This is a genomic window from Xanthobacter aminoxidans (genome assembly GCF_023571765.1).
Classification (GTDB): Bacteria; Pseudomonadota; Alphaproteobacteria; order Rhizobiales; family Xanthobacteraceae; genus Xanthobacter; species Xanthobacter aminoxidans.
On the sequence record NZ_JAMJXC010000009.1, the window covers coordinates 55595 to 111543 of the forward strand.

A 55949-nucleotide genomic window follows, 5' to 3' on the forward strand; every position below is an offset into this window, starting at 1 on the left:
TGAACGGGCACGCCACGGGGCTGGGCTCGACGCTCGCGCTTGTCTGCGACGTGATCTTCGCCGCCGAGAATGCGAAGATCGGTGATCCGCACGTCTCGATTGGGCTCGTCGCAGGCGACGGCGGCGCGGCCATCTGGCCGCAGCTTATTGGCTATGCGCGCGCCAAGGAATATCTGCTGAGCGGCGACCTGATGCCGGCGACGAAGGCCGCGGAGATCGGGCTTATCAACCACGCCGTACCGGCCGAGGAACTCGACGCGGCGGTTGCATCCTATGTGGGCAAGCTGCTCGGCGGCGCGACCAAGGCGATCCGCTGGAGCAAGGTTGCAACCAATCTGGAGCTGAAGCGCATCTTCCACGCAATCATGGACACCAGCGTCGCCTATGAGGCCATGTCCAACCTGACGTCGGACCACCAGGAGGCGGTCAACGCCTTCAGGGCCAAGCGCAAACCGAACTTCACCGGCGGCTGACCCCCCAGCGTCACCGAACCGGGGCCGACGAGGCACGTTGGAAGTCCGCCCAGCGTCGGCTCCGTGGTCGGAAGTCAGCCGATTTCCTCATACCGGTTGCTGAAAGCGCCGACATGCTCTGACATGGCGCGCGCAGCCGCGGCGACATCGCCCGCGGTGATCGCGGTGACGATTTTCGTGTGATGGTTGAGCAACATGGCGTCGCAGGCGGGGCCGAAATCCGCGACGCCCAGCGAGACGTCGAAATAGGCCATCATCAGGTCGCGCAAGATCTCCGTGACGTAGAGATGTACGGCCGATCCAGCCGCGCGCGTGATCGTGAGATGGAGGCGCATATCGAGGTCGATCCGGCGCCTGGGGGTCAGATGCGAGCGGCCCATCTCAGAGAGTATCCGTCGCATATCTTCCAGATCGGCCTCGGTGGCGCGCGCCGCCGCCCGGGAGGCCGCCCAGACTTCGAGGTAGCCGCGAAGCCGCGCCATGGTCCGCAAGTGGTCGAGATCGGCCGCCGCATAGGTTGCGAGCTCGGACTTCATATCCATCACCCGTGAGCCCGTGCGTTCGTCTGAAGCGACGACACCTTCTTCCCTCAGCGCGGCGAGAGCCTTTCGGATCGATGTGCGGCTTACGCCGAAGAGCTGGGCGAGCCGCCGCTCGCTGATGAGATGGCCTCCCTCGCTGGCTCGGCCCGTCGCGATCATGCCGACGATCTCGCGCGCGATGCGGCGCTTCAGTTCCTCATGGCCGGCTACTGCGAAGCCGCGCAGGATCGTATCCTGGTGCGTGGGGTGGTCGGCATCGACGGCGGAGCCGTGACCGACGCCTGCGATCGCGGCGGACAGGGCCGCTTTCGCGACCTCCATATCGGCATGGCAAATGCCGGCCGAGAGCGCGTGCCGGCGCGACAGCACGAAATCGCTCAAGCCGCCCCGTGCCATCCGGTGCGAATGGTCGAACAGGCAGTGCATGCCGCGGCGGAGCTGTTCCGTGACGAGGCGGTAGACCGGATTGCCGGTTGCGTTCGCGATGAGGACGCGCAGTTGCGTTTCCTGCTCGGCCACGTCCTGCGCATGGGCGGGGGGCGGAAGCGCCATGATGGCGGCCGACACCTCGTTAAGGGTTTCCGGTCCCGACCGCGTCAGCAGGCGCTCGATGAGGCAGCGGTCGAGAAACCCGATAAGACCGCGCAGGTCCTCGAGGTTCTCTGCGTTCGCCTTGATCAGCGCGTCAAGCTTGGCGTTCTGGTTCATCGGCACCACCCGCGTGCCGGACCCCTGGACGGCTTCGATGTAACCTTCGGACTTGAGCCGGGCGAGGGCTGTCCGGACGCAGACCCTGCTTGCCGGAACGGCCATTGCGATCCGGCGCTCGGCCGGCAACCTCGCGCCGGGGGGCAGGTTGCCGGACGCGATCATCCCCAGCACGGCGACGGCGAGACGGTCCGACAGGGCAGGATTGGTCTGCATGTGAAGATCGATGGCTGACAGCTTGCCGAAGTCGTCGATCATCATCGGACAAGCCGTATCCCCCCGCAGGAGGGACAATCCGATTTCCAGTCCACCGGCCATGCAGCGTTCCTCCGGTCTCGCCTCTATTTCCGGGCGTTGACCTTGTTGGGGAGTGTACCGCCTTCGGCTGCGCGTTCAATGGAAGATGCGGGACGACGTTGCGGCCTTGCGAACTTGCGAGGATTGAACCGGCCTGCAAGACATCAATCGGACGTCTGGCGGCTTTTCGCCTGGCGCCCGAAGCGGCTCCCGCCGGCACCGGGGCGTGGTCTCAGTCCGCTCCCGAAACACGCCTCACGTGCCGCGAGAAGAACGGGCCGCCCTTGGGGGGCGTTTTTCTTGCTTTGGCGGCATGGCGTCCTGAATAGAGACTGTGAATCACATTCGCAGCGAAATTAATAGGTCCTGAGTCTAGAATCCTAGACGCCTTATTCCCTAAATGTGAGGCAAGGAGGCCCCGATGATGGCCGCGGCCATGCGTTCGTTGACGCCGTGCGCAGGGAGAGGAAGACGTCCATTCCCGGCGGCCTGAAATTGAAGCTGGGCCGCTGAATTCATATGCCAAGATAGGCATGGCGAACGTGATCGCTCTCTCGCAACTCGTCCGCTGTCCCTGACAATACGATTGCACCGTTCTCGATAACATAAGCGCGCGAAACCAGGCCCAAGGCGACGGGCACGTCCTGCTCCACCAGAAGCAAGGTCAGTCCTGATCGAACAAGACCCCGCAGGACCTCGTAGAGTTCACGAACGACCATCGGCGCCAGCCCTAGGGAGGGTTCGTCCAGCATCACCAGTCGCGGTTTCGACATCAACGCGCGGCCGATGGCGACCATCTGCTGCTGTCCACCGGAGAGTGTTCCGGCCTGGGCGTCGCGCTTTGTCACCAGCATGGGAAAAATCTGCCAGATGTCTTCCAGCGCGGCCTCGCGCGCCGCCCTGCCGGGCAGGGGAGTGCCGCCGACCAACAGGTTCTCGCGGACCGTGAGGGAGGGGAAGATATGGCGGGCTTCCGGCACCTGGACGAGGCCCGCATGCGGAATGCGGTGCGCCGGCATCGCGACAAGATCCCGGCCATCAAACGATATCGCTCCCGCCGTGGGTGCGATCAGGCCGGAAATCGTGCGCAGGAGGGTTGATTTGCCGGCGCCGTTCGGGCCGAGGATCGCGACCGCCTCGCCGGCTGCGACCTCAAGGGAGACGTCGCTGAGCACCTGGAGCGTTCCATAGCCGGAGCGAACACCTTCGACGGAGAGCAGCGTCATCGTGCCTTGACCTTATCGAGCGGGGGAGAAGCCGGCTCCTCGGCCGGACTGCCAAGGTAGGCTTCCACGACGCGGGGATTGCGGGCCACGTCGCTCGGCACCCCTTCGGCTATGAGCTCTCCCGCATCTAGCACGATGATCCGGTCCGACAGGGCCATCACCGCGCGGATGTGATGTTCGATGAAAATGACCGTCACGCCCAAGTCCCGGATGCTGCGGATCAGCTCGATGGCGTCGTTGATCTCGCGCGGGGTCAGCCCGGCCATGATCTCGTCGAGGAGGATGAGGCGGGGGCAGGTGGCGAGCGCGCGCGCGATCTCGAGGCGACGCTGCACCGCGAGCGTAACATCCGCGCTCGCCATGTCGCGATACTGGTCGAGGCGCGTCAGCGACAGGACGGAGCCCGCGATGGCCGCTGCATCCGCCTCCGACCGTCCGACCAAGGCCGCCGCATAGACCGTTTCGGCAACGGTCAGCGTGGGAAAGGCGCGGGTGATCTGGAACGTGCGCCCGATGCCGGCGCGGCAGATTTCATGCGGCGGAAGGCCGGCGATTTCCCGCCCGTCGAAGGTGATGCTGCCGCTCGTGGGCTTGAGGGACCCGGCGAGCAGCGAGAACAGGGTTGTCTTGCCCGCGCCGTTCGGTCCGATGATGCCCAGGATCTCACCCGACCGCACCTCGATAGATACGTCCCGCACCGCAAAGACGCCACCGAAATTCTTCGACACGCTGCTTGCCGTCAGGATCACGCGGCCGTCGGCGGCCTTGGTGCGGTTAACGTCAGGAGCGGAACCCGCCGCAGGTGCGAGGTCTGGTACCGAGAGCGCGCCACGCGTCAGGCCGAAGCGTCTGAGGCCGGAGACGAGGCCGCCGGGGAAGCTCAGAATGGCGAGCATCAGCGCGACACCATAGATGAGATGATGCGCGCTCGATCCCCCTGCACTTGCAAGAGCCGTCCGCAGATACTCGCCCGCCGGCACCAGCACCAGCGGGCCAAGCACTGGCCCGAGCAAGCTGCCTGCGCCGCCGACGACAGCGAAGAGAAGAAGATAGATGGTGATCTCGACGCCAAACACCGATTGGGGATCGATGAACCCAGTGTGCTGGGCGCTGAAGGTGCCGGCCATCGCCGCGAAGAAGGCGCTGACCGCGAACGTGAACAGCTTGACCGCCATCGTGTTGATGCCGATGGCGCCGGCGGCGGCTTCGCTGTCATGGATGGCACGCCAGTAGAAGCCGAGCCGACCCGAATAGAGGATCTGGATGGTGGCCAGGGCGAAGGTCGTCAGGGCGCCGGCAAGGAGGAGATAGCTCACCGGGCTGTTGAAGCGCATGTCCCACACGGACTGCCCCACCGCCGGGGGAAACAGGCCATTGGTTCCGCCCAGCGCCGGGATGCCGCTGACCGCGAAGAGCAGGACATAGGACGACGCCAGCGTCAGGAGCGAGAAGACGAGGGGGCTGAGGCCGCGGCGGAATGGCAGATACCCCACGATCATCGAAAACCCGGCCGCGAGCAGGCCCCCGACCAGCATGCCAAGCCAGGGGCTCACGCCGTGGGCGGTTGCGAGATACACGGCGGTGTAGGCGCCCAGCCCGAAGAAGGCCGAATGTCCGAACGAGACTTGGCCGAGCAGGCCGCCGACCATGTTCCAGGATGCCGCCAGCAGGATCCAGCCGAGCAGGCCGACCATGATGCCGATCCAGTAGCCGTCCAGGAACACCGCGGCCGCGGCGATGGCGAGCCACATGGCGACGAGGGCCGCCGCTGTCTGGCTGCGGGTGAAGCGGGAGAGACTGTTCATGCTTCGCTCCCGCGTCCGAACAGGCCACGGGGACGGGCCAGGAGAGCGAGGCCGAACACCAGGTAGATGATGCCGGGCGCCGCGGGATTGTTGAAGAGCGCGCTGGTCACGGCTTCGACGATGCCGATCAGGAGACCACCGACGAACGCCCCCCGCAAGTCGCCGAGGCCGCCGAGCACCACGACCATCAGCGACAGCAGGCTGTACTGGATGCCGGCCGTCGGCGTGAGCTGTGAGAAGGCCATGAGGCATCCTGCCGGCACGGCGAGAAGCGCCGTGCACCCGACGAACACCATCATCTGGACCGAGCGGACAGGAATGCCGCAGAGAATGGCCATCGTCGGGTCCTGAGCCACCGCCCTCAGGCGGCGGCCGAATTCCGTGCTGAGGATGAACCAGGTGAGCGCGGCACAAACGACGATCGAGATGAGGAACCCGATCAGCTCCGGCGTCCCGATCACCACGCCCGCAACCCGGAACGCCGCGCCGTCAAGCGACGTGCGCACGTTCAGAAGGTCTGCGCCGAACACCAGAAGCGCGGTGCTCTGGATGGCAAAGGACAGTCCGAGCGTCACCTGCGCCTGCATCAGGGGACCGGCGCCGAGCACCCGCCGGATCAGCACGAAATAAACGGCGATGCCAATCAGGGCGAGAACGGGAGCCACGAGGACGATGGCGGCGTACGGGTTGATCCCGAACGCCTGGTTGAGGACGACGATGCCGTACATGCCGGCCATCAGGAGGTCGCCGTGGGCGAAATTCAGCACTCGCATCACGCCGAAGACGAGCGCCAGCGACATTGCGACGAGTGCATAGATGCCGCCGAGCAGCAGGCCGGAAACGACGGCCTGGAGGAGGGTTGCGAAAGACATGCGCTGGCTTGCTCGTTCAGGGCAACATGACGGGCTTGCCGACGGCAATGCTCGGAGGGAAGACGGTGACCTTGCGCTTGCCGTCGACCCAGGCCGCCACGAGATCCTCGGCGCCGAGGTTCCGGCCGTTCGCCGGATCGAAGCGGATGGAGCGGAAGGACGTCACTGTTTGGTCGCCGGGAATGTCGAGCTTGCGGAAAGCGTCGCGCATCGAGGTGGTGGTCAGGTCCGGGGAGGCCTTGAGAGCCGATTCGAGCGCGGCCTTCAGCGTGAAGATGGCGGCGTAGCAGGTGCCGGCATAGCTCGACGGCTCGGCACCGAACTTCTTCAAATAGGCCTCGCGGAATGCGGCGGCGCGCTTGATGTCGGGATTGAAGTAGTCGACGTTCGCGACGTGAAGCTGCTCGATGATGGCGGGGTCAACGAGTTCCGGGAGGCGCGGGTCGCCCATGCCGCCGCCGATGCCGAGCACGTAGGGTTTGAAGTCGAGCTGGCGGGCCGCCTTCATCCCGGCCACCACATCCTCGGTATAGCCGATCCAGACGACGAGCTCGGGCGTGCTGTCCTGAACCTTGCGCATCACAGGCAGCAGGTTGCGGTCGGCACGGTTGTAGGTGGTCTCGCTGACGACCTTCACGCCATTGGCATCCATGAGCTTGCGAAGGCGCTCGCCGGTGCCCGCGCCGCGGGGGCTGTCCTCATAGAGCAGAGCGATCCGGCGGTCGGCGAGAGGCTTTGTGCCGGTGGCGGTCTTCATGTAGGCGAATGCGGTGGCCGCCTCGTCGTCGCTGCTCATCTGGTGGGAGAAATACCATTTGTAGCCGCGGGCCAGGATATCGGCCGAGACCGCCGAACCGTTGAGCAGGGGAACCTGCGCGGATTCTGCGTACTGCGCGGCGCCCGACGTGCCGGCGCTGATGTCGCAGGCGAGGACGACCGGTGCCCGCCCCTCGCGCGTCAGCCGCTCCATCTCGCGCCGCGCGATCTCGGGCCGGCCCTGCGTGTCCACGATTTCGAGCTGGAGAGGCCGGCCGCCGATGCCGCCTGCCGCATTGATCGTTTCCTGGGCAACCTCCGCGGCCTTCTTGGAATCCTGTCCCAGCACCGCGATCGATCCGGTGAGCGGCGTCATCATCGGCACGCGGATGGCTTCCTGAGCCTGCGTTTCGTGGACGAGGAGCGTCGACGCCGCAAGAGCGAGGCCTGCATAGAGGCAATGGCGCAATCTCATCGTCTTCCCCTGGTTCTGTTTGGCGTTGGTGTCAGTGTTCACGGGAGATGCGCCCTGGGACAAGCCGAGGGGGGGCATCAACACCAGCGTGCGATTTTCCCTTGCGGGGGCGGTGGAGCAGGGACGAGGCGGCCGACCGCGCGCCTGAGGTGTTCAGTCCCCGGGGGAGCGGGCTGACCTCCCGCTCCTTCGGCGCCTGCCGAGCGCCGGACGGAACAGGCCTCCCGCCCGGCAATCTCGGATCCTATCCCTTAACCTTGGCGATTTCCGCCTTGAGTTCAGGGATGACGGTGTTGATATCGCCGACGAGGCCGTAGTCCGCCACCTGGAAGATGGGGGCTTCCTCGTCCTTGTTGACGGCGACGATGACCTTGGAGTCCTTCATGCCGGCGAGATGCTGGATGGCGCCGGAGATGCCGAGGGCGACGTAGAGCTCGGGGGCGACGACCTTGCCGGTCTGGCCCACCTGCCAGTCGTTCGGGGCATAGCCCGCATCCACCGCGGCGCGCGAGGCGCCCACCGCCGCGCCCAGCGCGTCGGCCAGAGGCTCGATCAGCTCGGCGAACTTCTCCCGCGAGCCCACCGCGCGGCCACCCGACACGATGATCTTCGCGGCGGTCAGCTCGGGACGGTCGGAAGCGGCGATGCTCTCTTCCACGAAGGTGGAGAGCGCCGGGTCGGACGCCGCGCCAACGCTCTCGATGGCGGCCGAGCCGCCTTCGGGCGTGGCGGCGAAGGAGGCGGTGCGCACCGTCACCACCTTCTTGGCGTCGTTGGACTTCACCGTCTGGATGGCGTTGCCGGCATAGATGGGCCGCTCGAACGTGTCGGGCGCGACCACCTTGATGATGTCGGACACCTGCATCACGTCCAAGAGCGCGGCGACGCGCGGCAGCACGTTCTTGGCGCTGGCGGTGGAGGGGCCGACGATGGCGTCGTAGGACCCGGCCAGCGAGACGAGCAGCGCCGCCAGCGGCTCGGCGAGACGGTGCGCATAGAGCGCGTCGTCGGCCAGCAGCACCTTCTCGACGCCCGAGAGCTTCGCGGCGGCCTCGGCCACGCCCTTGGCATTCTGGCCGGCGACCAGCACATGCACCGGCGCGCCCATGGCGGCGGCGGCGGTGAGGGCCTTGGCGGTGACGCCGTTGAGGGCCGAATTGTCGTGTTCGGCAATGAGCAGAACGGCCATCAGATCACCCCCGCCTCATCCTTGAGCTTCGCCACCAGCTCGGCCACCGAGCCCACCTTCACGCCCGCCTTGCGGCCGGCCGGCTCGGCGGTCTTCAGCACCTCGAGCCGGGGGGCGACGTCGACGCCGTAATCGGCCGGCGTCTTCTCGGCGATGGGCTTCTTCTTCGCCTTCATGATGTTGGGGAGCGAGGCGTAGCGCGGCTCGTTGAGGCGCAGGTCCGTCGTGACGATGGCCGGGCCGTTGAGCTTGAGGGTCTGCAGGCCGCCGTCGATCTCGCGGGTGACGAGCGCGCCGCCGTCCTCCACCACGACCTTGGAGGCGAAGGTGGCCTGAGGCCAGCCCAGGAGCGCCGCCAGCATCTGGCCGGTCTGGTTGCAGTCGTCGTCGATGGCCTGCTTGCCGAGGATCACGAGGCCGGGGGCTTCCTCGCCCACCACGCCCTTGAGGATCTTGGCCACGGCGAGCGGCTCGACCACGCCGTCGGTCTTCACCAGGATGCCGCGGTCGGCGCCCATGGCCAGCGCCGTGCGCAGGGTCTCGGAGGCCTGGGCCGGTCCGATGGACACCGCAATCACCTCGGTCGCCTTGCCGGCTTCCTTGAGGCGCAGCGCCTCTTCCACCGCGATCTCGTCGAACGGGTTCATGGACATCTTGACGTTGGCCAGCTCCACGCCCGACCCGTCAGACTTCAGCCGGACCTTAACGTTGTAATCCACCACCCGCTTAACGGGCACCAGGATCTTCATCTTCGCTCCTTGGGACAAGAGGATTTCCGGGCACCCGCACGACAGGCGCGTGCCCGCTCGCGTCAGCCGCGGCTGTTGGCGCGGAATGCGTCCCAGCGCTCGGGCGTCCAGGAGAACAATCCCATCACGCCGCTTCCGCCGCCATTCTGGAGGTCGCGACCGCCATCGATGGTGATGCAGTCGCCGTTGATGTAGGAGGCTCCGTCGCTGAGCAGATAGGCGACGAGGTTCGCGATTTCCTCGTGCTGTCCGGTGCGGCGCAGCGGCACCTCCATCTCCTCGGACAACAGCTTCGAGCCGTCGGGATAGAGCTGGCTCCAGGCCGCCTTGGTCGGGAAAAGGCCGGGGGCGACCGAGACGGTGCGGATGCCGTGCGGCCCCCATTCCACCGCGAGGCTCTTCATCATGGCCAGCACGCCGGCCTTGGCCGCGGCCGAGGGCACGGTGAAGGCCCGGCCGGAATTGGCCGCCGACGACACAATGGACAGGATGCTGCCGCCGCGTCCTTCCGCGATCCAGCGCTTTCCGGCGGCCACCGAGCAATAGAAGGACCCGTGCAGCACGATATCGAGGACGGCATCGATGGCACGCGGCGACAGGGTCTCGGTGCGTGCGATGAAGTTTCCGGCGGCATTGTTGATGAGGGCGTCGAGAGGGCCTTCGCTCCAGATGCGCGTGAACATCTCGTCGACCGCCCCGGCATCGCGGATGTCGCAGATGGCGGTGGCGACCTTCGCCCCGGATGCGCGCCGCAGCTCCTCCGCGGTCGTCTCCAGCACATCGGCCCGCCGGCCGCAGATCACCAGTTCGGCTCCCAGTTCCGCAAGCCGCGCGGCGAAGCTCTTTCCCAGGCCGGAACCGCCGCCCGTCACGAGGATCTTCTTGGTCTTCAGGAGGTCAGTCACGAACATGTTGGGGCATCCATAATCGAGGCAGACATCACGCGGCTCGGCCGTTGGCCTGCGCAGGCGCGGTTCGGGGCAGTCGTCCTTCGAGGCCGCCGAGACGGTCGAGGACTGCGAGGTGGTGAAATGTGTCGCCAAACGCGCGTTCGATCATGGCCGTGCGCTTGAAGCACCGGCCGACGCGGCATTCTTCGGTCACGCCGATCCCGCCGTGCAATTGCACCGCCTGCTGCCCCACGAACCGCAGCGATGCGTTGATCTGGACCTTTGCCGCCGCCAGCATGCGCCAGCGCTCTTCCCGGTCCGGCAGATCGACGCTCACCGCAGCGAGCAGCGCCATGCTGCGCGCCTGCTCCAGCGCCACATACATTTCGGCAGCGCGGTGCTGCAGGGCCTGGAAGCGGCCGATCGGCCCACCGAACTGCTGGCGGGTCTTGAGATAGGCCACGGTCTCGTCGAGCATCGCTTCCAGGATGCCCACCGCCTCGCCGCAGACGGCGGAAAGCGAAGCGGCTTCGGCTCGGTCCAGTGCCGCGAGGGCGCCCTTGTCCGAGGCCAGCAGGGCATCCGGCGGGAGCGCGACGTCCGAAAGCCCAACGATGGCGAGGGTCGTCCCGTCGAAGGCGGGAAAGGTCCGCATCCGGACACCCGGCAGGTCGGCCGGGACCAGGAACAGGGCGATCCCGGTCTCGTCCCCCGCCGCACCGGAAAGGCGGGCGCTGACGATCAGCTCGTCCACCCCGTCGATGGTCGCGATGCCGGTCTTCTTCCCGTTCAGCACGAAGCCGGAGGCGGTCCTTTCCGCCCGGGTCTCGACATGGGCGAGCCGGTAGCGCGCATGTTCCTCCTCATGCGCGAGGCAGGCCGTGCGGGACCCTTCCGCGATTGCCGCCACAAGTTCCCGAAGGCGCAACGTCTCGGGGCAAAGACCCAGGATCGCGCCCGGCCCCACCGCGCACCCGATGTAGGGCACGTCTGCGAGGTGCCGACCCACGGCCTCCATCACGATCTGAGCCTCCACGTTTCCACCCGCAAGGCCGCCCATGTCTTCGGGGAAGGGCAGGGCGAGGAGGCCGAGTTCCGCACACGCGGCCCAGATGGCCCGGCGGTCGGTCGCCCGGCGCTGCGACAGCAGGCGCTCCACGCTGTCGGCAAGCAATGTCTGCTCAGTGGAATATTCGAGGTTCATGGACTGCTTCCACGTGTGCCAGCTAGAGGCCGAGGATGCCCTTGGCGATGATGTTCTTCTGGATTTCGCTCGATCCGCCGTAGATCGTCGCCGCGCGGGCACCCAGATGGATCGCCGCCGCGCCCTGCGCCTCCGCGAAGCCCCCGCCCAGCGCGGCGAGATCGGCATCGAGAGGAGCCCCGAGCCGGCCCGCGACGTCCAGCAGAAGCTGCGCGCTTGCCTGCTGGGTCTCCGCCCCCCGCAGTTTGAGCACCGAGGACGCGGGATCGGGACGCCCGTCGTTACGCCGCCGCTGCCGATCGATGATCCGCAAGGCGGTGATCTCCAGCGCCTTCAGCTCGATCTCCAGCTCGATCACGCGACGGCGAAACCCATGATCGTCGGTGAGCGGGCCATCCAGCCCTTCAATCCCGCACGCTAGGGAGACGGCCCGGCTGACGCGACCCTGGGACAGGCCGACACGGGCGATGCCGGTGCGCTCGTTGCCGAGCAGGAACTTTGCGTAGTCCCAGCCTCTGTTTTCCGCGCCGATGCGGTTCGCCACAGGCACGCGCACATCGTCGAGAAAGACCTCGTTGGTATGATGCGCGCCGTCGATGGTGATGATGGGCCGTACGGTGATGCCCGGCGTGCGCATGTCGATCAGCAGGAATGAAATGCCCTCCTGCTTCTTCGCCGCCGCATCGGTGCGGACCAGGCAGAACATCCAGTCGGCGACGTGCGCAGTTGAGGTCCAGATCTTCTGGCCATTGACGATGTATTCGTCGCCTTCCCGGCGCGCCGACGTGCGAAGCGCGGCGAGATCCGAACCCGCACCGGGTTCAGAGAAGCCCTGACAGAACCACCAGTCGAGGCTGCGGATGCGGGAGAGAAATCGCGCCTTCTGCGCGTCCGAGCCGAAGGTGTAGACGACCGGCCCCACCATGTTGATGTTGAAGGACAAAGGCTCGGGCGTCGGAGCCCGCAGCATCTCCTCCATGAAAATGTAGCGCTGGACGGGACTGAACCCCGGTCCCCCGTGCTCGCGCGGCCAGTGGGAGGCCGCCCAGCCCCGCGCGTCCAGGATCCTGTGCCAGGCGACCACGTCCGCCTTGTCGAAATGGGCGACGCGGCCGGCCTTGGCGCGGATGTCGGCCGGCAGGTTGTCGCGGATGAAGGCGCGGACCTCGTCGCGGAAAGCAATCTCTTCGTGGGAGAAGGACAGATCCATCGCGAGCCTCACAGCGCGGCACCGCACGGGTGGCGGAGCGTCGGGCTTTTGTTGTGTCGGCCCTCGTCGAAGATGCCAAGAGGACGTGCGTGCCCAGGCTCCAAGCGACACATATGCGCTCATGCGCGGATGGGCTGGGCGATCCTTTTGCGGCCCTGCCGGGCAGGCGGATCAGGCGACGGCTTCGACTTCGCGATGTCCGAGCGCCTGCGAGGCGCGGCTGGCGGCGAGAACGGCTTCCTGGCGAAGGAGCGCCCGGTTCTGCTCGGCACGCGCGGCGGGAGCGGCGACAAGAAGAGCCGCCACCACCGCGCCTTCGGCGTCGCGCACGGGCACGGCGACCCCCGCGGCCCCTTCCACGGCTTCGTTCGAGCTGAAGGCGACGCCGGTGCGCCGGATCTCGGCGATGATCTTTCGCAGCTCGGGCACCTTCGTCACGGTGCGGGCCGTGAGCGGCTTGAGGTCGGCGTTCTTGAAATAGGCTTCACGCCAGTCTTCAGGCTGGAAGGCCAGCAGGAGGCGGCCGGCCGCGGAGCAGTAGAGCGGGCGCGTGACGCCGGCCGGGACCGAATAGCGAACCAGCTGGGGGCTCTCGATCACGTCCACATAGGCGGCGAGGGCGGCGGCGCGATCGAGCACCGCAACGATGACGGTTTCGCGCGTCGCCGCCGCCAGATCGTGCGCGAACTGGCGGATGAGGGAGGGCTGACTGCGGGTCGAGATGATGCTGGAGGCGAGGCTGAAGGCCCTCGGCCCCAGAGTGTAGACGCCGTGGATATATGAGAGGTAATCTTGTGCCACCAATGGCCGCAGCAAGTTCAGAAGGCTGCTTTTCGGAGATGCAAGCAGCACGCTCAGTCGCGCCAGTGTCAATCCGTCGGGAGTCTGCGAAATGACCTCGAAAATCCCGAGAATCCTCAGCGTGGACTTCGGTGCGCTTTCGATCACCATGATGTATCCACCGCCTGAAGGGAAAGACAACGCGCGTTGACGGGCCGGGCAGGCCCTGAGAACGATTAACCCACCTCCAATCGTGCAGCAACCCGGCGCCAGTCAGTCATTGGCAGGGGCCTCTGCGTCTGGCGGTCATGGTGCTTCAGGGCTGTCCCCGCACACGATCTGCGCCCAAGCCGTGCGCTCCGTTACAGCTCGGAGGTCCGGGCGGCAGCTCGGGTCCGGGTCAGATGACGCCCTTGCGCCGCAGCTCGGCCCGGCGAGCCTCGTCATAGCCGTAGCGTTCGAGGGTCTCGTCGGTGTGCTGGCCGAGGAGGGGAGGCGGCCCGTAGCGGTCGATGGGCGTATTCGAGAAATGCAGGGGGCTGCCGATCAGCGCCGTGCGCCCGTTATAGGGGTGGTCCACCTCGATCTTGAGCCCACGGGACACGATGTGGGTGTCCTCGAAGACCTGCTTGAAATCATAGATCGGGCCGGCGGGTACTTCGGCCGCCTCCAGCACGGCCAGCCAGTGGGCGGCCGGCTTCTGCACGAAGATCGCTTCAAGCTCGGCGGACAGCGCCGCCCGGTTGCTGATGCGCGCCAGGCTGTTGCTGAACCTGGGATCACGAGCCATCTGCGGGTGGCCGATCGCCTCGCACAGACGATGGAACTGCGCGTCGTTGCCGGCGGTGAGCATGATGCCGCTGTCGGCGCAGCGGAACATCTGCGAGGGAACGCCGCCATTGCCCTGCGTCCCCCTGCGGAAGGGCGGCACGCCCGAGGTGAGGAAGATCTGCGCATAGTGCGAGAGCGCGGCGACCATGGATTCGAACAGGGAGAGATCGATCTGCTGTCCCTCCCCGCCATTGTGGTCGCGATGGCGCAGGGCCGCGAGAATTCCGATCACCGCGTTCAGGCCGGTGACGATGTCGGCGATGGAGGGCCCCACTTTCATGGGGCCGCCGCCGGGCTCGCCGTCCGGCAGGCCGGTGACGCTCATGAGGCCGCTCATGCCCTGGAACACGGCATCATAGCCCGGCCGCTTGCGGTAGGGTCCGGTCTGGCCGAAGCCGGTCAACGAGCAATAGACAAGCCTTGGGTTGACTTCGCGCAGGGACGCATAGTCGAGCCCGTAGCGGGCAAGGTCGCCCACCTTGAAGTTCTCGATCACGACATCGCAGTCGCTAGCGATGGTACGGATGATCTCCTGCCCCTCGGGAGACGCAAGGTCGGCGGTCACCGACTTCTTTCCGCGGTTGCAGCTCAGGTGGAAGAAGCTCTCGCTGGTGGGTGCGCCGCTCTCGTCGGGGAGATAAGGCGGGCCGAAATAGCGCGCGTCGTCGCCCTTTCCGGCACGCTCGATCTTGATGACCTCCGCGCCGAGATCGGCAAGATACTGGCCTGCCCAGGGGCCAGCCAGTATCCGCGACAGGTCGAGCACGCGGATGCCTTCCAGCGGCAGAGCGCTCATGCAGCCTGCTCCCGGCCATCGGTGCGGGCCTTCACCATGCGGGCCGGCGTGTAGATCATCACCACCTCCCCGCGCTGGTTCCGAACCACGTTGCGCGTACGCACGATGCCGCGGTTGGGGCGGGATTTCGAGCGGCGGGACTCGATGACTTCGACCTCCACATGAATGGTGTCGCCGGCGATCGAGGGCCCTTTGACCTCCAGATCCATGTTGAGGAAGGCGAAGCCGGTGTGCTGCATGGAGCACTGGGTCAGAAGCCCCTCCATGAAGGTGAAGACCAGGGCGCCGGGCGCCACGCGGCCCCTGATGTCGGATTCCTTCGCCTGGAATTCGAAATCGGTGAACAGCACTTCCGTCATGCCTGTGCAGGTGACGAAATTGATGATGTCGGTCTCGGTGATGGTGCGGCCGATGGTCTTGAAGCTGTGCCCCACCGGAAGGTCTTCATAGTAAAGTCCGAGGCCAAGGACGTCCATTTTCGCTCTCTCCTTCGAAATCTGCTGAAGTCGTGCCGCTTGCTCAGTCGAGCACGTTGCGGGCGACGATGTTGCGCTGGATCTGGTTGGTGCCTTCGATGATCTGGAGCACCTTCGCGTCGCGGAAGTATCTGTTGATCGGATATTCGTTGGACACACCCGCCGCGCCGAACAATTGCACGGCGTCGGTCGCGACCTTCATGGCGGTGTCGGTAGCGTGGCACTTCGAGATGGCTGCCAGCTGGGCGAGGGCCTTGCCCTTCACGCCGGCGTCGACCGCCGCCGCCGCCTCATAGACGAGGTTCCGTGACGCCTGGGTCTGGATCACCATATCGGCGATCATCCAGCGCACGCCCTGGAAGTCCGAGACCGCCTGCCCGAACGCCCGGCGCGACTTGATGAACTCGATGGTGTGGTCGATCGCGCCCTGGGCGAGACCGACGCCCCGCGCGCCGATGATGGGGCGCGAGTCGTTGAGGGCTGCCATAGCGACGCGGAATCCCGTCTCTTCATCGCCGAGCATCGCTTCCGCGGGCAGGTAGCAATTGTCGAAGAAGAGGGCGTGCGATGGCACGCCGCGTGCGCCGATCTTGTCTTCCTTGCGCCCGACCTCGAAACCGGGGGTTCCCTTTTCGACGATGAAGAGGTTGATCTTGCCGCGCTGATCGTCCTCGCCGGTGCGGGCGGCGACGAGCACGAAGTCGGCCATGCCGGAATTGGTGCACCAGATCTTCGATCCGCTCAGCCGCCAGCCCTGGCCGTCCCGCTTGGCGCGGGTACGGATGCCGGCCACGTCCGAGCCGCTCTGCGGCTCGGTGAGGGACAGCGCACCGCGCAGATCGCCGGAGGCGAGGCCCGGCAGATACTTCTGCTTCTGCTCCGGCGTGCCGCCGGCGAGGATCGCGCCGATCGGAACCCACTGAACGACGAGGAGATAGGCCGTGTTGTAGCAGACGCGCCCCAGCTCCTCGACCGCGACGCAGGCCGACAACATGCTGCCGCTCCCGCCATATTCGGGAGGAAAGGGCAAGGTGAAGAGCCCGAGCTCGCGGATGAGATCGAACATGTCATGGGGATATTCGGCCGTGAGGTCGATCTCCTGCGCTCGGGACGCAACCCGCTCGCGAGCAACCCGGCGCACGAGGTCCTGCACCTGGATCTGATCTTCGTTCAACCACCCGCTCACTGCCGTCCTCCCGCCCGTCGGCGCAACGTCCCGGACCTGAACCGCCGCGCCGCGAAGGCCGGCATGATCCGGGGCGAATACCGTTCCCAAATTGCTTAGCGGAGCGGATTCGCAGCGGCCACGTCGTCAGGCCATTCCGCGCATATGTGGAGCTTGTGCCCCATGGCGGCGGCGAGGAAATCGCCACTCAATCCACATGTGCGTGCGATCTTTTCTTGCCGATTGACCCGGCGTTGGGCGCGCATGCTTGGATTTTGGGCCCGGGCCGCAGAAATCCACGCTGCCGGGGTCATCATGAACGGGGAAAATATGCGCGAAATCCTGGGCTGCGCCGTCGCGGCGCTATTGTTGGTCGGGCCTGCGGCCGCGCAGTCGAGCTATCCGGATCGCCCGGTCCGCCTGATCGTTCCGTTCGCGGCCGGCGGCGCCACGGATGTGGTGGCTCGGCTCATCGGATCCGAGCTGTCGAAGGCCTTCAATCAGACATTCGTCGTCGAGAACAAGCCCGGTGCGTCCGGGATGATCGGCGTGGACGCCGTCGCCAAGTCGAAGCCCGATGGCTACACGCTAGGGGTTTCGCCGGGCACGCCGCTCGTGGTGGTGCCCTACCTTGACCCCAAGTCGCCGTTTCGTCCGGAACGGGATCTGGAATTCATAACCCCGGTCTACGACGCTCCGTTCATCCTCTGCGCGCGACCTGATCTGCCTCAGAAGACACTTGCCGCGTTCCTGGCTGCGGCGAAGACGGACACGCGCGAGCCGAGCTATGGCACGGTCGGGATCGCGAGCGTCAACCATGCCCTGCATGAGGAGATGGCGCGCCGCTCGGGCGCCCGGATGCTCCATGTCCCCTACACCGGAGAAGCCCCGATCATGCCGGCCCTCATGACCGGGCAGGTGGACATCGCGTTCATCACCCCGGCGTCCGCCACGGGCCTGATCAAGGAGGGGAAAATCCTGGGGCTTGCGTCCGGCGGACCCGGGCGGGTGGCCGCCTTGCCTGACATGCCGACCATCTCGGAGGTCATGGGCTGGCCCGACTACAGCGCCCATACCTGGACGATGCTGATCGGGCCGAAGGGCATGCCGGAGGATGTGACGGCGCGCCTCAACGCGGCGACGACCAAGATTCTGGCGGACCCCGAAGTCCAGTCCCGGCTGGCGAAGCTGGGGCTGGTCGCCATGGGCGGGAGCCTCGCGGACACGGCTGCCTTCGTCCGGTCGGAGGCGAAGCGGTTCCAGGACATCGTCCGGCTCAACGACATCAAGCGCGAATGAAGGCGCACGGCTCGCCTCCCGCATCGGGCGGGCGCGCCGCGCATCCTGAATTCCTCTCAGCCTGCCGCCGACGATTCCCTGGCGGGGGGCGCTTGCATTTCGGCGGCCGCAACACTTCGCTCCGACCGAAGCTGATCGATGACCTGCTGCGTATGCTCGCCGAGCCGCGGCGGCAGGCGGCGCACGCCGGCGGGGGTGCGGGAGAAGTGCGTGGGCACGGCCATCGTCACGAACCGCCCCTCGGTGGGATGCTCCACGCGGTGAAAGAAGTCGGTCTCCGCGAGGTAGGGGTCGTTGTAGATCTGCTCCAGGGTCATCACCGGCCCGTTGGGAATGTCGGCGGCATCGAGCCGCTGGCGCCAGTCTTCCGTCGTGCGCGTCGCCATCGCCTCGGTCAGGATGCCATAGAGCGTATCGATGTTCCGGGAGCGGGGAGCGATCTCGGTGAACCTGGGATCGCCGAGGAGGTCCTGCCGATCGATCGCCCGGAACATGCGCCGCCATTGCTCGTCGGTGTTGGCCAGAAGGCAGATGTAGCCGTCCAGCGTGCGGTAGGGCCGGCGATGCTGGGTCAGCATACGGCTGTAGCCAAGGCCGAGCTCCGGCTGGTCGAGGACGCCCGCCCACAGATGCTCCAGCATGTTGAATCCGACCATGGTCTCCATCATCGGGACATGCACCTCCTGGCCGAGGCCGGTGCGCTCACGCGCATAGAGAGCCATGCCGATGGAGGACGCCAGCACGTAGCCGCACAGCTTGTCGCAGATCACGGTCGGGAAATAGCGGGGCTCGCCGGTCGCCTGGCCGTTCAGCGCGGCAATGCCGCTCACGCCCTGGATCACGTCGTCGAAGGCGGGCCATTCGGCGCGCGACGACCCCTGCCGGTAGCCGCCGGCCGAGGCGTAGACGATCCGCGGGTTGCGCGCGGACACCGTTTCATAGTCGATGCCGAGGCGGCGCGCTGCCCCAAGCCGCATGGAATGGACGAAGACATCGGCGGTCTCTGCCAGTTCGAGCAGTGTTGCCCGGCTCTCCGGCTGCTTGAGGTCGAGCACCACGGAGCGCTTGTTGCGATTGATGTTGAGGAAGAAGGTCCCCATGCCTTCGCTGCGTGAAGGACCCACGAAGCGCGTGTAGTCGCCTTCGGGCGCCTCGATCTTGATGACGTCGGCGCCCATGTCGCCGAGGATTTGGGTCGAGACGGGGCCGAGCACGTTCACGGTCAGGTCGAGAACCCGGATGCCGGCGAGCGGACCCTGCGCCGGAGTCTCTTCGTCGTGGTTCAATGGCATGGCTTCGGACATGGAGGGCCCCGGATCTCACTGTTCTGTCGCTACGTGCGGCGGGGCGAAGTGCCCGGCCGCGTTGAGTTGGACGCGTCGCAGGCGATAGACCGCGCCGCACCTGAGCTGCGAACGGCCTCGCCTTCTTCGCCTTTCGATTCCGCCACACCACAGAACGGCGCTCGCTGCTCGCGATCAACCGGGAACGCAGGGACGCCGAGGATGAACACGCATGTGTCACCCGCCGGGACCATGCGGAATGCGCATATGCGTGTGATCAACCGCCCCACGATTGACCTTCACGGCCTGTCGAGCCCCCAAATTCCGTACCAGCCCATCCAGAGGCGGGACGAGGGAGACACCCATGGGTCGGAGGTTCGCCACCTTGATCGCGGCCGGACTCTGCTGCGTGCCGGCCGTGTTGCCGGCCTGGGCGCAGGGCTTTCCGGACCGGCCGGTTCGAATTGTCGTTCCCTTCGCGCCGGGAGGCTCGACCGATGTCACCGCCCGCGTTCTCGCCGATGACCTGAGCACGACGTTCAAGCAGCAGTTCATCGTGGAGAACAAGCCGGGGGCGGCGGGCACGACCGGCATCGACCTCGTCGCCAAGGCGAAGCCGGACGGCTACACCATCGGCCTCAGCGGCGTGGGGCCGACGGCCATCATCCCCATGATCGACCCGCGCCTGCCCTACGATCCGGTCCGCGATCTGGACACCATCGCAGCGTTGACGGCCATCGATGTGGTCCTCGTCTCGCGCCCCGACTTCGGCCCGAAGACGCTTCCTGAACTGCTCGCCTATGCCAAGGCCAATCCCGGCCAAGTGTCGTACGGATCGACAGGAGTCGCGGGGCCGATCCATTTCGGTCTCGAGAACCTCGCACGCCGAGCGGGCGTGAAGATGCTGCACGTTCCCTATGCCGGGGACTCCCAGCTCATCACCGCGCTCCTTTCCGGGCAGATCGATATCGCCTTCCTGACCTTCGCCGGGGGGCAGGGGTTCGTCACCAGCGGCAAGGTCCGCGCGCTCGCGGCCGGCGGTCCCAAGCGCATCGCGACCATGCCCGATCTGCCGACAGTGGCCGAGATCACCGGCTTCGCGGACTATGACTGCTACACCTGGAACATCCTGGTGACCGCCAAGGGCACGCCGCCGGATGTCCTGCGCAGGCTGAACGAAGCCGTCAATACGGCGCTGGCCAAGCCGCAGACGCGCGAACGGTTCGCCAGTCTTGGCCTGCTCATCCTGGGCGGGAATGTCGACGACGCGCGCAGGTTCGTCGCCGCCGAGATCGAGAAATACAGGAAGATCGAAGCCGAGACCGGCATCCGCCGGGAATGAAGGCGTCTCTTCAACATGCTCCGACACCATAGCGGGAGTTCGCCGATGCTGAGGCTTTTCGTTGCGGTCGCTGTCGCTCTGTTCGCATGCGGCAGCGCCACGGCCCAAACCTCCTACCCTGACAGGCCCGTGCGGCTCATCGTCGGCTTCGCGCCGGGCGGCGCCACCGACGTGGCGGCTCGCCTGCTCGCCGCGGATCTGACGAAGCTCCTGAAGCAGCAGGTGGTGGTGGAGAACAAGGTCGGCGGCGCCGGCATGATCGGCATGGATGCGGTGGCGAAGGCGAAGCCCGACGGCTACACCGTCGGTCTCGCGGGAGTCGGGGCGACGGCCATCACGCCCTATCTTGATCCGAACCCATCCTACATCCCCACCCGAGACCTCGATGTCGTCGGCAAGTTCTACACCGCCGACTTCGTGCTCGCCGCGCGCCCGGACCTGCCGCAGAAGACGCTGAAGGATCTGCTGTCCTACGCCAAGGCCAATCCGGGCAAGGTGACCTTCGGTTCGGTGGGCGTGGCGAGCCTCAACCAGATCCATCACGAGGAACTGGCGCGGCTCGGCGGCGCGAAGATGCTCCACATTCCCTATCCCGGTGAGGCGCCGATTGTCCCGGCGTTGCTCACCAGCCAGATCGATATCGCCTATCTCACCCCCCAGGCCGCCGATGCCTTCGTGCGCGAAGGCAAGCTGAAGCTCCTGGCGTCCGGAGGGCCGCAGCGTAGCCTGAGCTATCCGGACCTGCCGACCGTGGCCGAGCAGACGGGGTGGCAGGATTATGCCTCCTATTCCTGGACTGTACTGGTCGTCCCGAAGGGGACACCCGGCGATATCATCGCGAAACTCAATGGCGCGCTGAACGCCGTTGTGGCGCAGCCCGCCTTCCGCGAGCGCATGGAGAAACTCGGCCTCACCGTGGCGGGCGGCACGGCGGCGCAGGCGCAGGCCTTCGTCGCCGACGAGGTCGCCACGTTTCGCGAGCTCGTCAAGTTGAACGGCATCAAGCGCGAATAGGCCGTGCCCCGCACGCCGCCTCGGCAGTCAACGGAGACGAGAGCCATGGGCACATACCGCGCCGGCGCGGAAATCAAGACCGTGGGCCTCGTGGCCGGCGGATACGTGGGCGCGGGCTGGGCGGCCTTCTTGCTTGGACGCGGGCTTTGCGTCCGCGCCTGGCTCCGCCGGCCGGAGGCAGGGAACGAACTGCGCGCGGAGATCGACGCCCTGTGGCCGGACCTTGAGCGCCTGGGCCTTGCGCCCGGCGCCGACCGCGCGCGCCTTGAGGTCTTCACTTCGCTGGAGGAGGCGCTCGCTGGCTGCGACTTCGTGCAGGAAAATGCCGCCGAGAATGCAGCCCTCAAGGCAGAGCTCTACGCCCGCATCGACGGATGCGTGGCGCCCGATGTGCTCATCGCCAGCAGCACGTCGTCCTTGTCCATGACCGACATGCAGGCGGGGTGCCGGCATCCGGAGCGCTGCGTTCTCGGCCATCCCTTCACGCCCACCCACCTCATGTGCCTCGTCGAGGTGGTGGGTGGCGCGCGAACCGATCCGGCCGCCGTGGATGCGGCGATGGCCACCTACACCTGTTGGGGAAAGATGCCCGTGCGGCTCAGCCGGGAGATCTTCGGCCATATCGGGAACCGTCTGGCGACGGCGCTGTGGCGAGAGGCGGTCAATCTCCTTCTGGAAGGCGTCGCCTCGGTGGAGGACATCGACCGCGCGGTCGTCGAAGGGCCGGGTCGTAAATGGGCCATCTCCGGACCGTTCGAGAGCTATCACCTGTCCGGCGGCAAGGGCGGGATGACCCGCTTTCTCGAAAGCTACGCGGCGGGGATCCAGCGCCGCTGGGACGACCTCGGCACGCCGGTGCTTGATGCGCCCACCCGTGCCCGAATCTCGGAATTGGTCGAGGCCCGCCTGTCGGACGTGCCTGTCGAGCGACGGGCGGCGCAGCGCGGCGCGTTGCTCGTGAACCTCATGCTTGCCCTGGCGCCGCCCGCCGAAGCCTGACGTCCAGCGGGCCAAAGGGCGTGCCCCCCCCTCATGGCCGGATGGGAAAGCGTGTCTCTCCGGCCTTGCGAAGCGGGGCGGCGATGCCGGCGAACTCGCACAGCAGCCGGCGGGTGTCACGGGGATCGATGATCTCATCCACGCCGAACGCCTCTGCCGTGCGGAAGGGAGACCGAAGGCGCTCCAGCCGGGCGGTGATTTCCGCGCGCCGCGCGTCCGGGTCCTCCGCCTCCGCCAGTTCGGCCCGATAGGCCGCCTCAATGCCCCCTTCCATGGGCAAGGAGCCCCAGCGCCCGGATGGCCAGGCGAAGCGCATGACGTGATGGGTCTGCGGCTGGTGCGCGCCGCCGCCGACACCATAGACGTTGCGGATCAGCACCGAACACCACGGGACGGTGGACTGGTGGATGGCGGCGAGCGCGCGCACGGCGTGGCGCATGGTGCCGGCCTTCTCCGCTTCGAGCCCCACCACGAAGCCCGGGCAGTCCACGAGATGCACCACCGGCAGGTGGAATGTCTCGGCGAGATCGACGAAACGCATGATTTTCTGGGCGCTCGCGGCGGTCCAGGCGCCGCCGGAATGCAGGGGGTCCCCCGCCATGAGCGCGACCGGCCACCCGTCGAGGCGCGCGAGCCCCGTGATCACGGAGCGTCCGAACGCCGGGCCCATCTCGAAGAAGCTGCCACGGTCCACCACGCGATCGATCACCCGACGCATGAGGTAGGCGTGGCGCGGGTCGCGCGGGACGATCGCAGCCAGCTCATCGCATGCGCGATTGGGGCTGTCGCGGCATGGCCCCCGCGGCGGCAGCTCCCAGACGGAATCGGGCAGGTAGGAGAGGAAGCGGCGCGTGAGCGCGAAGGCCTCCTCCTCGTCGTCAGCCGCCATGTCGATGGTGCCGGCCGCGAGCTGGATCGCGTGGCCTCCGAGTTCCTCCTTGGTCCGCTTCTCGCCCAGCTTCTCGACCACCGGCGGTCCGGCGACGAACACCTGCGCCTTTTCGCGCACCATGATCGACAAATGGCTGACGCTCACCCGCGCGGCGCCGAGGCCGGCCACCGGACCGAGGGCCAGCCCGACGACGGGCACCGCGGCGAGGGTGGCGCAGCACAGATGCAGGCCGCCCGACTGCCCGCCAAGGCCGCCCGGAAGGTTGGCAAACCCGGTCTTCTCGATGGAGCGAACCGAGCCGCCGCCGCCGGAGCCTTCCACAAGGCGGATCAATGGCATGCGATATTCGCGCGCCATGGTTTCCGCCATCTTGAACTTGTCCCAGATGGCGGCATCCGCCGAACCGCCTGCCACCGTGAAATCGTCGCCGGAGACGACGACCGGGCGTCGCATCACCTTGCCGCGGCCGAAGACGCAATTGGCCGGGGTGAAGCCGGAGAGCTGGCCCTCGGCGTCGTACTGCGCCTTGCCGGCGAGGGATCCGATCTCGCGGAAGCTGCCACGGTCGAGCAGGCTCTCGATGCGCTCGCGCACCGTGAGACGGCCGGCCCGGTGTTGGCGCTCCACCCGCTCCGTGCCGCCCATCTGCTCGGCAAGGACGCGGCGGTGCTCCAGCTCGTCGATCTCGGGTTCCCAGCTCATGTCGCGCGGCTTCCTACCGGGGGGCACATCATGCGCCGGTGAACACGGGCGCGCGTTTCTCGCGGAAGGCCGCCACCGCCTCCGCATGGTCGGCCGTCTGGGTGAGGCGGATCTGGTGCTGCGCCTCCGCGGCGAGGACTTCCGGGAGCGTGCCGGCCCGGGCGATCTCGAAATTGCGCTTCATGTAGCGATAGGCGGCCGTGGGGCCGGAGGCCATTCGGGTGGCAAGGCGCGCGATCTCGTCCGAGAACGCCTCGTCCGGAACAACCCGCGTGAGCAGCCCGATCCGTAGCGCCTCCTGCGCATCGATCTTTTCGGACAGGAGATAAAGCTCCTGCGCCTTGAGAGGGCCGACCAGCCGCGACAGGAAGAAAGAGCCGCCGAAGTCCCCGGCGAAGCCCACGTTGGCGAAGCTCGTCACAAAACGCGCGCTCTGTGTGGCAATCCTCAGATCGCACGCGAGGGCGAGCACCAGTCCCGCGCCTGCCGCGGCCCCGTTGATGGCGGCGATCGTCACCTTCGGGCACTGGCTGAGGGCGAGGATCGAGCCGTGCTTGCGCTGGAGTTCATCGTAGCGCTCCTCCAGGGTGCCGGTGCGCCCCTGCATGGCCTTCACGTCGCCGCCGGCACAGAAGGCCCGCCCGGTTCCGGTGATGACGATGGCTCGCACGTTCGGATCACGTCCAAGGCGAGGGATCGCCTCGATGAGGCCGTCGAACATGGCGAGGGAGAGGGCGTTTGCGGCCTCGGGACGGTTCAGGCGCAGTGTCGCGACACCGCCTTCGAGCGTTTCGACCAGATCCATCGAAGCATTTCCCCGAACTTGTTCTGTCGGCTGAGTGCTACCATGGTCCTGCGAGACTCGCCCGCGGTCCAGTTGTTCTCCATCGAGAGCACACATATGGGGTTTTGCTGGCTGGCAGGTGGACAGAAACGGGCTGGGCCGCCGAGGATTCGTCGCTGACGGGGGAACGGGCGATCGCTCGGCCAAGCCGTTCGGAGTTTCCCATGATCGCTTTGGAGAGAAGGGCGTGTCGCGCCCCGGCTTCGATTCCGTCTCAACTGCAATGCCTTCGCCACCAATGCACGAGTGCCGAATGAACGCCCCCGTGACAGGCGCTTTCCACGACCTCGCCAGAATCCAGGGGCGGCTCGATCGCACGCCGTTCAACGCCTGGCTCGGGCTGCGCGCCGTATCCGCGTCGCCCGACGGCGTGGTGTTCGAACTCGAGGCGCGGCAGGAGTTCGTTTCCACGCCGGAGCGTCAGATCGTGCACGGCGGTGTCCTGGCGAGCCTGCTCGATGCGGCAGCCATCTACGCGGTTATCACCGCGACGGGTTGCCTTCAGACGACCGTGGATCTGCGTGTGGATTATCACGCCACTGCCGCCGTGGGGGTGCTCCGCGCGCGGGGCACGCTCGTTCGGCTTGGCAAGACCCTCTCCTGCTCCGAGGCGCGGGTTGAAGACCATTCCGGCAGGCTGGTGGCGAGCGGGCGCGGAACCTTTCTCAATCTCGGCCTCCCGGCCTGACCGTTCCTCCCGGGGGAGACCCCTTGCTCCCTCACTTGCGGGCGACGCGAAAGCGTCGCCCGATCTTTTTGCGCGGAGATCTCCTCCGGTCATGCGAGCCGCGCGCCGGGCGGATCAACACATTCATGTCGGTTTGGCCTGCCGAGTATCCCGCCGGATTTACCAGGTACGCGGCACGTATATTGTTACTCAAAGTAATGGATAAGATATATTACGTTAGGTGAGGTTAGATGCAAAATAAAAATAACATGCCGGGTGGGGGAGGGGGGCTGGATCAGCCGCGGTCCTCGGAGATCTGGAGGGATCGTCGCGCCGGTCTCCTGATGGCGGGCATCGGGGCCTTCGCCGCGGTGACAGGAGCACGATACGGCATCGGGACATTGAGCCGGATCGGCCCCGGCTTCTTTCCCACCGTGCTCGGCATCGTGCTCGTCGTTCTGGGCCTTGCCATCGCGTTCACCGCCACGCTGGCGCAGGACCATGAGGCCGGTCATGGACACGCGGCCCAGGACGCGCCCGTGGATTGGCGCGGCTATGTGGCCATTGTCGCCAGCATGGTCCTCTTCATTGTCCTGACGCCGGTCCTCGGCCTCGTCCCCGGCACATTCGCCTGCGTGTTCACGGCCGCGATGGGCGACCGGAAAATGACGGTGCTGAACTCTGCTGTGCTCGCCGCCGTCATCAGCGTGGCCGGAGCCCTGTTGTTCATCTGGGGCCTGCGTGTCGGCCTTCCCTATTTCGGTTCCTGAAGGATCTTGCCATGGAAGCCATCGACGGCCTGATCCACGGTTTCGGAGTTGCGTTCCAGCTCCAGAATTTCGCCGCCTGCCTCGCCGGCGTGTTCATCGGCAATGTGGTCGGCGTGCTGCCCGGCCTGGGCGTCATGACAGCCATCTCCATGCTGCTGCCGCTGACCTTCGCGATGCCGCCGGTTGCCGCGATCCTCATGCTGGCGGGCATCTATTATGGCGCGCAGTACGGCGGAGCGATCTGCTCCATCCTGCTCAACCTGCCCTGCCATCCCCCGCACGCGGTCACCTGCCTCGACGGCTACCCGCTCACGCTTAAGGGCAAGGGCGGCACGGCACTCGGCGTGACCATGCTGGCCTCCTTCCTCGGCGCCTCCTTCGGCATCGTCCTGATGGTGTTCTTCGCACCCTATCTGGTGCGCATCGCCCTGAACTTCGGCCCGGCGGAAATCTCTTCCCTGATGCTCCTGGGGCTGCTCGCGGGCTCGACCCTGGCCCGCGGATCAAAGCTGAAGGGCATGTCCATGACATGCCTTGGCCTGCTCCTGGGAACGATGGGAACCGACATCAACACCGGTCTCCAGCGCTTCACCTTCGGGTTTCCCGAACTGGACGACGGACTTGAGATTGTCGCGCTCGCGCTCGGGCTGTTCGGCGTGGCCGAATTTCTCAAGAGCGTGAACGCGGTGGCCCCGGTTTCGACCTCGGCGACGCGCATCCGGATCGCCGACCTGTGGCCCAGCCGATCGGAACTTCGCACGGCAATCGTGCCCGCTCTGCGCGGGACCCTCGTGGGCAGCCTGTGTTCCATGATCCCCGGCACCGGCCCCACCATCGCGTCCTTCATGGCCTATGGCCTTGAGAAGCGCGTGTCCCGCCGGCCGCAAGAGTTCGGTCACGGAGCGATCCAGGGCGTGGCCGCCCCGGAAGCTGCGACACACGCTGCCGTGCAGGGCGACTTCATTCCCACCATGAGCCTCGGCATTCCCGGTGATGCGGTGATGGCGCTCCTGCTCGGGGCGCTGGTGATCCAGGGCATCACGCCGGGACCGCAACTCATCACCGAGCATCCGGACATCTTCTGGGGCCTCATCGCCAGCTTCTGGATCGGCAACATCCTGTTGATGGTGATGAACATGCCGATGATCGGGCTGTGGGTGAAGCTGCTCTCGATCCCCTATCGCTACCTTTATCCGAGTGCCCTCTTCTTCGTGTGCATCGGCGTCTACAGCGTCCGCAGCGACATGTTCTCGGTGGGTACGACGTTGGCCATCGGCGTATTCGGCCATGTGCTGCTGCGTCACGGCTTCCACCCGGCCCCCATACTGCTGGGTTTCGTGCTGGGCCAGAGGTTCGAGGAGAACCTGCGTAGGGCGCTGCTCCTGGCGCGCGGCGACCTCTCCATCTTCGTGACCCGGCCCATCAGTCTCGCCTTCCTGCTCACGGCGGTGCTGCTGCTGGGCGCCCAGCTCTATTTCGCCCTGCGGCGGCGCGACGAAATCCAGCTGCCGCCGAGCGCGTCTCCGATCCTCGACGAGTAAGGGGCGGCAGGGGGATCTTCGGGAAGAGGGAAAGCGCGGCGCGCAAGCCGGCGAACGTGCGGATGTCAGAAAAGAAAAAAGGCCGCGGATCGGATCCGCGGCCTTTCTGCATTCGCTAGGTTCAAGCGCTCGATAGGGGCGCCCGGATCAGGCGATCTCCGCGCGGCCGTTGCCGATGGCGACGACGCCGCGCTCCACGGAGCGTGTCTCGAAGCTGACAACGGGGCCGTCCTGCCAGATGCTCACGGCGAAGGTCTCGCCAGGGAAGACCGGCGCCGTGAAGCGTGCAGAGATCGCGCGCAGTCGGGCCGGATCGTAGCCGCAGACGCTCTTGAGGATCGCGTGCCCCGTCACGCCGTAGGTGGCGAGCCCGTGGAGGATGGGCTGCGGGAAGCCCGCCTTGGCCGCCACGTCGGGATCGCTGTGGAGTGGATTGTAGTCGCCGCTCAGCCGGTACACGAGTGCGGCGTTGGGATTGGTCTTCAGTTCGCAGACCACGTCCGGCGCGCGCTCGGGCACCTTGTGGGGCGCCGGCGTCGGCCGGGCCGGGCCGCCAAAGCCTCCGTCGCCGCGGCAGAAGGTGCTCTGGGTGATGCTGGCGATGCGCTCGCCCGTCACCGCGTCGGTCAACTCCCGCTCCGACACCACCACCGCGCCCTTGCCGGTGCCCTTGTCGATCACATCGACAACCCGCGTGCGCGTGACCAGCGTGCCCTCCACCGGAAGTGGCCGGTGGAGCACGAGGCCTTGCTCGCCATGAACCACCTTCACGTAGTCGATGCCGGTGTCGAGGTTGCGGATCCAGGAACCGGGGCTCGCCAGAACCACGGCCATGGTCGGCAGGGCGCAGAGGGCCTTTTCGTAGACGAAACGCAGCTGCTCGCGGTCCGTCGGGTCGTGACCGAGACCGACGCCCAGAGCATAAAGCATGGTGTCGCGCGCCGTGTAGGTCTGCCGCACGTCGGGGATGGCCAGCGCCATGAGTTTTTCGTAGTCGATGGCCATCAGATCGGATCCCAGGTGAAGACGTCGCTGGACCGCTCGAGCGGCGTCAGCCCTGCGGCGAAGGCGCCCTTCGCGACGGAATCGACCAACTCCGGCGTCCATCCGTCCGACATCTGCACGGAGCGAACCGGGCGCGGCTGGCTGAACAGATAGAGTTCGTTGTTGCGGACCCCGAAGATCTGGCCGGAAACGTCCGCCGCTTTGTCCGAAGCCAGCCAGACCGCCAGCGGGGCGATCTTTTCGGGCGTCATCTGCTGGAATCGTTCGACCCGTTGGCGCTGTTCCTCGGTTTCGGTGGGCAGCGAACTGGTCATGCGGCTCCACGCGAAGGGCGCGATGCAGTTGGAGCGCACGTTGTAGCGCTGCATGTCCAGGGCGATGGCCCGCGACAGGCCGACCATGCCCATCTTGGCGGCCATGTAGTTCGCCTGGCCGAAATTGCCGATGAGCCCGGAGGTGGACGTCATGTGCACATAGGTGCCGCCGTTCTGTTCGCGGAACTGGGAGGCTGCCGCGCGGCTGAGCAGGAAGCTGCCCATGAGGTGCACCTGGATGACATCGTTCCAGTCCACGTAGCTCATCTTGTGGAACATGGTGTCGCGCAGGATGCCGGCATTGTTCACCACGGCGTCGAGGCGGCCGAAGCGTTCCACCGCGGCGGCGACGATACGCTCGCCGTTTGCCGGTTCGACGATGGACAGCGTGCTCGCGAGCGCCTCGCCGCCCATGGCCTCGATCTCTGCCACGACCTCCTGTGCCGGGCCTGCATCCTGTCCGCTGCCCGCGAGGCTTGCGCCGATGTCGACGACGACCACGGCAGCGCCTTCGGCAGCCATGCCGAGGGCAATCGCCCGGCCGATGCCGCGTCCGCCGCCGGTGACGACGGCGACCTTTCCGGCCATCATCTTTTGCATGCTCATTACGGTCTTCCTCAGCCGTGCATGGTCAGGCCGCCCGAGACGCTGATGGTCTGGCCGGTGATGAAGGCGGCGTCGTCGGACAGCAGGAACGCGATCATGCCCGGATAGTCATCGGGCCTGCCCAGCCGACCGAGAGGGATGGCCCGCGCGAGACCTTCCGCGATCTTCCCGCCGGTGGGCGAGCTCTTGGCAAACTCGTCGAACAGCGGCGTGTCGGTGGGGCCGGGACAGACCACGTTCAGCGTCACGTTCTTGCGCGCCATTTCGCGGGCCATGGTCTTGGTGAAGGAGGCGATGCCGCCCTTGCACGCGGAATAGACCGCCTCGCCGGAGGAGCCCACGCGCCCCGCGTCGGACGCGATGGAGACGACGCGGCCGAAGCCGCGCTGCGCCATGCGGGGAACGACGACGTGGTGAAGGTTGAGCGGGCCGTAGAGATTGATGGCGATGACCTTGTCCCAGAAGGCCTGGTCGGTGTCGAGGAAGGGAATGGGCTTGTCCCAGCCGGCGACATTGGCGAGCAGCTCGACCGGCCCCGCCTCTGCCTCGAATGCGTCGACCGCCGCGGCGACGGCGGCGCGATCGGCGATGTCACAGGCATAGGCGATGGCCTTGCCGGGACCCTCGGCAAGGCGCGTCGTTTCCTGCGCGCCATCGAGGTCGCGGTCGAGGACACCGACAACACACCCCTCCTCGACCAGACGCAACACCGTTGCGCGGCCGATGCCGCTTGCTCCGCCCGTCAGAATTACGCGGCGACCCTCGAGACCTCGCATCGTAAACCACTCCCTGTCGCATTCGCATGGGGAGACAAGCGCGCCCTTTCCGGCACGCCCACCCAAGCTCGATCCTGCGTGAACACCCGCACCTGTCGGCCGGCCCCCCCGGCGCGTCATGCGGCCACCGCTGTGCGAAAGTGGCTGCGCCCGCCGTGCGAGCCAAGGCCTTGGCGCCGCGAAGCACCGCTTCAACACGTATGTGGAGGTCGCGCCGTTCTCGCCCGACGCACTGTCCCGTCTGCGCCTCAGCAAATATCGTCCGGGCATCTCACCGGAGCCGCCCATGCAGGAAGGCGCGTTCATCGTCGGAGCGTTCGAGCATCCGACCCGCAAGGCACCCGACAAGACGATCGCCCAGCTTCACGCGGAAGTGGCCGCGGGTGCTCTCGCCGACGCCGGGCTCACGCCCGCCGATGTGGACGGCTACTTCTGCTCGGGCGACGCGCCCGGCATGGGGCCGCTGACCATGGCGGACTATCTTGGCCTGCGTGTGCGGCACTACGACAGCACGGACGTCGGCGGCTGCTCCTACATCGCCCATGTGGCCCACGCCGCGCAGGCCATCGCCGCCGGCAAGTGCAATGTCGCGCTTATCACCCTTGCGGGTCGTCCGCGGAGCGAGGGCCTGACCACCATGCCCGTGCGGACGGCGGACGAGCGCAATCCCGATTCCACCTGGGAAAACCACTTCGGAATCCAGACCGTCAACATGTACGCCATGGTCGCCATGCGCCACATGTATGAGTTCGGCACCACGCCGGAGCAGCTCGCCTGGATCAAGGTCGCGGCCTCCCACCACGCGCAGCACAATCCGAATGCCATGCTGCGTGACGTCGTCAGCGTCGAGGATGTGGTGAACTCGCCCCTGGTGGCCGACCCGCTCCACCGGCTGGATTGCTGCGTGGTCAGCGACGGCGGCGGAGCCCTGGTCGTTGCCCGGCCCGAGGTTGCGCGCGAGCTGAAGCGTCCGCTGGTCGCCGTGCGAGGCTGCGGCGAGAGCCTGAAAGGCACGTTCGGCGGCGAGGTGGATCTCACCTGGTCGGCGGCGCGCGCGTCTGGAGCCGGCGCCTTCGCAGAGGCGGGCGTCACGCCGGCCGACATCAAGTACGCCTCCATCTACGACAGCTTTACCATCACCGTCCTCATGCAGATTGAGGATCTCGGCTTCTGCGCCAAGGGGGAGGGTGGGCGCTTCGTCGCCGATGGAAACCTCATCTCGGGGATCGGACGGCTGCCCTTCAACACCGACGGCGGCGGGCTATGCAGCAACCATCCGGCCAACCGGGGCGGCGTCACCAAGGTGATCGAGGCGGTGCGCCAGGCGCGCGGAGAAGCGCATCCCGCGGTGCAGGTGAAGAATGCCGATCTGGTCATCGCGTCCGGCATTGGCGGGCTTCTCGGCGCGCGCCATGCCTCCGCGACCCTCATCCTCGAAAGGCATTGACCCGATGGTCGAGCGCGCCATCCCGAGCCCGGTCATCGACGCCGAAAGCGCGCCTTTCTATGCCGCCGCGCGGGAGGGACGGTTCCTTGTCCGCCGCTGCACCGAGACAGGCCGTTTCCACTGGTATCCCCGCGCGCTTTGCCCCTTCTCCCTCAAGGAGACCGAATGGGTGGAGGCATCGGGGCGAGGTGCAATCTACAGCTACAGCGTCATGCGTCGGGCCGACCCGCCCTATGCCATCGCCTATGTGCGGCTGGAGGAAGGGCCTGTGATGCTCACCAACATCGTCGAAAGCGACTTCGACGCGCTCGCGGTCGGCCAGAAGGTCGGGCTCGTATTCGTTCCAACCGCCGGGGAGGGCACGCCCGTGCCCTGCTTCCGCGTGGTGCGCCCCTGAGCAGGTCGGCGCGGACACGTCATCGGGAGAATGCAATGGGACCCCTCAAGGGTATCAAGATCGTCGAGCTTGCCGGGATCGGTCCCGGCCCCATGTGCGCCATGCTGCTGGCGGAACTCGGGGCGACCGTGCTTCGCGTGGAGCGCCGGGCGCCGGTGAAGCTCGGCATCCAGAGGCCGCTGAAGTACAATCTCCTCTTGAGGGGGCGGCCGCAGATCGCGGTGGATCTGAAGGAAAAGGCCGGCATCGACTTCGTGCTCTCGCTGGTCGAGGAGGCCGACGCCCTGATCGAGGGCTTCCGGCCGGGTGTCACCGAACGCCTCGGACTGGGGCCGGATGCGTGCCTCGCGCGGAACCCCAGGCTGGTCTATGGCCGCATGACTGGCTGGGGCCAAACCGGGCCGCTGGCGCAGGCGGCGGCTCATGATCTCAACTATATCGCCCTCACCGGCGTGCTCGCCGCGATCGGCCGCAAGGATGCTCCACCGACGCCACCGCTGACCCTCGCCGGCGACCTGGGCGGCGGCGCGCTCTACCTCGCCTGCGGCATGCTCGCGGCGATCCTAGAGGCGCAGCGCTCCGGCGCGGGGCAGGTGGTGGACGCCGCCATCTCCGATTGCGCAGCCCACCTCATGACGAACTTCTTCGGCATGCATGCGGCGGGCCTCATGTCCCTGGAGCGGGGCACGAACTTCTCCGATTCCGGCGCGCCCTATTACGATTCCTATGTCTGTGCGGATGGGCACTACATCTCGATCGCCCCCATCGAGGAGCGCTTCTTCGCGCAGCTCCTGGAGCGGCTCGGCTTCGATCCCGCGAGCGTTCCGCCGCAGGACGACCGGGCGCAGTGGCCGCGGATGCGTCGCCTGTTCGCTGACCGGTTCCTTGAACGGACAAGAGCGGAGTGGTGCGCGATCCTCGAGGGGACGGACGTGTGCTTCGCGCCGGTCCTCACCATGGCGGAGGCGCCGGCGCATCCGCACATGCAGGCGCGCCGCGTCTTCGTCGAAATCGATGGCGTCACCCAGCCGGCCCCTGCACCCCGCTTCAGCCGCACCCCGCCCGCCGATCCCACCGCGCCGATGGCGGCGGCCGATACGCCGCCGGCTGAAGCTCTGGCCGGCTGGCGGATTGCCGATGCTATCGCTGAATGGGCCGCCCGCGGCGCCATCGGCTGACAGATTCCGGGCATGTCGCCCCTTCTTGCGGACAAGGCTTCCCATGCCGCTTCTTCAGTTCGTCAATCGTGTTTGGTTTGAGCAAGGGGCCGTCAAGCGGATCGGCGGCGAGCTCGGGCGCCTCGGAATCCGCCGGCCCCTGGTGTGCACTGACAAGGGGATCGTCGCGGCCGGCATCGCCGATGCGGTGAAAGCCCATTGGCCGGCCGACATTCCCTGGATCCTGTTCGATGAAACCCCGGCCAATCCGACCGAAAGCGCGGTGTGCGCCGCCCTCGCGCTCTATCGGACGGCGGGATGCGACGGCATCGTTGCCATCGGCGGCGGCTCGCCCATCGATCTCGGCAAGGCGGTGAACCTGCTCGTCGGGCATCCTGAACCCCTCGCCCAGTACGAAACCGCGAAGAAGGGGCTCGGCAAGATCGGGCCGGTGGGACCGCTGATCGCCGTCCCCACCACCGCGGGCACCGGCACCGAGGTGAGCGTTGGAACGGTGATCATCACGGACGATGGGCGCAAATCCACCATCGCCAGCCCCTATCTCATCCCCGACGTCGCAATCTGCGATCCTGCGCTCACCCTGGGCCTGCCGAGGCTGCTGACCGCCGCCACCGGGATGGATGCGGTGACCCACTGCATCGAGGCCTATCTGTCGCCGCTCTACAATCCCATTGCCGACGCCATCGGCCTCGATGGCCTCTCCCGGGCGGTGGCACGAGGGGCGCTGGAGCGTGCCGTCTCCGACGGTTCGGACATTACGGCGCGGACCGAGATGATGATGGCCGCGCTGGAAGGCGCGCTGGCGTTCACCAAGGGGCTTGGCGCAGTCCATTCCATGAGCCACGCGGCGGTGCGGATCGAGGGCCTGAAGCTGCACCACGGAACGTTGAATGCGGTCATCCTGCCGACCGTGCTGCGCTTCAATGCCCCCCATTGCGCGCCGAAAATGGCCGCGCTCGCGCGTGCCATGGAGCTGCCGGATGCGGCCGCCCTGCCCGAGGCCATCGAGGCGCTGACTGCGCGCCTCGGCTTGCCGGGGACGCTCCACGAGATGGGGGTCGTCGAAGCCGCCATCCCCGAGCTGGTGGCCTATGCCGATGCCGACGTTTCGAGCCTGACCAATCCCATCCGGCCCACTAGGGAGGACTATGCACGCCTCTTTGCGGGGCTTGTTTCCGGCTGAGGGACGTCGACCATCCCCGCTGCCGACGGCAATCGGTGGAAGACCACGTTGCGCACATACATGCGCATCACGCCCGGCCCGTGCGGCGCGGGGCTGTGTTCGGCTAAGTGATACGCGGGAACGCAGAGCCGGGACACGACGCATGGACTTCAAGACCATTCGCTACGTGGTGGTTGACCGGGTCGCCACCCTCACGCTCCATCGTCCGGAGCAGATGAACGCGCTCAATGACGAGATCGTGGCCGAGCTTCACGAGGCGATGTCGCTTGCGGATCGAGACCGCGCCGCGCGCGTCATCGTTCTCACCGGTGCCGGACGAGCCTTCTGCGCCGGCGGCGACATCAGCGGATTTGGCGCGACGGATCCGAAGGCCCTTCTCACCAAGCTGCCACGCCCGCTCGATCTGAACCGGCGCGTCGACTACCAGATGCGCCACATCTATTTCCCGCGCCTGCGCAAGCCGGTGATCGGCATGATCAACGGTGCGACGGCCGGTCTCGGCCTCATCTATGCGCTCGCCTGCGACCTGCGCTTTGCATCGGACACCGCAGTCTTCACCACCGCGTTCGCGCGACGCGGGCTCTCGGCGGAATATGGCATGGCCTGGATTCTTGCGCGGGTCGTCGGCCAGGCCAATGCGCTGGACCTGCTGCTTTCCGCCCGCAAGGTGCTTGCGCCTGAGGCGAAGGAGCTTGGCCTCGTGAACAAGGTGTTCCCCGCCGCGACGCTGGCTGACGAGACCTATGCCTATGCGCGCGAAATGGCGCAATGGTGCTCGCCGCGTTCGATGCGGGTCATCAAGGAACAGGTCCACGAGGTTCCGTTCCAGACGCTGCACGAGGCGGTCCTGATGGCGAACCGGGACATGGTGGTCTCCAACGCGGGTGCCGACTTCCGCGAGGGGACCGCCAGCTTCCGCGAGAAGCGGCCTCCGCGGTTCCAGGATGACGAGGAGTGACGCGGTGATCCCGACTTCCATGCAGGCGCTCGTCGCGACCGACTATCAGGGGCCGGCCTCGGTGCGGATCGCGCAAGTGCCCGTTCCGACGCCCGGCACCGGCGAGGTGCTCATCCGCGCCGGAGCGAGCGCGCTCAATTTCCTGGATCTGCTCATGCTGGAGGGGAAGTACCAGGTGAAGCCGCCCGTCCCCTTCGTTCCCGGCCGCGACCTCGCGGGCGAGGTCGTCGCTCTGGGGGGCGGGGTGACTGGGTTGGTGGTGGGCCAGCGCGTGGCGGCGCAGCCGGCATTCGGCGCCTTTGCCGAATATGCGGTCGCGCCGGATTATGCATGCCAGCCCTTGCCGGACGCGGTGGATGATGTGGTGGGCGCTGCGAGCGGCATCGTGCTTGCCACCGTGGTCGGCGCGCTCAAACTCAGGGGGCGCGTGGCCCCCGGCCAACGGGTGCTCATCACCGGTGCCGCGGGCGGGGTGGGGACCGCAGCCATTCAGTACGCCGTTGAACTCGGTGCGGTGGCCGTGGCCCTCGTCTCCTCCGCCGCCAAGGCCGAGGTTGCTTCGCGGCTGGGGGCCAAGGTGGTGGTGCGCTCGGACCTTCTGCCATCCGGCAAGGGGGCGCTTCGCGATGCGCTGAAGGCGGAAGGCATCGACGACGTCGATGTCGTGGTGGACATGGTCGGAGGCCCGGATGTCGATGGGCTATTGCGCTGCCTGAAGCCGGGCGGACGGTTCGTCATCGTCGGCTTCGCCTCCGGACACATTCCCCGGATTCCGGCGAACTATCTGTTGCTCAAGGACATCGAAGTCCATGGCTCGTCCCTCGATCGCCTGTTCCGCACGCGCGATCCCGGCCTTGCGAACGGCATCCGCGAAGCCTTCGATCTGATGGCGCTCGGGCGCATGAGAGCCGCCGTGGACGTGGTCCTGCCCTTCCGGGATTTTGCCGAAGGTGCACGCCGCCTGGCCGCGCGCGAGACGGTGGGCAAGGTCGTCTTCAAGGGGTTCTGAACCATGCAGCACCCGACGTCTCATCCCGATGGCGCGGTCCATCTCGACCGCGACGGGGCGGTGCGGCTCGTTCGCATCGACCGCCCGGCGAAGCTCAACGGCTTCACGCCGACGATGATCCGCGAGCTTGCGGCAGCGCTGACCGAGGCGGAGCACGATGACGAGGCCCGCGTCACCCTGCTTCATGCGGAGGGGCGCCACTTCACGGCCGGGCTCGACCTCGCCCAGGTCTCGGCGGCCTGGAACCGGGGGGAGGAGGTTTATCCCCGTGACAAGCTCGACATCTGGAACCTGCGACCGCCGTTGCGCAGCAATCCCCTTGTCGTGGCGGTCAAGGGCATCTGCTACACGGTCGGCGTCGAGCTGATGCTGTCAGCCGACATCGTCGTTGCTGCGGACGACTGCCGGTTCCGCCAACATGAGGTTCAAAGAGGCATCATGGCGGCAGGCGGGGCGACCATCCGGATGGTGGAGCGCGCGGGGTGGGGCAACGCCATGCGTTATCTGCTCACCGGAGACGAATGGGACGCTTCGACGGCGCTGCGGCTGGGGCTGGTTCAAGACGTGGTTGCCGCCGGCGAGGAATTCGCCCGTGCCCGGCAGATCGCCGACGTCATCGCGACGTCCGCGGCGCCTCTGTCCGTGCGCGCGACCATGGCCAATGCGCGGCGCGCGCTCGATGCCGGGGCGGCGACCGCTGCGGCGGAGTTCGACGCCATTCGCGCGCGTCTGCGCGCCAGCGACGATGCCGGAGAAGGGCTGAAGGCGTTCGTCGAGAAGCGTCCCCCGGAATTCAAGGGACGCTGATGGGGCCGTAACGGATCGAAACCCGCGCGGCCAAGCGAGCACAGGGCGCCGCGGCCGGCAGGTGCAATCCACTCCGGCCGCCAGTTCCTGCCGCCAGACCGTTCCCTGAGGGGGCGCGGTCTGGTCGGTCCGCGCTCTCTCCGGGACGCAGAGGCCTCAGCCCGCCGCTTCCTGCATCTGGGGCGGGGTCACCGCCGGCTGGTCCGACACGAGGCGAAGCCGGAATTCCCCTTCACTATCTGCCCCCTTGTTGGCGAGATAGTTTGCCATCTCCTCCCGCGCGACCGTCACCAGCTCGCTCTCGCGGGCCTGGAGCGTGTCCACGCAACCGCCGATGCCGATGACCAGCAGCCGCGAGGCCAGTTCGGACGGCAGCTTGATGGCGATCATGCCGTAATTTTCCACGACGCGGTGCTTCGAGAAGGCATATCCCCGCCGCCGGACGCGCGTGAGCTGCGGCAGGAGCTCGGCGATGTCGACTTTTTCCTGCGCCTCGGTGGCGTAGGCGTTCAGGCGATGGACGAGGCGACGCACGTCCTGATCCGGCAGCGCCGAGAGCAGCGCGTGGCCGACGCCGGATGTCGCCAGCGGTCGTTTCATGCCTGTTTGGATATGGTGGGCCACCGCCTCCGGCTGCTTGAGCACATGAACGTACTGGGCGAAATCGCCATTCCGCGCGCCGATCAGGACGAGTTGGCCGGTCCGTTTCTGGATGGCCCGCATCATCCGAAGAAGCGCTCCGTCTTCGAACAGCGAAGGAGAGATCCAGCTGCCCAGCAGCGAGACGCGGTCGGTCGGCAGATAGGTTCGCGCCCGCGCGTCATACTGAAGGTAGCCCATCGTCGCCATGCTGCGCAGAAGAGCCGCGGTGCTGGACTGGGGATAGCCGAGGGCCTCGGAAACGGTAACGACATTTGCAGGGCAGCGGATCTCGTCGAAGTATTCAAGAATTTCCAGGGTCCTGACGGCTGATTTCACGACGTGTGCTTGATCTGCCCCGGTCGCGGACACTTGAATGAGCATGACAACCCTCCCTTGGCAACACGGCTGTTCCGCCGTTTATGAACGCCATTTACATATCTGAATAGCGCTTGGCGGACGTGTCAAGCAGGCCTGCGCCACCTATTGAGCACGGTTGTGTCTTTTCCCGTTCCGGTGCGGCAAGCGCTTGACCCTGAGGCACCCGGCACGAAGTCTTCCCCGCTCCAGAGCCCGCCGGATCGCGGCGAATACGAAGCCCGGAAGGGAGAAGCATGAATCTCAAATTCCTCGGCGCCGAGGATTTCTGGTGCGGCGCGCTCCTGATCGCCATTGCCGCATTCTTCCTGGTTGCGGGAAGCGACCTCGCCGTCGGGACAGCCCTGCGCATGGGGCCCGGCTACGCCCCGCGCGTGCTTGCGGCCTTCGTCGGGATTGCCGGCATCTGCCTGAGCGCACGCAGCCTGCTCACCGAGGGACCGAGACTGCGCGCGATGCCTCTGCGCCCGCTCGTCTTCGTGCTCGGCGCCGTGGCTGTCTTCGCCCTTCTGCTGGACCGGGTCGGGCTGGTATTCACCACCTTCGCGGTCGTTGCGGTTGCGAGCGCCGGCATTGCCGGCCGTCGCATGGGGGAGACGCTCGGCCTGGCCGCGGCTGTGGCGGCCATCTCTGCCCTCGTGTTCGTCTACGGGCTGAAGCTCAACATCCCACTTTGGCCCTCCCTCTGAGCCCCGCGCCATGACCGAGATCTTCTCCAACCTCGCAATGGGCTTCTCCGTCGCCCTCGCTCCCTCGAACCTGATGTTTGCGCTGGCGGGCTGCTTGGTGGGCACGCTGATCGGCGTGCTGCCCGGCCTCGGGCCGGTCGCCACCATGGCGATGCTGTTGCCGCTGACCTTCTATGCGCCCCCCGAGGGCGCCCTGATCATGCTCGCGGGCATCTATTACGGCGCACAATACGGCGGTTCGACCACCGCCATCCTCGTCAACCTGCCCGGCGAGAGCTCGTCGGCCGTGACCTGCATCGACGGCTACCAGATGGCGCGACAGGGCAGGGCGGGCTCGGCGCTTGCGATCGCGGCGCTCGGATCTTTCTTCGCCGGCACTGTCGCGACGGTTCTCATCGCCTTGTTCGCACCCGGACTGTCCCAGGTGGGCCTCGCGTTTCAGCCCGCTGACTACTTTTCCCTCATGGTGCTCGGCCTCGTCGGGGCCATGGTGCTGGCGCACGGCTCGCTCATCAAGGCGTTTGCCATGGTGGCCCTCGGCCTGCTCCTCGGCCTGATCGGCACGGACGTGAACACCGGCGTGCAGCGCTTCGCATTCGGCATCCCGGATCTATCGGACGGCATCGACTTCGTGCCGCTGGCGATGGGCATCTTCGGCCTCAGCGAGATCATCATGAATCTCTCACGGCACGAGGACGAGCGAACCGTGCTTGCGAGCACGGTGAGCCGCCTGTGGCCCAGCCGTTCGGATTTCGCGCGCGCCTGGCCTGCCACGTTGCGCGGCACGGCGCTCGGGTCGGTTCTTGGCATCCTGCCCGGCGGCGGAGCGCTCCTCTCGTCGTTCGCGGCCTATACACTCGAAAAGAAGCTCTCGAAGCACCCGCAGGAATTCGGCCGGGGCGCGGTGGAAGGCGTCGCCGGTCCTGAATCCGCCAACAACGCGGGGGCTCAGACCTCCTTCATTCCGATGCTGACCCTCGGCATTCCGTCCAACGTCATCATGGCCATGCTGATCGGCGCCATGACGATGCAGGGTATCGCTCCCGGACCGCAGGTGATGACTGAACGCCCACAGTTGTTTTGGGGCATGATCGCTTCCATGTGGGTCGGAAACCTGATGCTGGTCGTCATCAATCTTCCCTTGATCGGCATCTGGATCAAGCTGCTGAGCGTGCCCTACCGTCTGCTCTATCCGGCCATCGTGGTATTCTGCGCGATCGGCGTCTACAGCGTGCACAACAGCACGTTCGACGTGGGGATGACGGCCTTTATTGGCTTGGTGGGCTATGCGCTCATCCGCGTCGGCTGCGAGCCGGCACCGCTCGCGCTCGGCTTCGTGCTCGGCCCCATGATGGAAGAGAATCTACGCCGCGCCATGTTGCTCTCGCGCGGGGACCCGATGATCTTCCTGTCCCGGCCCATCAGCCTCTCCTTGCTGATCGTGGCCGTGCTGCTGCTGGCGACCCTCGTTCTGCCCTCGCTTCGCAGCCGGCGAGAGACCGTGTTCCAGGAGTGAAGCTGTCTCAGGACGGCGCACGTCGGTGGAGCCGGGCCGGGCAGGCCCGACCCGGCATCATCGACCGCAATGTGGAGCCGCGGGCGTCACTTGACGCCCATGCGCGCCAGCACGTGGTCGTCCAGGGTGCGCTCGTAGGGCCGGGCGTCGGTCAGGTCGAAGATGCGCGTCTTGTTCTCGGCGAAGTCCTCGATGGTGACGTTCCGCTCGCGCGAGCCGTCGATCACGGCGCCGGTCGCCTTCACGAGCTTCACGCGGGAAAAATATCCGCCTCCGGCTGCGATGATCTCACCCGTGACGTCGCAGGCCTCGCTCGCGAGCCACGCCACCGCGGGAGATACCTGTTCGGGCCGCAGGATATCCTGCAGGGTCGGCGCATTCAGGCCCTGGGTCATGCGGGTCTCGGCGACGGGAGAGATGGCATTTACTTTCACGTTCGCCTTCGCGCCTTCGATCTTCAGATTGTTCATGAAGCCGATCATGCCGGCCTTCGCCGCACTGTAGTTGGTCTGGCCGAAATTGCCGACGAGACCGGAGCCGGACGTGGTCAGGATCACCCGGCCATAGCCTTGCGCCAGAAGATGTGGCCAGGCCGCCTTGGTCACATAGACGGTGCCGAGCAGGTGCACATTGAGGACCAGCTCGAAATCATCGAGCGTCATCTTGGCAAAAGACCTGTCGCGGATGATCCCGGCATTGTTGACCACGATGTCGATGCGGCCGAAATGGTCGAGCGCGGTCTGCACGATGGATTCGGCTCCCGCGCGATCGCTGACGCTCGCGTAATTGGCCGCGGCCTGCCCACCGGCTGAACGGATTTCATCCACCACGCGGTCCGCGGCGCGCTCCGATCCGCCTGCGCCGTCGACGTTCCCGCCGAAGTCGTTGACGACCACCTTCGCGCCCCGGGAGGCGAGCAGAAGGGCGTGCGCGCGCCCAAGCCCGGCGCCTGCGCCCGTCACGAGCGCGACCCTTCCATCAAACCTGATCATGTGAAGCTCCAGCCAAGTGTGAATCTGCCGAGACGGTCCAGCAGCGCATTCAAACCGGTGGGGCATTGTCATGGGGCGCGCCGCCCTGTCCATGGCCCCAGGCGCGATCCCTCATATGTGTGCTCGCGCCCCCTGGGGCCGGCGTCCTATCGTGCCCTCAAGCTGGCGAAGGCGTCGCGCTCCAGCTCTTCGCGGAACTGCGGCGCGGCGATCTCCACCATGCGGCTGACCCGCTGTGCGAGCGACAGGCCGCGCAGGTCCGCGGCGCCGTATTCCGTTACGAACACGCCTGCATCCGACCGCGCGGTGCTGACCGGTCCGTCCAGCCGGGCGACGATGCGGCTGACCGGGCCATTCGGTCCACGGGCGGTCGCGGGCAGGGCGATGATCGGCAGACCGCGCAGGGATCGCGCGGCACCCCGCAGAAAATCGGCGGCGCCGCCCACGGCGCCGACGTAGCGTCCGGCCGCCACTTCGGCGTTGACCTGACCCGTGAGGTCCACCTCCACGGCCGAATTGATGGCGGTGAAGCGGTCCATCCCCGCGAGCACCGCGGGATCATGGGTATAGGATGTCGGCGCGAGCCGGACCGATGGATTGCGATGCAGGAGCCGTGTCAGTCGCTGCGTTCCCGCCACCAGGCCGGTGACGGAAATGCCGGCATCGCGTGTCTTGAAGGCATTGGTGACGGCGCCCCGCTCGATCAGATAGCCGAGCCCGTCGTTGATAAGCCCGGTATGGATGCCGAGGTCGCGATGACCGGACAATTGCCGTGCGATCCGATCCGGCAGGGCACCGAGGCCGACCTGGAGCACCGCGCGATCCTCCACGAGGGCAGCCACGTGCGCGGCGATCCGCGCCTCGGTCTCGCCGGTGGAGATCGCCGGTGGCTCGCTCAGCGGGCGGGCCGTGCGCAGCACCGCATCGATGTCGTCAGGCCCGAGTGTCTGAGCACAGGGGATGGCAGGCGCATCCTCGTTCACTTCCGCGATGACGACCCGGGCGCGCTCGACCAGCGGGGCGAGGTATTCACAGGCGAGGGCGAAACCGTACCGCCCCTCCTGATCCGGCGGTGTGAGCTGAAGCATGAGGACATCCACGCTTTGGCCCAGCACGTCCCCGAGCGTGGAATAGTGCACGGGCAGGATATCAAGCCTGTCCGCAGCGGCGAGGTGCCGGTTGAGACCGGTGCCGCAATACGACACGAACCGAACGTGATCCGTGAACGCCACGTCGACGGTGTCGCTCCAGCTGACACCGATGAAGGCGGTAAAGCCGCCGATCACCGCGCGCTGCGCCATGAGGGCGCGGGTGAGGGTGAGGGGCTCCGCCGCAGCCTGCCCCCAGCAAATGGTGTCGCCGGCCTTCGCGAAGCGCGCGAGATCCGGCGTGGCGGCGTCGAGTTCGACCGGCATGAAACTCAAGCCCGCTCGAAGATGGCCGCCATGCCCTGTCCACCGCCGACGCACATGGTCTCGAGACCATAGCGGGCACCGCGCCGCTTCATCTCGTGCAGCAGCGTCGTCATGATGCGCACCCCGCTGGCACCGATCGGGTGGCCAAGCGAAATGCCGGACCCGTTCACATTCAGCCGGCCCATGTCCTCGAAATGCCACGCCTTCAGCACCGAGAGCACCTGCACCGCGAAGGCTTCGTTGAGTTCCACGAGGTCCATGTCGGCGAGGGAAAGCCCTGCCTTGGCGAGGACGCGGGCCGTCGCCGGTACCGGTCCGATGCCCATGGTCGCCGGCTCGCAGCCGGCAGCCGCCCATCCGACGAAGAAGCCGAGGGGCTCCAGGCCCAGCTCGGCCAGCTTGTCCTCTGCCACCACCAGGCAGGCCGCGGCGGCATCGTTCTGCTGGCTGGCGTTGCCGGCGGTGACCGTGCCGTCCTTCATGACGGGCCTGAGCTTTGCCAGACTTTCGATGCTGGCGTCCGGCCGGATGCCCTCGTCTCGCCGAAAGAACAGCGGCTCGCCCTTCTTCTGCGGCACGGGCACCGGCACCACCTCGTCCGCGAACAGGCCGGCATCCCACGCGGCGCTCGCCTTCCGATGGCTTTCGACGGCGAATGCGTCCGCCGCCTCGCGGGTGATCCCGTATTCTCGGGCAAGGTTCTCCGCCGTCTCCACCATGCCGGAGATGCGGCCGAAGCGCCATTCCGGCTGGGATCGCTCACGGCCCCGGTCGAGCCGGTCGTGGAGTTGCAGGCCGCCCGAGCGCGTGCCCCAGCGTGCGCCGGTGGTGTAATGCTCGATATGGCTCATGCATTCGATGCCGCCGGCGAGCACGACATCGCAGGCGCCGGTGGAAACCATCATGGCGGCTGTCGAGATCGCTTGAAGCCCGCCGCCGCAGCGCCGGTCGAGCTGCATGCCGGGCACCTCGATCGGCAGGCCGGCTTCCAGCGCCAGCCAGCGTCCGACACAGGGCGTCTCGCTGTTGGCATAGGACTGGGCGAAGACGGCGTCCTCGATCCGGGCGGGGTCGACCCCTGACTTCTCAAGCACGGCCTTGATCACCAGGGCACCGAGCTTCTCCGTCGACACATTCCTGAGGGAGCCGCCGAACAGGCCCACCGGCGTGCGGAGGGGGGCGACAATGGCTGCGCGTCGCATGCGGGTCATCCTTTGCAATCCGCCGCGTTTCAGTAGCTGCGGGGTAGACCGAGCACATGCTCGGCGACGTAGGCGAGGATCAGGTTCGTGGAGATGGGGGCGACCTGATAGAGGCGGGTCTCGCGGAACTTGCGTTCCACGTCATATTCCTCGGCGAAGCCGAAGCCGCCGTGGGTCTGCAGGCACACGTTCGCCGCCTCCCAGGAGGCATCGGCCGCCAGCATCTTCGCCATGTTGGCCTCGGCGCCGCAGTCGAGTCCGGCCTCGTAGCGCCGCGCAGCGTCATGCACCATCAGCTCGGCCGCGCGCATGGCCGCATAGGCTTTGGCGATGGGGAACTGAATGCCCTGGTTGCCTCCGATGGGCTTGCCGAAGACCTGCCGCTCGCGCGCATACTTCACGGACGTATCGGTGAACCACTTGGCATCGCCGACGCACTCGGCGGCGATCAGGATGCGCTCGGCGTTCATCCCCGAGAGGATGTAGCGGAAGCCCTTGCCCTCCTCGCCGACGAGATTTTCGGCGGGCACTTCCATGTTGTCGAAGAACACCTCGCAGGTGCTGTGGTTCATCATGGTGCGGATGGGCCGGATGGTGAGCCCGTTGCCGAGCGCCGTGCGCATGTCCACGATGAACACGGAGATGCCGTCCGTCTTCTTGGTCACCTGATCGCGCGGCGTGGTGCGGGCGAGCAAGAGCATGAGGTCGGAGTGCTCGGCCCGACTGGTCCAGATCTTCTGTCCGTTGACGATGTAGCGATCGCCGTCGCGGCGGGCGAACGTGCGCAGCGAGCTGGTGTCTGTGCCGCTCGTCGGCTCGGTCACGCCGAAGGCCTGCAGGCGCAGCTCCCCGGTGGCGATCTTGGGCAGGTATCGACGCTTCTGCGCTTCGGAGCCGTGCCGCAGGATCGTGCCCATGATGTAGAGCTGGGCATGGCAGGCGGCGCCGTTGCAGCCCTCCGCCTGGATGGTTTCCAGGATCGCCGCCGCGGCCGACACGCCGAGGCCCGTGCCGCCGTATTCCTCGGGAATGAGAACCGAGAGGTAGCCCGCTTCCGTCAGGGCGCGGACAAAGTCGGTGGGGTAAGCGCGGGCCTCGTCGAGCTTGCGCCAATAGTCCGCTGGGAAGCGCGCGCACAGCTTTCGGACTTCTTCCCGGATGCTGTCGTGCAAGCCCGAATCGTGAGCAGTCATCGTCGTCATCCTGTTTGCTCTGTGCTGCCCGGCTCAATGGAGCGCCCGGGCGCTAAAAATGGAACCGGAGGCGGCGCGCGGCTCAGCCCGGCAGGCCGAGGACGTTCTTCGCCAGAATGTTGCGCTGGACCTCGCTCGCGCCGCCGTAGATCGTGGACGCACGCGCCGCCAGGAACTGGCCTGCGGGATTGAGGTCCCGGTTGCCGTTGATCGGTTCGAGCCCGGCGGCCGCCTCGCCGCCGATCTCCAGCATCAGCTCGGTGATGCGCTGGTAGAGTTCGCCCTGGTGCAGCTTCAGGAACGAGATGTCCGGCCCGAGCTGCCCGCCGGCCCTGAGGATGTCTGCGAAATGCTCGTAGAGGGCCTTGTGGTCGGCGAGATCGAGGGCGAGGCGGGCATAGCGGTCGCGGAACACCGGTTCGGTCCAGCATCCCACATGCTGCGCCAGCACCTTGAGCCGCTCCAGCGCATTGGCGGACTGCCGGGGCGAGCCGAGGAAAATGCGCTCGAAGCCGAGCAGCGCCTTGGCCATGCTCCAGCCCTTGTTGATCTCGCCGACGAGGTTCTCCCGCGGCACTCGCACGTCGTCGAAAAAGACCTCGCAGAACTCGTCCTGCATCTCGAGGTTCAGGATCGGCCGCACGGTGACGCCGGGGCTATTCATGGGAACGAGCAGGAAGCTGATGCCCTCCTGCTTGCGGGCCGCCGGATCGGTGCGAACCAGCATGAAGATCCAGTCCGCGTCCTGGGCCAGCGTGGTCCAGATCTTCTGGCCGTTGACCACCCAGTGCTCGCCATCGAGCACCGCCCGGGTCTGCACGTTGGCGAGGTCGGACCCGGCGTTGGGCTCGCTGTAGCCTTGGCACCAGATGTGCTCGCCGGAGATGATCTTCGGCAGGAATTCCTGCTGCTGCGCCGTGCTGCCGTAGCGGATGAGGAGCGGCCCGAGCAGCATGATGCCGTGGTCCGGCATCCGGGCGGCTCCGAACTGCTCGAACTCCTCCATGTAGATCAGCTGCTTGGCGGCAGACAGCCCCATGCCGCCATGGGTGCGCGGCCACCCCGGCGCCAGCCATCCGTGGGCCGAAAGGGTCATGTACCAGCACCGGATTTCGTCCCAGTGCAGCCGCTTGGGCGGGTTCCGCAGATCTTGCGGATAGTGCTCCTTCAGGAAGGCCCGTGCGAGCGCGCGGAACGCCTCGTCGTCGAGGGCATCGAAATCGTCGAGCCGGTAGAGCGAAGTGGTCATGTGCGCTTCCTCAGGCAGTCCGAGCGGGGGCGGGGCTGGCCTCGGCGCTGTCGCCGAACGTCAGCGCGGCGAAGCGCGCGCGGTGAAAGGCCGAGCCGCCGAACGCGGGGGCGAGCACCATCGCCTTCCGCAGGTAGAGGCCGATGTCGCATTCGTCTGTGAAGCCGATGCCTCCGTGAAGTTGCACGGCTTGACGCGCCACCAGAAGGGCCGCGTCCGAGGCGCGGGCCTTGGCGCGCGAGACAGCTGCGCGGCGCTCGTCGATGCCGACGTTCGTATCCGCGATCCGCGCTGCATCCTCGACGCTGACGCGGGCGAGAACGGCCTGGAGCTTCAGGTCGACGCAGCGGTGCTGCAGGGCCTGGAAGGTGCCGATAACGGCGCCGAACTGCTTGCGCACCTTCAGGTACGCGACGGTGCGCTCCAGCACCGCGTCGGCGAGACCCAGCAGGTAGGCCGCGGTGGCGAGGCAGGCATCGTCCAGCCCATCTTCGAGCCGCCCCGGGAGCTTCTCCGCGGGCGCGTCGTTGAACACCAATGTCCCCGAATGGCTTCCGTCCTGCATGGTGACAGCCTCGATCACCAGGCCCGGTGCGTCCGAACGCACAAGGAAAGATCCCTCCCGGCTTGTCACCACGAACGCATCCGCACCACGGGGCGAAGGAACGAACAGCTTGCGGCCGCTGATCCGGCCCTGCTGCACGGAGGTTGCCGGGGCCGCGTCGGGATCGGCGGCCTGTTCCTGGAAAGCTGGAAGGACGACGAGGCGCCCCTCCAGCGCCGCGGTGCGCTCAGGTTCAGCCAGGACGCGCACCGCGAGGGCGGCCGGGATCAGCGGCTCCGGGACGATTGCGGCACCCAGCTCCTCTGCCAGCGCGCACATTTCCACCATGCCGAGACCGGAGCCCCCGTCCGATTCCGGCAGGCGCAGCCCCAGCCAGCCGAGATCGCACATCTCTTTGAGAATCTGTCGATCAAAGCCGGTCTCGGAAAAGCGGAGCTTGCGGGTGCGGCCGACATCCCCGCGGTCCGCGATGCCCGCGGCGCTCTCCCGGATCATCCGAGCGCCTTCCAGGCGTTCTGCGGTGATCGTCATGCGTGTCCTCCAGAATGCGTCTGGTCTGTCTCGGCAGTGCCTTGCTGGCCACCCGATAGCATGACCGACTGCGCTTTGCGGTCGGCCGTCACGAAAAGCACAGGTGTGTTCAATGGCCCCCTGCGGGCTGCCGGACAGCGAAGGCGTAAGGTGCGCCTTGGAGTATATAAGTTGACATAAATTCTCGCGGGGCGATTGCTGCGGCGCAGAAATCAACGCAAATATAATAATTTATAATTCAAGTGGCCATCCATCGCGCACGATATGCGCAATATATTGACTGAAAGTCAGGCGGCTGACATCGTCGTTTCCCTAACGATAAATGGGGGAAACGACCATGCTCCGGATTGCCGCCGCGATGGCGCTCTCGCTCTTCGCGGGATCCATTGCCTATGCCGAGATGACCGTGAGGGTCGGCGTTCTGACCGATCTCACCGGCCCTTACGCTTCGCTGTCCGGGGAGGGCTCCATAACGGCAGCCAAGCTTGCCGCGGAAGAGTTCGAGGCGAGCAATCCGGGCGTCAAGGTCGACGTGATCTTCGGCGACCATCAGAACAAGGCGGACATCGGCTCGGCGATTGTCCGCAAGTGGTACGATCAGGGCGACGTCGATGCGGTGGTGGACATCACCAATTCAGCCGTGGCTTTCGCGGTGAACCAGATCACGCGCGAGCGCAACAAGGTGTTTCTGGCCTCCGGTCCTGCGAGCCCCGATCTTTACGGGAAGGCCTGCGCGCCTACGACGGTCCTGTGGACATACGATACCTACGCCATGAGCCAGGGGACCGGCCGGGCCCTCGCCAAGTCCGGCGGCAGCAAATGGTTTTTCATTACTGCGGACTATGCATTCGGGCACGCTTTGGAGCGCGACACCACGCGCGTCGTCGAAAGCGAAGGCGGCAAGGTCGTCGGGCAGGTGCGCGCTCCGCTCAATACGGCGGACTTCTCGCCCTTTCTGTTGCAGGCCCAGTCTTCGGGGGCAAACGTGCTCGGGCTCGCCAATGCGGGGCTCGACATGATCAATACGGTCAAGCAGGCCTCGGAGTTCGGCATCGCGCGGTCTGGAATGAAGCTCGCCGGCCTGCTGGTCATGATCACGGATGTGCGCAGCCTCGGCCTCAATGCTGCGCAGGGTCTGGTCGTCACCGAGCCCTTCTACTGGGATCTGAATCCGGCAACGCGACGGTGGTCCCAGAAGTTTGCCGAGCGGGCGCGGGGCAAGATGCCGAGTTCGGCGCAGGCAGGGGCTTATTCCGCCACGCTGCACTACCTGAAGGCGGTCGCGGCGCTCGGCTCCAAGACCGATGGCGCCGAGGTTGTCCGGAAGATGAAGGCGATGCCGGCCTCCGATCCGGCCTTCGGCAACGGCATGATCCGCAAGGATGGCCGCAAGCTGCACGACATGTTCGTCTTTGAGGTGAAAACCCCCAGCGAATCCAAATCGGAATGGGATCTCTACAAGCTGGTCGCGACCATTGCGCCGGAGCAGGCCTTCAAGCCGATGGGCGACTGCGTGGCGCTGCAGTGAGAGGCGCCCGGAGGCCGCCCGGTGGACCCGCCCGCCGGGCGGTCTCCGCATTGTAATGTGCAGGAGCCGAAAGTAGTTTTGGCTGCGAATGGTTCGGGCGGGTGCTGGCATGGGGCGAAGCGCAACCCGAGCGCATGACGGAACCGAGATGAAGAACCGTTCGACGTCCGCTGCAGCCTCCACAAGCCTCACGGCGCTGCACAACCGGTTGTTTTTTCGCGTTTTCCAGGTCGGAAACATGCTTCAGCGGCAGGCTGCCCAGGAGGTCGGGATCAGCTCTGTTCAGTGGGCTGTCCTGGGGGCACTCTCAAGTCCTCGCTATCAGGAAGGCATGACGGTGACTCAGCTGGCCGAACATCTGGCGGTCAGCCGGCAGAACCTCGATGGTGTGCTCACCAGGCTGGAGCGCGACGGTCATGTCGTTCGCGTGCCCGATGCCACGGACAGGCGCACCCGCCGCGTGACCATGACCGAGGGCGGCTGGGCCTTCTGGAACGGGCTGCAGGCGACGATCGAAGCCTTCTACGCCCAGTCCATCCATGATTTCAGCTTCGACGACAAAGTTGCCTGTGTTCATTTTCTGAACAAGCTGCTCACCAACATGCGGAATGTGAAGCTGGGCTAGGCGGGCGCCGCTGGTTCTGCCGGGCGCCCGCCTGTGCTGCCTATGCGTTCACTGGCTGGCGATTGAACTGCGGCGTCCGCTTTTCCCGGAACGCGGCGATCCCTTCCCGTGCATCGGCGGAGACGAAGGCCTCGGCGAGCAGGTCGGCTTCCGCGTCAAGGCCTGCTGCAAGCGGGAGGGTGGATGCCGCCTCGATCGCCTGGCGTGCCAGAAGGCTTGTGCTCCGGCTGAATGCGGTGAAGCGTGCTGCGAAGGCGAGCCCGGCCGCGGTTGCGTCGTCCCCTTCGACGACCGCCTGGACGAGGCCGATGCGCTCGGCTTCCGTGGCATCGATCGTTCGTCCAGAGAGGATGAGCTCGGCGGCACGCGCCGGCCCCACGAGCCGGGGCAGGCGCTGGGTGCCGCCGTATCCGGGGATGAGGCCGAGCTTGATCTCCGGGAGGCCCAGCTTTGCGTCGGGCAGCGCGATGCGGAAGGTGCACGCCATGGCGAGTTCGAGGCCGCCGCCGAGCGCGAAGCCCCGGATGACGGCGATGGACGGCATCGGGAGGTGATCGAGCTTGGCGAACGTCGACTGACCAAGCAGCACCGCGCGGTGCTGCTCTTCCCGTGTGCGGCCCTCGATCTCCTTGATGTCGGCGCCTGCGCAAAAGGCGCGGTCGCCCGCACCCACGATGACCAGTGCGGAAGCGTGCGAGGCTGCGACGGTATCGAGCGCGCGGCCGATGTCTGCAATCACCCCCGCGTTCAGCGCGTTGCGCGCTTCGACGCGGTCGATCACCATGATTGCGACGTCATCACGCCAGTCGATGTGGACCGCCATGGCATTCTCCTCTTTCCGCCAGCGCTGTGCCCGTGAATGTCCGGGTTTGGTGTCAACATATTTACGTGTTTTTCCGCGATGAGCGCAATTCCTTGCGGATATCGAGGTCGGGTGGATGGTGATTTTTAAGGGGGGAAGGTGCCGCTCCACAGCAGTCTCTCATGTGAGAACACATACGTGTGAAACGTGCGTGTAGAATGGTCATCGGGGTCGAACCTGCGAGAGGATTGAAGCCGCAGAAGGTGCGAATCCAAATTAAGTAAAGATATTGACGGTTATTCGGGGCGGATCTAGGTTTGGAGAAAATACAAACCGGATCGGGAGGAAAGATGTCGCCGTACCCAAAGCTCATGGAGCCGCTGCACCTTCGCGCCACCACGCTGCGCAATCGCATCGTGATGGGCGCAATGCACACCCGCCTGGAGACCCTCGATCGGGCCAACGAGCGTCTGGCGGCGTTCTACGGCGCGCGGGCCCGTGGCGAGGTCGGTCTGGTGCTGACCGGCGGATACGCGCCCAACCCTGATGGCATCTTCGAGCCGGGCGCTCCGGCCTTTTACGATGCGTCGAGGATGGATGAGCACCGCGCCATCGTCGGTGCCGTCCATGACGGCGGGGCGAAGATCGCGCTTCAGATCGTTCATTCGGGTCGCTATGCCAAGCACGACCGGTGTGTGGGTGCATCCACACTGCGGTCACGCATCAATCCCATCGGCCCGCGCGCGCTGACGACTGCGGAGGTCTGGCGCACCGTCTCCGATTTCGCAGCCACCGCGGCGCTGGCGCGGGAGGCGGGTTACGACGGCGTCGAGGTCATGGGGTCGGAAGGCTACCTCATCAACCAGTTCACGGCCCCGTTTACCAACCAGCGCGAGGACGAATTCGGCGGCAGCCTGGAAAATCGCGTGCGTTTCCCCGTTGAAATCGTGAAGGCTGTTCGGGAGAAGGCCGGGGACGATTTCCTTCTGATCTATCGCATCTCCGCGGTGGATCTGGTCGAGGGCGGAATGCCCGGCGATGAAGTGCAGGAACTGGCGCGGCGGGTCGAGGCCGCCGGGGCGGACCTCTTCAACACCGGGATCGGCTGGCACGAATCCGCCATACCCACCATCGCGGCCGCAGTGCCTCGCGCGGCCTGGAGCTACGCTGTCCGGAACGTCAAGGAGGCGGTGGGCATTCCCGTCATCGCCTCGAACCGCATCAACACCCCCGACGTCGCGGAAGACATCATCGAAAGCGGCGTGGCGGATCTCGTCTCCATGGCGCGGCCCCTGCTTGCGGACCCCGATTTCGCCCGGAAGGTGCGCCTCGGCCGTGCCAACGAGATCAACACCTGCATCGCCTGCAACCAGGCCTGCCTCGATCGCATCTTCACGGAACGCACGGCCACCTGCCTGGTCAATCCCCGGGCAGGGCGCGAGATCGAATTCGCGGACGCCCCGGCGCTGTCAGCGAAGCGGATCGCGGTGGTGGGGGGCGGGCCTGCGGGCATGGCATTCGCCGTGAATGCGGCCGAGCGCGGGCATCAGGTGACGCTCTACGAGGCCGCGAGCGAACTGGGCGGCCAGCTCAACATGGCCCGTGCGGTGCCTGGCAAGAGCGAGTTCAACGAAATGCTGCGCTACTTCCGCACGCGCCTCAAGGCGCTGGCGGTGGAGCTGCGGCTCGGCCACTCCGTGGAGGCGGAGGAGCTGACCCGGGAGCGTTTCGATGAGATCGTGGTGGCCACGGGCGTGCGCCCGCGCCGCCCGGATATCGCCGGCCTCGATCACCCGAAGGTGCTCTCCTACGTGGATGTTCTTTCGCGCAAGGTGCCCGTGGGCCGCCGCGTGGCGATCATCGGGGCCGGCGGCATCGGCTTCGACGTGGCCGAGTATCTGGTGGGAGAGGACAGTGAAGCCCTCGTGCCGGAAACCTTCCTCAGCACCTGGGGGGCGGATGCGGAGCTGCGCAGTGCCGGCGGCCTGACGGAGCCGGCCGGTGAGCGGCCGCCGCCGCGCGAGCTCTTCATGTTCCAGCGCAAGCCGGAGGCGTTGGGCCGGCGGCTCGGCAAGTCCACGGGCTGGATCCTCAAGACGAAGCTCAGGCGCGCCCATGTCGCCATGATCGCCGGCGCCGAATATCGCGCCGTGGACGATGCCGGCCTGCACTATGTCACCGACGGAGTGCCGCACGTCCTCGACGTGGATCAGGTGATCCTGTGCGCGGGCCAGGAATCGGAGCGCACCCTGTACGACCGCCTCGCGTCCCTCGGCGCCCCTGTGCGGTTGATCGGAGGCGCGGACGTGGCGGCGGAGCTCGACGCCCTCCGTGCCATCGATCAGGCCACCCATCTCGCCGTCGCCATCTGAGGAGAGCGGCATGACCAGCAAATATGATGTCGGTCTGGAGCGGCGCGGCGCGAACTTCCGGCCGCTTACGCCGCTTCATTTTCTCGACAGGGCTGCCGACGTCTACCCGGACCGCACGGCAGTGATCTACGGCGAGGCGCGCTACACTTGGCGCATGTTCGCGCAGCGTTGCCGGCAACTCGCCTCCGCGCTCATCTCCGCCGGGATCGAGCGGGGCGACACCGTGTCCATCTTCTCACTCAACACGCCGGCCATGCTGGAGGCTCAGTTCGGAATCCCGCTGTCGGGCGCCGTCATCAACTGCCTCAACAGCCGGCTCGATGCGCCTGCGGTCGCTTTCATCCTGGCGCACAGCGAGGCGCGGATCGTCCTCGTCGACCGGCAGCTCGCTCCGGTGGCGCAGGAGGCTCTGCGTTTGATGGAGGCGCCGCCGCGCGTCATCGATATTGACGATCCGGCCGGCGCCGACTTCCCCCTTCTCGGTGACACCGAGTACGAAGCGTTCATTGCCGCCGGGGATCCCGCCGCCGAGCTGCGCTGGCCGGAGGACGAGTGGGACGCCATCGCGCTCAACTACACCTCGGGAACCACCGGCGATCCCAAGGGTGTGGTGTATCACCATCGCGGGGCCTACCTGAACGCCCTCGGCCAGATCATCAATGGGCGCATGACCGGCGCGCGTCCGGTCTATCTGTGGACGCTTCCGCTCTTTCACTGCAACGGCTGGTGCTTCGCCTGGGCGCTGGCGGCGGTGGGCGGCACCCAGATCTGCATGCGCAAGGTTTCCGCTGAGGGCATGTACGAGGCGATTTCCGAGCACGGCGTCACGCTTCTGTGCGGCGCTCCGATCGTGCTCGGCTTCCTCGCCGATGGCGCGCCGTCAGGTTGGACGCGGCCCGCCGCACCAATCCGTGTGCTGTCGGGCGGCGCCTCGCCGCCCGCGCCGGTGTTCAAGCGGCTTGCCGAACTCGGCTTCGAGGTGGTCCATCTCTATGGCATGACGGAGATGCACGGAGTCACCACCCTGTGCGAGCCGCAGGAGGCGTGGGACGACCTCGATATCGACGAGCGCATGAAGCATGTCGCCCGTCAGGGCGTCCGCGCTGTCCTCGCCGATGAAATGATCGTGGGTGACCCGGTGACGCTCGAGCCCGTCCCCCGGGATGGTCAGACCATCGGCGAGGTATTCATGCGCGGCAATATCGCCATGAAGGGCTACCTCAAGAACCCCAGGGCGACCGAGGAAGCGTTCGCGGAGGATTGGTACCATACCGGCGACCTCGCCGTGATCCATGATGACGGCTACATCGAGGTAAAGGACCGCTCCAAGGACATCATCATCTCGGGCGGAGAGAACATCTCTTCCATCGAGGTCGAGGAAGCCCTCTACAGCCATCCCTGGGTGGCCGGCGCAGCCGTGGTGGCCGTACCGGACCCGAAGTGGGGCGAAACCCCCTGTGCGGTCGTGGAGCTGAAACCTGGCGCGCCGGGCGGCATCACGGAAGCCGACATCATCCGCTACTGTCGCGAGCGGCTCGCCGCCTACAAATGTCCCCGCCATGTGATCTTCGAGCCATTGGTCCGCACGGCGACCGGCAAGCTCCAGAAGTTCAGGCTGAGGACGCACGCGGCCGAGCAGCTCGCCGCAAAGGGCCGGATCTGAGGCGCGGCGCATCCGTCGCCCTCCGCAATCCCCAGGGCTGCCGGCCAATGCGGCAGCTTCATCTCGCACGGACAGGGAGTTCCACATGACCGGTTTCACCGACATCCTCTACGAGGCGTCGGGGGGCGTCGCCCGCATCACCATCAATCGCCCGGACAAGTACAATGCCTTCCGGGGGCAGACCTGCGAGGAGCTCATCACCGCCTTCAACCGGGCCGGCTGGGACAAGTCCGTGGGCGTGATCGTACTCACCGGCGCAGGCGACAAGGCGTTCTGCACCGGTGGCGACCAGTCGGCCCACGACGGCGGCTATGACGGCCGCGGTCTTGTCGGCCTGCCGGTGGAAGACCTGCAGACGGTCATCCGCGACATGCCCAAGCCCGTCATTGCGCGGGTGAACGGCTACGCCATCGGCGGCGGCAATGTGCTGGTGACGTGCTGCGACCTCGCCATCGCGTCGGAGACCGCGCAGTTCGGGCAGGTCGGGCCGAGGGTCGGCTCGGTGGATCCCGGCTTCGGGACGGCCCTGCTCGCACGCACGGTGGGTGAGAAGAAGGCGCGGGAGATCTGGTATCTCTGCCGACGCTACAAGGCCCAGGACGCGCTGGAGATGGGGCTGGTGAACCGCGTGGTGCCGGCGGACGAACTCGATGCGGAAGTGGCCCGGTGGTGCGACGAAATTCTCGCCTTGAGTCCCACCGCGATCGCCATCGCCAAGCGCTCCTTCAATGCCGATTCCGAATCCATTCGCGGCATCAGCGCCCTCGGGATGCAGACGCTTGCGCTCTACTACGAAACCGCCGAATCCAAGGAGGGCGTGACCGCCTTCATGGAGAAGCGCAAGCCGCGGTTCCGGAACACGGGCGAGTGAAGATCCTCTCCCGCCGGCTTCGGCCGGCGGGACACCAGGAAAGGGAGACCTGAGGGGCAATGACCGACGTCAGGCAGCTTGATCTTGCCCTTCTGCGCAGCTGGATCGGCCGCGAGGAGACCGCGGAAGAAGTGGTGACTCACGCGCTCGCGGAGCGCTTCCGCGCGACGTTTGACGAGGGCAGGGGCACGGCCGAGGCATCTGCGACCGCCCCCCGGATGCTGCACTGGTGCCTTGCGCCG

General features: G+C 66.7%; 51 protein-coding genes (2 of these 51 running past the window's edge). 23 read left to right on the forward strand and 28 right to left on the reverse strand.

The window, feature by feature from the left end; translation table 11 throughout:
* On the forward strand, positions 1-473 hold the 3' portion of the coding sequence (locus tag EJ105_RS14975) for an enoyl-CoA hydratase/isomerase family protein (protein ID WP_250166973.1). 334 nt of this gene lie to the left of the window's left edge; only the last 473 of its 807 coding nucleotides appear in the window; its start codon lies off the left edge, out of view; it ends in the stop codon at positions 471-473.
* Positions 474-547: 74 nt separating this feature from the next.
* On the opposite strand, the gene EJ105_RS14980 is transcribed toward EJ105_RS14975, so the two are convergent.
* The 14 genes from EJ105_RS14980 to EJ105_RS15045 all read right to left on the reverse strand — a co-directional run bounded on the left by EJ105_RS14980 (position 548) and on the right by EJ105_RS15045 (position 16453).
* Entirely contained in the window at positions 548-1984 is a 1437-nt protein-coding gene (locus EJ105_RS14980; RefSeq protein WP_250166974.1) for a FadR/GntR family transcriptional regulator, read from the reverse strand.
* A gap of 551 nt (positions 1985-2535) precedes the next feature.
* Complete coding sequence (locus EJ105_RS14985; RefSeq protein ID WP_250167113.1) at positions 2536-3240, reverse strand: ABC transporter ATP-binding protein; 705 nt, start codon at positions 3238-3240, stop codon at positions 2536-2538.
* Positions 3241-3242: 2 nt separating this feature from the next.
* A complete protein-coding gene (locus EJ105_RS14990) occupies positions 3243-5051 on the reverse strand; it encodes a branched-chain amino acid ABC transporter ATP-binding protein/permease (RefSeq protein ID WP_250166975.1) in 1809 nt (602 codons plus the stop codon).
* Positions 5048-5923: a branched-chain amino acid ABC transporter permease gene (locus EJ105_RS14995; protein ID WP_250166976.1), complete on the reverse strand. Its 876-nt coding sequence runs from the start codon at positions 5921-5923 to the stop codon at positions 5048-5050. Before EJ105_RS14995 ends, EJ105_RS14990 begins: the two co-directional genes overlap by 4 nt.
* Positions 5924-5939: 16 nt before the next feature.
* Complete coding sequence (locus tag EJ105_RS15000) at positions 5940-7154, reverse strand: ABC transporter substrate-binding protein (protein ID WP_250166977.1); 1215 nt, start codon at positions 7152-7154, stop codon at positions 5940-5942.
* 244 nt (positions 7155-7398) lie between these two features.
* Positions 7399-8343 carry an electron transfer flavoprotein subunit alpha/FixB family protein gene (locus EJ105_RS15005; RefSeq protein ID WP_250166978.1) on the reverse strand — a complete coding sequence of 315 codons (945 nt, stop codon included), beginning with the start codon at positions 8341-8343 and terminating at the stop codon, positions 7399-7401.
* Positions 8343-9092 (reverse strand): electron transfer flavoprotein subunit beta/FixA family protein, encoded by a 750-nt coding sequence (locus EJ105_RS15010; protein WP_250166979.1) that lies wholly within the window; start codon positions 9090-9092, stop codon positions 8343-8345. Before EJ105_RS15010 ends, EJ105_RS15005 begins: the two co-directional genes overlap by 1 nt.
* Positions 9093-9154: 62 nt before the next feature.
* Positions 9155-10003 (reverse strand): SDR family oxidoreductase, encoded by an 849-nt coding sequence (locus EJ105_RS15015; RefSeq protein WP_250166980.1) that lies wholly within the window; start codon positions 10001-10003, stop codon positions 9155-9157.
* Positions 10004-10031: 28 nt separating this feature from the next.
* Positions 10032-11186: an acyl-CoA dehydrogenase family protein gene (locus EJ105_RS15020; RefSeq protein WP_250166981.1), complete on the reverse strand. Its 1155-nt coding sequence runs from the start codon at positions 11184-11186 to the stop codon at positions 10032-10034.
* A 22-nt stretch (positions 11187-11208) separates the two neighbouring features.
* Positions 11209-12396, reverse strand: coding sequence for an acyl-CoA dehydrogenase family protein (locus EJ105_RS15025; protein ID WP_250166982.1), 1188 nt, complete (start codon positions 12394-12396; stop codon positions 11209-11211).
* Positions 12397-12567: 171 nt separating this feature from the next.
* The gene (locus EJ105_RS15030) at positions 12568-13347 is read right to left on the reverse strand and encodes an IclR family transcriptional regulator (RefSeq protein WP_250166983.1); all 780 of its coding nucleotides are present in this window, start codon (positions 13345-13347) and stop codon (positions 12568-12570) included.
* Positions 13348-13576: 229 nt separating this feature from the next.
* Complete coding sequence (locus EJ105_RS15035; protein WP_250166984.1) at positions 13577-14803, reverse strand: CaiB/BaiF CoA transferase family protein; 1227 nt, start codon at positions 14801-14803, stop codon at positions 13577-13579.
* Complete coding sequence (locus EJ105_RS15040; protein ID WP_250166985.1) at positions 14800-15279, reverse strand: MaoC family dehydratase; 480 nt, start codon at positions 15277-15279, stop codon at positions 14800-14802. Before EJ105_RS15040 ends, EJ105_RS15035 begins: the two co-directional genes overlap by 4 nt.
* Positions 15280-15322: 43 nt before the next feature.
* Positions 15323-16453, reverse strand: a complete 1131-nt coding sequence (locus tag EJ105_RS15045; RefSeq protein ID WP_250166986.1) for an acyl-CoA dehydrogenase family protein — start codon at positions 16451-16453, stop codon at positions 15323-15325.
* Between the two features lie 306 nt (positions 16454-16759).
* Between EJ105_RS15045 and EJ105_RS15050 the strand changes: the two genes are divergently transcribed.
* Positions 16760-17743, forward strand: a complete 984-nt coding sequence (locus EJ105_RS15050) for a Bug family tripartite tricarboxylate transporter substrate binding protein (RefSeq protein WP_250166987.1) — start codon at positions 16760-16762, stop codon at positions 17741-17743.
* A 56-nt stretch (positions 17744-17799) separates the two neighbouring features.
* Here the strand turns inward: EJ105_RS15050 and EJ105_RS15055 are convergent, their stop codons facing one another.
* Entirely contained in the window at positions 17800-19047 is a 1248-nt protein-coding gene (locus tag EJ105_RS15055; RefSeq protein WP_250166988.1) for a CaiB/BaiF CoA transferase family protein, read from the reverse strand.
* 343 nt (positions 19048-19390) lie between these two features.
* Between EJ105_RS15055 and EJ105_RS15060 the strand changes: the two genes are divergently transcribed.
* From EJ105_RS15060 to EJ105_RS15070, 3 genes are all read left to right on the forward strand, one after another.
* A complete protein-coding gene (locus EJ105_RS15060) occupies positions 19391-20368 on the forward strand; it encodes a Bug family tripartite tricarboxylate transporter substrate binding protein (protein WP_250166989.1) in 978 nt (325 codons plus the stop codon).
* A gap of 129 nt (positions 20369-20497) precedes the next feature.
* The gene (locus tag EJ105_RS15065) at positions 20498-21382 is read left to right on the forward strand and encodes a Bug family tripartite tricarboxylate transporter substrate binding protein (RefSeq protein ID WP_250166990.1); all 885 of its coding nucleotides are present in this window, start codon (positions 20498-20500) and stop codon (positions 21380-21382) included.
* Between the two features lie 45 nt (positions 21383-21427).
* A complete protein-coding gene (locus tag EJ105_RS15070; protein ID WP_250166991.1) occupies positions 21428-22381 on the forward strand; it encodes a 3-hydroxyacyl-CoA dehydrogenase NAD-binding domain-containing protein in 954 nt (317 codons plus the stop codon).
* Positions 22382-22412: 31 nt separating this feature from the next.
* Here EJ105_RS15070 and EJ105_RS15075 read toward each other — a convergent pair whose 3' ends face one another.
* Together EJ105_RS15075 and EJ105_RS15080 are read right to left on the reverse strand one after the other, a co-directional pair.
* Positions 22413-23975, reverse strand: a complete 1563-nt coding sequence (locus EJ105_RS15075) for an acyl-CoA carboxylase subunit beta (protein ID WP_250166992.1) — start codon at positions 23973-23975, stop codon at positions 22413-22415.
* A 28-nt stretch (positions 23976-24003) separates the two neighbouring features.
* Positions 24004-24780: an enoyl-CoA hydratase-related protein gene (locus EJ105_RS15080; RefSeq protein WP_250166993.1), complete on the reverse strand. Its 777-nt coding sequence runs from the start codon at positions 24778-24780 to the stop codon at positions 24004-24006.
* Positions 24781-25072: 292 nt separating this feature from the next.
* Between EJ105_RS15080 and EJ105_RS15085 the strand changes: the two genes are divergently transcribed.
* The 3 genes from EJ105_RS15085 to EJ105_RS15095 all read left to right on the forward strand — a co-directional run bounded on the left by EJ105_RS15085 (position 25073) and on the right by EJ105_RS15095 (position 27797).
* Positions 25073-25507 carry a PaaI family thioesterase gene (locus EJ105_RS15085; protein ID WP_250166994.1) on the forward strand — a complete coding sequence of 145 codons (435 nt, stop codon included), beginning with the start codon at positions 25073-25075 and terminating at the stop codon, positions 25505-25507.
* A gap of 323 nt (positions 25508-25830) precedes the next feature.
* Positions 25831-26256: a tripartite tricarboxylate transporter TctB family protein gene (locus EJ105_RS15090; RefSeq protein WP_250166995.1), complete on the forward strand. Its 426-nt coding sequence runs from the start codon at positions 25831-25833 to the stop codon at positions 26254-26256.
* Between the two features lie 11 nt (positions 26257-26267).
* A complete protein-coding gene (locus EJ105_RS15095; protein WP_250166996.1) occupies positions 26268-27797 on the forward strand; it encodes a tripartite tricarboxylate transporter permease in 1530 nt (509 codons plus the stop codon).
* A gap of 147 nt (positions 27798-27944) precedes the next feature.
* Here the strand turns inward: EJ105_RS15095 and EJ105_RS15100 are convergent, their stop codons facing one another.
* From EJ105_RS15100 to EJ105_RS15110, 3 genes are read right to left on the reverse strand one after another with little or no spacing between them, the layout of a single operon-like run.
* A complete protein-coding gene (locus tag EJ105_RS15100; protein ID WP_250166997.1) occupies positions 27945-28802 on the reverse strand; it encodes a MaoC/PaaZ C-terminal domain-containing protein in 858 nt (285 codons plus the stop codon).
* Positions 28802-29716 carry an SDR family NAD(P)-dependent oxidoreductase gene (locus tag EJ105_RS15105; RefSeq protein ID WP_250167114.1) on the reverse strand — a complete coding sequence of 305 codons (915 nt, stop codon included), beginning with the start codon at positions 29714-29716 and terminating at the stop codon, positions 28802-28804. The genes EJ105_RS15100 and EJ105_RS15105 overlap by 1 nt, the downstream gene beginning before the upstream one ends.
* 17 nt (positions 29717-29733) lie before the next feature.
* Positions 29734-30498 (reverse strand): SDR family oxidoreductase, encoded by a 765-nt coding sequence (locus tag EJ105_RS15110; RefSeq protein ID WP_250166998.1) that lies wholly within the window; start codon positions 30496-30498, stop codon positions 29734-29736.
* Positions 30499-30784: 286 nt separating this feature from the next.
* Between EJ105_RS15110 and EJ105_RS15115 the strand changes: the two genes are divergently transcribed.
* The 7 genes from EJ105_RS15115 (at position 30785) to EJ105_RS15145 (ending at position 37477) form a co-directional block, all read left to right on the forward strand.
* Positions 30785-31945: a thiolase domain-containing protein gene (locus EJ105_RS15115; RefSeq protein WP_250166999.1), complete on the forward strand. Its 1161-nt coding sequence runs from the start codon at positions 30785-30787 to the stop codon at positions 31943-31945.
* Between the two features lie 4 nt (positions 31946-31949).
* Entirely contained in the window at positions 31950-32342 is a 393-nt protein-coding gene (locus EJ105_RS15120; RefSeq protein WP_250167000.1) for a Zn-ribbon domain-containing OB-fold protein, read from the forward strand.
* Positions 32343-32377: 35 nt separating this feature from the next.
* The gene (locus tag EJ105_RS15125) at positions 32378-33520 is read left to right on the forward strand and encodes a CaiB/BaiF CoA transferase family protein (RefSeq protein WP_250167001.1); all 1143 of its coding nucleotides are present in this window, start codon (positions 32378-32380) and stop codon (positions 33518-33520) included.
* A gap of 43 nt (positions 33521-33563) precedes the next feature.
* The gene (locus tag EJ105_RS15130; RefSeq protein WP_250167002.1) at positions 33564-34703 is read left to right on the forward strand and encodes an iron-containing alcohol dehydrogenase; all 1140 of its coding nucleotides are present in this window, start codon (positions 33564-33566) and stop codon (positions 34701-34703) included.
* 142 nt (positions 34704-34845) lie between these two features.
* Positions 34846-35661, forward strand: a complete 816-nt coding sequence (locus tag EJ105_RS15135; protein WP_250167003.1) for an enoyl-CoA hydratase — start codon at positions 34846-34848, stop codon at positions 35659-35661.
* Positions 35662-35665: 4 nt separating this feature from the next.
* A complete protein-coding gene (locus EJ105_RS15140; protein ID WP_250167004.1) occupies positions 35666-36670 on the forward strand; it encodes a zinc-binding dehydrogenase in 1005 nt (334 codons plus the stop codon).
* Positions 36671-36673: 3 nt separating this feature from the next.
* Positions 36674-37477 (forward strand): crotonase/enoyl-CoA hydratase family protein, encoded by an 804-nt coding sequence (locus EJ105_RS15145; protein WP_250167005.1) that lies wholly within the window; start codon positions 36674-36676, stop codon positions 37475-37477.
* A gap of 156 nt (positions 37478-37633) precedes the next feature.
* On the opposite strand, the gene EJ105_RS15150 is transcribed toward EJ105_RS15145, so the two are convergent.
* On the reverse strand, positions 37634-38500 hold the full coding sequence (locus EJ105_RS15150; protein WP_250167006.1) for an IclR family transcriptional regulator: 867 nt from the start codon (positions 38498-38500) through the stop codon (positions 37634-37636).
* A 230-nt stretch (positions 38501-38730) separates the two neighbouring features.
* Here EJ105_RS15150 and EJ105_RS15155 point away from each other — a divergent pair, with 230 nt between their 5' ends.
* The gene (locus tag EJ105_RS15155) at positions 38731-39183 is read left to right on the forward strand and encodes a tripartite tricarboxylate transporter TctB family protein (RefSeq protein WP_250167007.1); all 453 of its coding nucleotides are present in this window, start codon (positions 38731-38733) and stop codon (positions 39181-39183) included.
* A gap of 10 nt (positions 39184-39193) precedes the next feature.
* Complete coding sequence (locus EJ105_RS15160) at positions 39194-40699, forward strand: tripartite tricarboxylate transporter permease (RefSeq protein WP_250167008.1); 1506 nt, start codon at positions 39194-39196, stop codon at positions 40697-40699.
* Between the two features lie 86 nt (positions 40700-40785).
* Here the strand turns inward: EJ105_RS15160 and EJ105_RS15165 are convergent, their stop codons facing one another.
* The 6 genes from EJ105_RS15165 to EJ105_RS15190 all read right to left on the reverse strand — a co-directional run bounded on the left by EJ105_RS15165 (position 40786) and on the right by EJ105_RS15190 (position 47846).
* Positions 40786-41691, reverse strand: coding sequence for an SDR family oxidoreductase (locus tag EJ105_RS15165; protein WP_250167009.1), 906 nt, complete (start codon positions 41689-41691; stop codon positions 40786-40788).
* Positions 41692-41837: 146 nt separating this feature from the next.
* Positions 41838-43106 carry an acetyl-CoA hydrolase/transferase family protein gene (locus EJ105_RS15170; protein ID WP_250167010.1) on the reverse strand — a complete coding sequence of 423 codons (1269 nt, stop codon included), beginning with the start codon at positions 43104-43106 and terminating at the stop codon, positions 41838-41840.
* A gap of 5 nt (positions 43107-43111) precedes the next feature.
* Positions 43112-44308 carry an acetyl-CoA C-acetyltransferase gene (locus EJ105_RS15175; protein WP_250167011.1) on the reverse strand — a complete coding sequence of 399 codons (1197 nt, stop codon included), beginning with the start codon at positions 44306-44308 and terminating at the stop codon, positions 43112-43114.
* A 29-nt stretch (positions 44309-44337) separates the two neighbouring features.
* Positions 44338-45501, reverse strand: a complete 1164-nt coding sequence (locus EJ105_RS15180; protein WP_250167012.1) for an acyl-CoA dehydrogenase family protein — start codon at positions 45499-45501, stop codon at positions 44338-44340.
* A gap of 82 nt (positions 45502-45583) precedes the next feature.
* Positions 45584-46750 (reverse strand): acyl-CoA dehydrogenase family protein, encoded by a 1167-nt coding sequence (locus tag EJ105_RS15185; RefSeq protein ID WP_250167013.1) that lies wholly within the window; start codon positions 46748-46750, stop codon positions 45584-45586.
* A gap of 10 nt (positions 46751-46760) precedes the next feature.
* Positions 46761-47846 (reverse strand): acyl-CoA dehydrogenase family protein, encoded by a 1086-nt coding sequence (locus EJ105_RS15190; RefSeq protein WP_250167014.1) that lies wholly within the window; start codon positions 47844-47846, stop codon positions 46761-46763.
* Between the two features lie 337 nt (positions 47847-48183).
* Here EJ105_RS15190 and EJ105_RS15195 point away from each other — a divergent pair, with 337 nt between their 5' ends.
* Together EJ105_RS15195 and EJ105_RS15200 are read left to right on the forward strand one after the other, a co-directional pair.
* On the forward strand, positions 48184-49374 hold the full coding sequence (locus EJ105_RS15195) for an ABC transporter substrate-binding protein (RefSeq protein WP_250167015.1): 1191 nt from the start codon (positions 48184-48186) through the stop codon (positions 49372-49374).
* Between the two features lie 148 nt (positions 49375-49522).
* Positions 49523-49999: a MarR family winged helix-turn-helix transcriptional regulator gene (locus EJ105_RS15200; RefSeq protein WP_250167016.1), complete on the forward strand. Its 477-nt coding sequence runs from the start codon at positions 49523-49525 to the stop codon at positions 49997-49999.
* A 40-nt stretch (positions 50000-50039) separates the two neighbouring features.
* On the opposite strand, the gene EJ105_RS15205 is transcribed toward EJ105_RS15200, so the two are convergent.
* Positions 50040-50822, reverse strand: a complete 783-nt coding sequence (locus EJ105_RS15205; protein WP_250167017.1) for an enoyl-CoA hydratase/isomerase family protein — start codon at positions 50820-50822, stop codon at positions 50040-50042.
* A gap of 329 nt (positions 50823-51151) precedes the next feature.
* On the opposite strand from EJ105_RS15205, the gene EJ105_RS15210 reads away from it, so the two are divergent.
* The 4 genes from EJ105_RS15210 to EJ105_RS15225 all read left to right on the forward strand — a co-directional run.
* The gene (locus EJ105_RS15210) at positions 51152-53173 is read left to right on the forward strand and encodes an NADPH-dependent 2,4-dienoyl-CoA reductase (protein ID WP_250167018.1); all 2022 of its coding nucleotides are present in this window, start codon (positions 51152-51154) and stop codon (positions 53171-53173) included.
* A gap of 10 nt (positions 53174-53183) precedes the next feature.
* Positions 53184-54836, forward strand: coding sequence for an AMP-binding protein (locus EJ105_RS15215; protein ID WP_250167019.1), 1653 nt, complete (start codon positions 53184-53186; stop codon positions 54834-54836).
* Between the two features lie 85 nt (positions 54837-54921).
* Positions 54922-55707: an enoyl-CoA hydratase-related protein gene (locus tag EJ105_RS15220; protein ID WP_250167020.1), complete on the forward strand. Its 786-nt coding sequence runs from the start codon at positions 54922-54924 to the stop codon at positions 55705-55707.
* A 59-nt stretch (positions 55708-55766) separates the two neighbouring features.
* A protein-coding gene (locus EJ105_RS15225) for an HTD2 family dehydratase (protein WP_250167021.1) crosses the window boundary here: on the forward strand, positions 55767-55949 show its beginning. It continues 672 nt past the right edge of the window; the window shows 183 of its 855 coding nt (coding positions 1-183); the start codon lies at positions 55767-55769; its stop codon lies beyond the right edge, outside the window.

Excerpts from the sequence above, each read along its gene's own strand:
- EJ105_RS15205 (WP_250167017.1), bottom strand. The coding sequence starts at position 50,822 with ATGGCGGTCCACATCGACTGGCGTGATGACGTCGCAATCATGGTGATC.
- EJ105_RS14995 (WP_250166976.1), bottom strand. The coding sequence starts at position 5,923 with ATGTCTTTCGCAACCCTCCTCCAGGCCGTCGTTTCCGGCCTGCTGCTC.
- EJ105_RS15005 (WP_250166978.1), bottom strand. The coding sequence starts at position 8,343 with ATGGCCGTTCTGCTCATTGCCGAACACGACAATTCGGCCCTCAACGGC.
- EJ105_RS15125 (WP_250167001.1), top strand. The coding sequence starts at position 32,378 with ATGGGACCCCTCAAGGGTATCAAGATCGTCGAGCTTGCCGGGATCGGT.
- EJ105_RS14990 (WP_250166975.1), bottom strand. The coding sequence starts at position 5,051 with ATGAACAGTCTCTCCCGCTTCACCCGCAGCCAGACAGCGGCGGCCCTC.
- EJ105_RS15075 (WP_250166992.1), bottom strand. The coding sequence starts at position 23,975 with ATGAGCTGGGAACCCGAGATCGACGAGCTGGAGCACCGCCGCGTCCTT.
- EJ105_RS15200 (WP_250167016.1), top strand. The coding sequence starts at position 49,523 with ATGAAGAACCGTTCGACGTCCGCTGCAGCCTCCACAAGCCTCACGGCG.
- EJ105_RS15160 (WP_250167008.1), top strand. The coding sequence starts at position 39,194 with ATGACCGAGATCTTCTCCAACCTCGCAATGGGCTTCTCCGTCGCCCTC.
- EJ105_RS15085 (WP_250166994.1), top strand. The coding sequence starts at position 25,073 with ATGAACGCCCCCGTGACAGGCGCTTTCCACGACCTCGCCAGAATCCAG.
- EJ105_RS15105 (WP_250167114.1), bottom strand. The coding sequence starts at position 29,716 with ATGCAAAAGATGATGGCCGGAAAGGTCGCCGTCGTCACCGGCGGCGGA.
- EJ105_RS15010 (WP_250166979.1), bottom strand. The coding sequence starts at position 9,092 with ATGAAGATCCTGGTGCCCGTTAAGCGGGTGGTGGATTACAACGTTAAG.
- EJ105_RS14980 (WP_250166974.1), bottom strand. The coding sequence starts at position 1,984 with ATGATGATCGACGACTTCGGCAAGCTGTCAGCCATCGATCTTCACATG.
- EJ105_RS15145 (WP_250167005.1), top strand. The coding sequence starts at position 36,674 with ATGCAGCACCCGACGTCTCATCCCGATGGCGCGGTCCATCTCGACCGC.
- EJ105_RS15130 (WP_250167002.1), top strand. The coding sequence starts at position 33,564 with ATGCCGCTTCTTCAGTTCGTCAATCGTGTTTGGTTTGAGCAAGGGGCC.
- EJ105_RS15195 (WP_250167015.1), top strand. The coding sequence starts at position 48,184 with ATGCTCCGGATTGCCGCCGCGATGGCGCTCTCGCTCTTCGCGGGATCC.
- EJ105_RS15035 (WP_250166984.1), bottom strand. The coding sequence starts at position 14,803 with ATGAGCGCTCTGCCGCTGGAAGGCATCCGCGTGCTCGACCTGTCGCGG.
- EJ105_RS15165 (WP_250167009.1), bottom strand. The coding sequence starts at position 41,691 with ATGATCAGGTTTGATGGAAGGGTCGCGCTCGTGACGGGCGCAGGCGCC.
- EJ105_RS15155 (WP_250167007.1), top strand. The coding sequence starts at position 38,731 with ATGAATCTCAAATTCCTCGGCGCCGAGGATTTCTGGTGCGGCGCGCTC.
- EJ105_RS15100 (WP_250166997.1), bottom strand. The coding sequence starts at position 28,802 with ATGGCCATCGACTACGAAAAACTCATGGCGCTGGCCATCCCCGACGTG.
- EJ105_RS15055 (WP_250166988.1), bottom strand. The coding sequence starts at position 19,047 with ATGTCCGAAGCCATGCCATTGAACCACGACGAAGAGACTCCGGCGCAG.
- EJ105_RS15180 (WP_250167012.1), bottom strand. The coding sequence starts at position 45,501 with ATGACTGCTCACGATTCGGGCTTGCACGACAGCATCCGGGAAGAAGTC.
- EJ105_RS15190 (WP_250167014.1), bottom strand. The coding sequence starts at position 47,846 with ATGACGATCACCGCAGAACGCCTGGAAGGCGCTCGGATGATCCGGGAG.
- EJ105_RS15175 (WP_250167011.1), bottom strand. The coding sequence starts at position 44,308 with ATGCGACGCGCAGCCATTGTCGCCCCCCTCCGCACGCCGGTGGGCCTG.
- EJ105_RS15110 (WP_250166998.1), bottom strand. The coding sequence starts at position 30,498 with ATGCGAGGTCTCGAGGGTCGCCGCGTAATTCTGACGGGCGGAGCAAGC.
- EJ105_RS15170 (WP_250167010.1), bottom strand. The coding sequence starts at position 43,106 with ATGCCGGTCGAACTCGACGCCGCCACGCCGGATCTCGCGCGCTTCGCG.
- EJ105_RS15215 (WP_250167019.1), top strand. The coding sequence starts at position 53,184 with ATGACCAGCAAATATGATGTCGGTCTGGAGCGGCGCGGCGCGAACTTC.
- EJ105_RS15070 (WP_250166991.1), top strand. The coding sequence starts at position 21,428 with ATGGGCACATACCGCGCCGGCGCGGAAATCAAGACCGTGGGCCTCGTG.
- EJ105_RS15040 (WP_250166985.1), bottom strand. The coding sequence starts at position 15,279 with ATGGACGTCCTTGGCCTCGGACTTTACTATGAAGACCTTCCGGTGGGG.
- EJ105_RS15080 (WP_250166993.1), bottom strand. The coding sequence starts at position 24,780 with ATGGATCTGGTCGAAACGCTCGAAGGCGGTGTCGCGACACTGCGCCTG.
- EJ105_RS15095 (WP_250166996.1), top strand. The coding sequence starts at position 26,268 with ATGGAAGCCATCGACGGCCTGATCCACGGTTTCGGAGTTGCGTTCCAG.
- EJ105_RS15185 (WP_250167013.1), bottom strand. The coding sequence starts at position 46,750 with ATGACCACTTCGCTCTACCGGCTCGACGATTTCGATGCCCTCGACGAC.
- EJ105_RS15150 (WP_250167006.1), bottom strand. The coding sequence starts at position 38,500 with ATGCTCATTCAAGTGTCCGCGACCGGGGCAGATCAAGCACACGTCGTG.
- EJ105_RS15135 (WP_250167003.1), top strand. The coding sequence starts at position 34,846 with ATGGACTTCAAGACCATTCGCTACGTGGTGGTTGACCGGGTCGCCACC.
- EJ105_RS15210 (WP_250167018.1), top strand. The coding sequence starts at position 51,152 with ATGTCGCCGTACCCAAAGCTCATGGAGCCGCTGCACCTTCGCGCCACC.
- EJ105_RS15015 (WP_250166980.1), bottom strand. The coding sequence starts at position 10,003 with ATGTTCGTGACTGACCTCCTGAAGACCAAGAAGATCCTCGTGACGGGC.
- EJ105_RS15050 (WP_250166987.1), top strand. The coding sequence starts at position 16,760 with ATGAACGGGGAAAATATGCGCGAAATCCTGGGCTGCGCCGTCGCGGCG.
- EJ105_RS15025 (WP_250166982.1), bottom strand. The coding sequence starts at position 12,396 with ATGGATCTGTCCTTCTCCCACGAAGAGATTGCTTTCCGCGACGAGGTC.
- EJ105_RS15220 (WP_250167020.1), top strand. The coding sequence starts at position 54,922 with ATGACCGGTTTCACCGACATCCTCTACGAGGCGTCGGGGGGCGTCGCC.
- EJ105_RS15030 (WP_250166983.1), bottom strand. The coding sequence starts at position 13,347 with ATGGTGATCGAAAGCGCACCGAAGTCCACGCTGAGGATTCTCGGGATT.
- EJ105_RS15115 (WP_250166999.1), top strand. The coding sequence starts at position 30,785 with ATGCAGGAAGGCGCGTTCATCGTCGGAGCGTTCGAGCATCCGACCCGC.
- EJ105_RS15020 (WP_250166981.1), bottom strand. The coding sequence starts at position 11,186 with ATGAACCTCGAATATTCCACTGAGCAGACATTGCTTGCCGACAGCGTG.
- EJ105_RS15060 (WP_250166989.1), top strand. The coding sequence starts at position 19,391 with ATGGGTCGGAGGTTCGCCACCTTGATCGCGGCCGGACTCTGCTGCGTG.
- EJ105_RS15000 (WP_250166977.1), bottom strand. The coding sequence starts at position 7,154 with ATGAGATTGCGCCATTGCCTCTATGCAGGCCTCGCTCTTGCGGCGTCG.
- EJ105_RS15120 (WP_250167000.1), top strand. The coding sequence starts at position 31,950 with ATGGTCGAGCGCGCCATCCCGAGCCCGGTCATCGACGCCGAAAGCGCG.
- EJ105_RS15090 (WP_250166995.1), top strand. The coding sequence starts at position 25,831 with ATGGCGGGCATCGGGGCCTTCGCCGCGGTGACAGGAGCACGATACGGC.